Below are 55,718 nucleotides of genomic sequence, written 5' to 3' on the forward strand. Positions count from 1 at the left end.
TGCTGTCGGACAGCAGCGTCAGGTCGAGTGGGTTATGACGACGCAGGTGCCAGCCGCGTCGCGGTAAGTACATCCGCACACAGCTCTCATTAGTGAGGAAGGAGCTAACGGTCCCAGCGTAGCCGAGGCGATGCATCTTTTCGTACTGGAACTGAGTTCCGGTTCGAACCGTCACGCCCGCGTTGTGGTTGCGGGCACCATCTGATGCCATCCTCGGCGCGCTTCGCTTCTGGCGCATCATGGTGCTGTCGCCCAACACGCTCTCGCCCGAGCGGGTGCGGCCCGAGGTGTTCCCGATCGCGGCGGCCGCGGGGTCGCCGCTGTCACTGGCGGAGGCGGAAGGATTGATCCGGCGCGTGGAGGGGTTTGGGGTTGGTGTGGGCCGACAGCGATCTAACCTCAAAGCAGTTTCGCAACATCACCTCTGAGAGCCTGTTTGAGCGGCGTCAGGCTGGATTGATCAGGGCTTCGGTGGCGGCGAGAGCGGCGGCGCACTCGATCCTGGCGGCGGCCACGTCGAGGCGCCCGGCACGGTCGCACAGCAGGCCGCCCCAATGGGTGAGCCAGCCGAAGCTGCGCTCCACCACCCAGCGCCGCGGCAGCACCACGAAGCCTTTCTGGCCGGACGGACGGATGACGACCTCGTGGCGCATGCCATGCAGATTGGACCACACTTGGCAGCGCTCTGCAGTGAAGGCGCCATCGAGGGTTGCCGCACGCAAGCTGGGCCACGCTGCCTTGCCGTCATCAAGCGCCGCCAGCGTGTCGCGCTCCTGGACAGAGGCCGGAACCACGGCGACCGCCAGCCAATACCCCTCGGCGTCGACCAGGGCGACGCGCTTGCGCCCGACCACGCGCTTGGCGGCGTCGTAGCCGCGTGGGCCGCTTACAGAGAGGCACTTCACCGTCTGTGTGTCGATCATCGCCAACTTCGGGTGCGGCTTTCGCCCCACGTCCCGTCAGCGTAGGCGGGCCAGATCGCGCATCATCTGCTCGAACAGGCCAAGCCCCTGCCAACGCCGGAGCCAGCCATAGACCGTGCGCCAAGGCGGCATCCCGGCCGGGAGCGCACGCCACACGCCACCCACCCGAAGGTGCCAGGCAATTGCCCGCACAACGGCCATCGTTGGCGTCGCTCCATCGCTTCTTGGTGGATCCGTCCGCTCCAGCCACCGCGCCACCTCCCGCACGGCATGCCAGGAGACTATCTGTTTCAAGCCCGCCGCATGGCGGGCCCGATGCCGTTCCGTCCACATCTCTCCCACCCTTCCGCCCCGACAGGCGGTTCACGGTGTGTGCACCTCGGGAGAAGATGGTGACGGGCGGCTGAGGGGGCGCTCAAACAGGCTCTACGACGATCCTCCGCATCCCACGGAGGATGGGAACAGCGGGCATTACACCTCCTGCTTCAAATACCGATATGAAGCACTTGGGGATCGCTCACCCGGCAGTCGGCAGGAGACTCTTTGGCGTATGCCTTGACACCGCAGGCGCTCTGCGATGGCGAGGAGCCCAGCCTACTATGGCCCTCCCGCAGCACCTCTTAGGCCGAGAGCGGCAGCGACCGCGTTCCCTAGCCCGACCCAGGGCGGCATCCGGTCCAGCGCCAAAGTGGGGGTCAGACGACGCACCGCGTTCCGCAGCGTCTCGGGCGCGACGGGCTTGAGGATGTAGTGCTCGCGCGGGCCGAGCAGGTGTCCATCGAGCGCGTCGGGATGGCACGTCATGTAGACCACGCCGACCTCGGGCCAGCGCCTCAGCACCTCCGCCCCCAACGCCAAACCGTCCATACCTGGGCCGAGATGGAGACCGGTCACGACCAAGAATGGCGGCCCACTCGCGGCGGCGGCTTCTTCGATTGCAACCAGCGCGGCTTCGGTGGTGGCGACCTCGTCACTACGAAAGCCTGCTTCTTGTAGATTGCGTATGATCGACTCGCGGATCAGCGGCTCATCGTCCACGACCAGCACGTCCATCGGCCGTTCCCCCTGGCGTTCAGAACCAGTCCCATACTCGCGGGCCGCAGGTATCTGGGCGCGCAGACCAGCCCAACCGGTGGACGGTTCGAGAGTTCATTCGGGCGGCAGATGAAGAGCCCAGGTGATCGAGGGCGCACATTACCGGTGGAGCGGACACGCCAGATCGCGCTTAATGCGTCACGTCCTGCAAGGGAGTTTGCCTGTGCTGGTCGGCATCGGCCGCACGTCCCCAGCCTCGGCGGCTCGCGCTCCCATGTACGCCTCGTGCCCTTCTTCGCGCTTCCCAGATAGCGTCCACGCTGTGTTCGCCTTTGACGCCGCGGGAGCGACTGCGGCCGGGAGCCGGTTGAACCGTTAGTGCCTCCCTGCTCCGGCACCCGTAGCGAGTTCCCGTACCACCTCAGCCGCCGCCTGCATCGTGGTCACCCCGCTGACCGACTCTCCGGCCCAGAGCGCCATTGCCGCAATAGCCCCGTCACCGTCCGGTCCACTACCGCAGTCCCGAAGCGAAGGATTGGCATTCGTGTTCCGTCGAGCCGCACGGCCTCATCGACCTGATCGCCCTGGAATGCTTCTGCCGCGGTGATGCAGGACCGCAAGACCCGGAGGGGCACATCGGGCCAGCCCAGGTGAAAGGCCCCCGTATACACGGTGTCCTCGGCCCGCGCGGCAATCAGGGTCGCCATATACTCCGGGTGTGCCCCTGCCTCGTAGGTGGCCACAAAGCGCGTTCCCACCCGCACGCTATCCGCCCCGGTGGCCAGCGCGGCCGCCACAGCCTTTGCTGTGCCAATGCCGCCCGCGGACCGCACCGGCATGCTCACAGCGTCCAGCACGTCTCCGAGCAGCGGGAAGGTGCCGACGGTGCCTCGAACATGGCCACCCGCGCCGGTCCCTTGAGCCACCACGAAATCGCAGCATGCCGCTTCCGCCTCCTCTCGAGAGCCCACTGCCAAGCAGCCAAGGCCCCTCCTGCGTGGACGGGAACCGACCAGCCAGCGAAGATTGCCTGCAACACTTCGCGCGAGGCAGGATTATCGTCGACGACTAGGACGCGGAGGCGCTGCAACTCTTCCTGCGGCAGAGATTCGGGCGCAGTCGACGTGGCCGCTACGCGGAGCCGCGCCGTGAAATGGAAGCGGCTGCCCTGGCCTGGGCGGCTCTCTACCTCAATCTGGCCGCCCATCATCTCCACCAGTTGCCGACTGACGGCGAGGCCGAGACCGGTGCCGCCGAAACGCCGGGTCGTAGAGCTGTCCGCCTGGGTAAACGGACGGAAGAGCCGCGCCCGTTCTTCCTCGGTCATGCCGATGCCGGTATCTGTCACCGCCACCTCAAGCAGCAGCCTGTCCTTCAAACCCGGCCGGCTGCCGATGGCGAGTGCGATTTCGCCGCGATCGGTGAATTTCACTGCGTTGGTCAGGAGATTGAGGATCACTTGGCCGAGCCGGAGGGAATCACCCAGCAATTGCTGCGGCACCGCGGGATCGATCCGGACGCGGAGCGCAATGTCCTTCTCTTCCGCCCGGTCGGCGGCGATGCCAATGACGCTGTCCAGCGACTGGCGCAGGTCGAAGGGTACCGTCTCAAGGCTCAGCTTGCCTGCCTCAATCTTGGAAAAATCCAGGATGTCGTTGATCAGGCCAAGCAACGTGCCGCTCGCCGTCTTGATCTTCAGCAGGAAGTCGCGTTGCTTCGGCGTCAGCTCGGCTTGCAACGCCAAGTGGCTGAAGCCGAGGATGGCGTTCATCGGCGTACGGATCTCGTGGCTCATATTGGCGAGAAACATGCTCTTCGCCATGTTCGCCGCCTCCTTCGCGCGTGCGCGCCGCGACGCGCAGCTCCAACGTCTCGTTGGTGCGCATGATCTCGGCGCTCATCGCCCCAACGCGCGCGAAGGTCTGCACGAGGCGGTTCGCCAGCCAGACCAGCACCGCGGTTTGGAAAGCAACGATCGCGCCATGCAGCCAGACGCGGCTGAGATCGGCCCCGCTTGGGAAGATCGCGGCAGGAACGACGAAATTCAGCATCAAATGGTGCAGTGCGACGGCCACCGCGGTGACCATCACCACCCGCCAGTCGCATCAGCCGATCAACGGGGCGAGCGCGGCAAAGAGGTACATATGCATGTCCATCTGCCACGGGTGCCCCGCGAGCAGATAGACGAGGAGCGCCGGCTGCCCGATTAGCGCAATGGCCGAGAGATAACGTGTCGCCGGCGCGCTGCGTTGAGAGGCCCAACTGAGGTGCACCAGCGCCGTCATTGCAGCACTGGCAAGCGCAGCCGGCGGGGCAGGTCGTCCCACCGCCAGGGCGGTGAGCGCCATGACCGGCGCATGCAGCCAGAGCAGCGGCAGGAGCACGGCCCCGAAGCGGCGCCGCAGCCGGTTAAGTTCATCTATCGATGGAGTCCTTTGCGCCACCGAGGCAGCCACGCAGCCGCACGGCATCCAGCACGAGCCAGGCCCCGGCGCGGTAGAGCGCCGCCGCGAAGCCGGGGTCGTCGGAACGGGCGATGACGACATTATGCCATCCCCCAGTATTGAGTAAAATGCCACCCGCTTCATCAACTAAAGCGAGCATGTGGCCCGGCCCAAGCCAGAGTGGGCCGAGCACCGCACACTGGGTTGCTCCCGTCCGCGGCATTAGGCCAACAGCCATGATGCCGAACAGGCTCGCCATCAGCAGCAGGGCGGCAGGCACCAGCGGCACCCAAGCGGATCGGCGAGCAATCGTCGTAGCTTGCTTGCATGGCGTGGGTTCGAGACCCTGCTGGGGACAGTTTGAGCCGTAACGAACCCACGGCCGTATTGTAGCGGAAATACATTCGACAGCGATGGGTTTTAACATCTGCGTGAGCAGTGCGCCTGTCCGGCAGACGCTCGAGCGTTCTGTTGCGAGACGGCCTTGCCGCGCTTCCCTGTCCTGCACCCTCCAGCGCTCGACGTCATAGCCATGCATGCCGCGAGGATTGGCGCCGGCGAGATTCTGGCCGTTCGCGACCCGTCTCAGCCACTTGGCCGCGGGACAGCAGGTGTTTCAATGCCGCCGGAACGTAGTGGCCATTCAGCACCAGCTTGCCTGGGCAGGCGCCGCACGGCCAGAAGCTGCTGATTTAATGTTCATTGTGGGAAATCGAGAGGTCGATCGCCTGCTGGACTCCGAAGCTATGGTCCAACATCCGCGCCAGCATGATCGGCTGCCATTAGTCCTGCTGCTCGCCGCCTGGGGTGCCGAGGCTTATCCGGGACTTGCGGTCGCACAGCACGACGCACCGCGGTTGCCGACCGCATCGAGCGCTGCCTTTAGAAAGGCCTCGGCGCTGTCCGCCTCAGTGGGCATCGTAGTGCGGCCGCACCGCCATTTGCAGCGCCGGCCCACGCCCGCTGCGCAATCGCGCAAGCTCTGAATCACATGCGATAAGACCCCCGTCGGCTGATGACGATATATCGCCGACAAGGGGGTAGCACCGCCGGCGACTGTTGTCGGCTACGCGCGGAGCAGCACCTGTGGAGCTACATGCCTATGATGCCACAGCAGAAAGGGTAGCCGATGAAGCAGCGAAAAGCTGAGGTTACTTCGCCGCTGCGGTGATACCTCGCGCTGCCGCCATGTAGCGGTTCCAAACCGTAACGCATTCCTCGCCGCAACGCTGGATCCATTTCGGCAGCACGACGCCACGCAACAGCCGAGCGCGAGTTTGCTGGTCTTGGAGCGCAGTGTCGAGGACCACCATGCGGCCCGGCTTGCCGCGGATGCATTGGGGCAAACCGGCATTACATGCGAAACCGTCTTCGGTCTCCAGCTCAGCCGCCTGCCAGATCCTGGTTTCCAGAGCCGACAGCCCCTCCTGGAGCTGCGTCCTCACCTCTACCGGCAGCGCATGCCAAGCGCTGATGTTGGCGCCAAATAGGGAGACGCCCCAACTGATCGCCTGTCGTGACATCGTCGACGCCACAGCCTGCAGCCCGAGCGCATTGCCCGACAGGCTACCCGTGATCGCGCATTCCACGATGCGATCCTTGATGGCGCTGGCGATCTGAGCAAATGGAACGACGACTGGCGTAGCGCCGAGCGCTTCGATCAACTCACCCTGCCCGACAGAGGAGACTCGGATCCTTCGGCCGGCCAAGTCAGCAAGGCCAGTGAAGCGCTCCCGACAGAACATAACCTGCGCCGGATAGGTGTAAACTGCGAGCAACTGCACATTGTAGCGCTCCCGTAGGAGCGTCTCCAACCGCGGCCGTAGCAGGTCCCGCGATTGCTGCAAGCTCGCAATGTCAGGATTGAGCGCCGGCAGATCCATTGCGCTCAGTTCTGGTTCATCGCTGGCGGCGACGGCCAGTGTGATAGTGCCGAAGGAGATGACGCCAAGCCGTAGAAGCCCGAGCATTTCCGCCCCACGGATGCCACTGCGATCAGACGGCGCAATGTCCGCCTGAACCCGACCACTCGTCAGGCGGGGCACCTCCTTCGTCCAGAAAGGCTCCTCGTATTCCCTATACTGGGAAACCCCGCCGAGACCGCCTATGACCCTGATTTCAATGGGTATAACCTCTTCGGCCACAACAGATACTGTTCCGAACGATATTGCAGTAAACACAACACCGACGGCAAGCCGCAGGATCCCTGTAGCCGCTTGGCTTCTGACCGAGGTAATACATTCAAACATATCTACGCCGTAGGCTCCGAAAGGCAGGCTGGCCTCTTCTCCGATTTCTACTACGCGTCAGTTGAAGTTATCCAAAATTCCGCTGTCGATCGGAGCGCTGTAAGGGCTGGTGGCGTCCCAAGGGCGATGGCGATGTTGGTGGGTGTTGCGATAACCCCCGGTCATCCAGCTCGCGGCCAATCGCCATCCGCAACCGGATGGTCCTCAACCATTTAATGGTGCGACGCCGACGCTCTTCGGGCGCGACCTTCAGGGCGGGTTCATGCCGTGGATGTCGGGTGCCGTGAGCGATGAGAAAGAGCTGAGGTCGGCGCCTCCTCCCTTGCGATAAAAGCCCGCTTACCTGGGGTAAGGACTGCCTTTTTCACGAGGAGCGCGCGGATGAGACTTATCCCAGCCAGCGGAAGGTCCGCGCCGCGCGTAAGAAGGCCGCCACCGCTGGCGCCTGTGGACGACCGGGCATGGTGACCAAGGCGACCTGACGCTCCACCACTGGATCGGTCAGCGGGCGTTGGATCGCGCCCGGATGGGTGATGGAGTGCTCGGGCATGAAGGCGAAGCCGAGCTTCGCCGCGACCATGGCTTGCACCCAGTCCTCGCGCTCCGAGCGGTAGCGGGCGTAGAGCTCGACGCCTCGTTGCCCGCACACCGCCAGGACGCGCTCGCGCATCTCGCAGGCCAGCCGGTCTACATAAGGATGACCAGCGAGGTCGCCCAACGCCAGCGCATCCTTCGCCCGCAGTGGGTGGTCCGCCGGCAGCAGCACCACGTACCGTTCGGTGTAGAGCGGCTCGGTCCGCCACCCCTCTGCCGGTGCGTCCAGCGGATTGAGGATGGCCGCGTCCAGCGTGTCTGCCTCCAGCCAGGTCGCCAACTCCGAAGGTCGCCCCTCGCGGATCGCCACCTCTACGCCCGGATGGGCTCGCTCAAAGTCCGCAAGGAAGACGGAGAGGCGCATCGGGCCAAGGGTCGGCATGACCCCCACTCGCACGGGCGGCTGGTTCAGCAGCCTGAGGCTCTCCGCTACGCCGCGCGCTGCTTCGGCCCGCTCCAGAACCCCGGCCAGCAGCGGTTCCATCTGCCGGCCGAACTCTGTGAGGCGCAAACGGTTGCGCTCGCGGTGGAAGAGCGCCCCCCCGAGTTCGACCTCGAGCTTCTTCACTGCCGCGGTCAGCGCGGGCTGGGTCACGTGGCACTGCTCCGCGGCGCGGGTGAAGCTGAGGGTGCGGGAGGCGGCGATGGCGTAACGGAGCTGATGCATCTCCATGGCGCTCATCTTTCCGCGGTCGCCGTGGCCGTCGTCAATGGGCATAGGCCCAGCCGCTGCTTATGGGCGCATAGACAAAGGCTGCTGTCCCGGCCGCCCGCTGCCGCGCCAGTCTATCGATAAAGGGAAACAGCACAGGAGGTCCCGATGACAGTCTACGCAGTGGAGCGCACCTTGCCCGGTATCACGGTAGAGGCCCTGGCCGACGCTCAGGCCGCAGCGATCAGCGCGGCGGAGCGGTCGAGCGCCGAGGGCAGGCCGGTGCGCTATCTGCGCTCCGTCTTCCAACCTGGCGATGGCCGCTGCCTCTGCTTGTTCGAGGCGCTGAGTGCCGAGGAAGTACGGCGGGTGAACGACGCGGCCGGCCTGCCCTACACCGCCGTGGCGGAGGCGATGGACCTGCCGCGGCCTTGAGGTCGGTGGCCCGGGCTTCACACCAAAGGAGGAGGACAATGCTTGCACGTTCCACCCTGGTCCGGGTGGTGCTGCCTGTGCTGACCAGCTTGGGTCTTGCCCGCGCGCAACCGGCCTCGACGCAGCCCGAGGCGCCGGCCCCATCCCTGTAGCAGTCCAGGGATTTGAGCCCCGCTTGGGCATGGCGTCTCCGGCGTCGTTCAGGCCTGCTGGTCGCCGACGCTGGTCGTAGTGGTCCGCACCCACTCCGTGAAGACGTCGATCACTGACCGCCTAGGGTGGTCCGGCAGGTGGGCGAGGTAGAAGCCGAACCCTGGGAGGGCGAGGCCGAACGCTCGCACGATGTCGCCGTTCTGCAACTCACGCGCCGCTAGCACGTCGCTGCAGACCGCTATCCCTTGTCCGGCGACCACTGCCTCGATCGCGTGCAACTCCTCCCGAAAGTGAAGTTCGCCCGCGTTGCCGACCTCCGAAATCCCAGGGTCGATGCGCCGCGCCTCTGCAAGCCAGCGCCGCCATGTCGGGGCGTCCGGCATCCCTTCACCCCATCCCATGTGAATCAACGGGTGCTGCAGGAGGTCGGCCGGGCGGCGGATCGGCGTCCCGCGAGCCAGCAGCGCCGGACTCGCCATGGGCCAGAAGACGTCGCGGAGGATCTCCCGTGCAACCAAGCCCGGCGGTGCGGCGCGGGCATAGCGGATCGTCAGGTCGGCCTCGCCGGCGTGCAGGTCGAGCGCGGCGTCGGTCCCGATAACCTCCAGCGGTATGTCAGGGCGAGCCTCCCGCCAAGCGTAAAGACGCGGCACCAGCCAGCGGTGGGCGAAGGCGTTCGTCGTGGTCACCCGCAGCGGGCGGCGGTCGTCCGCCTCTCGCAGCGCCGATACCGCCGCAGCGAAGCCGTCGAAACCTGCCTGCAGGACAGGGAAGAGACGCTCGCCCGCCTCGGTCAGGGTCAGGGGGCGCGGGCGCCGGCGGAACAGCGGCCGCCCGCAGGCGATCTCCAGCGCCCGTACTTGGTGGCTGACGGCGGTCGGCGTCACCCCGAGTTCAGTCGCCGCCGCCTGGAAGCTCATGTGCCGAGCGGCCGCCTCAAAGGCGCGCAACGCCCCCAGCGGCGGCAAGGTCCTGCGCATTGCCCGATGCTAGCTGAATGCAGCTCATCCACCAGGTGAAATTTCCGCGTTTGCTTGCAGCTGCGCCTTGGCGCGACGCTGCCCGAACACGGACCTGGCTGGGGCCGACCGAGTATGATGTGGCCTCGGGCGGCACCGAGCAGGAGGGAGCGAGCGGTGACGGACTATTCGGCAGCGACACGCGGGCGCACGGCGGCGGGGCTGACGCCCTGCCGCGATATCGATCAACTCCGGGCAAGACTGCGTGGCCAGGTCGTGCTCCCGACCGACGCCCACTACGACGCGGTGCGTCAGCTTTGGAACGGGATGGTGGACCGGCGGCCAGCGTTCATCCTTCGCTGCGCTACCACCGAGGATGTCGCCGAGGCGGTGACCTTCGCCCGTGGCACGGGGCTGCCGGTCGCGGTGCGCGGCGGTGGGCACAGCATCGCTGGCAACTCCTCCTGCGACGGTGGCGTCATGATCGACCTCTCCCCGATGCGGACGATCCGGGTGGACGCCACCACGCGGACGGCTGTGGCCGGGCCGGGCGTCCTCCTCTCTGAGCTTGATGCCGCTACCCAGGCCCACGGGCTGGCCGTGCCCTCGGGCGTGGTCGGCCACACCGGGATCGCCGGGCTCACCCTGGGCGGCGGGATCGGCCGGCTGGCCCGCAAGCACGGCCTGACCTGCGACAACCTCCTCTCGGCCGAGGTGGTGCTGGCGGACGGGCGGGTGGTGCGAGCGAGCGCGGTGGAGCGCCCGGATCTGTTCTGGGGCCTGCGCGGTGGCGGCGGCAACTTGGGTATCGTCACCGCCTTTGAGTACCGGCTGCACCCTCTGGGCCCGACGGTGCTGGGCGGCCTCCTGCTGCATGACTTCGCCCGTGCCCGACAGGCGCTCCGGTTCTACCGCGATTTCAACCGGGCCGCCCCCGACGAGGTGAGCGCAGACGCGGTGCTCCTGGCCACACCGGAAGGCCCGATGCTCGGAATCTCCTGCTGCTACCTAGGGCCGGTCGAGGAAGGCGAGCGCGTCCTGCGGCCGCTGCGGGAGTTCGGGCCGCCGGCGCAGGACCTGGTCGGGCCCGTGGCCTACACTGCGCTGCAAACCGGTCTCGACGACCTCTTCGCGCGCGGGCGGCGCTTCTACTGGAAGTCGCATTACCTGCACGGAATCAGCGACGCCGCTGTCGAGGCGATGCTCGCGCGCTTCGCGGAGGTGCCTGGGCCACCGACCTTGGTGGTCCTGCAGCAGGTCGGCGGCGCGATCTCCCGTGTCGATCCGGCGACGACGGCTTACGGCAACAGGGACGCCGCATACGACTGCGTTCCGATCGCGATCTGGGACGACCCGACCGAAGATGAGCGCAACATCGCCTGGACCCGCGGCTTCGCAGAGGCGGTGCGGCCCTTTGCTACGGGCGGCGTCTACGTGAACAACCTGGGCGAGGAGGGCGAGGAGCGGGTCCGCGCTGCCTACGGCTCGAACTACGTGCGCCTGGCCCGGCTTAAGGCCGAGTACGACCCGACAAACCTTTTCCGGCTGAACCAGAATGTCAGACCGGCCGCATAGCCAGTTGGTACGGTGACCGTGGAAGACCGAGGCAGGCAGTCGGCCTCATTGTACTTACCCATCTGGGAAAGTCAGCTGCCATATTACGAGGCTTGGCTTGCGATAACCTCTCCGTGGGGCAAGTCAGAGGCGGCTGCTATCGACCCATACCGGACTCTCGCGGCAAGGGCCTGCAGCTATATGGAGAGAGAGGCCCGCTAGAACTTCGCAAGAGCCAGATCGACGGCTGCCTGGGCATGTATGGCCGTCGTGTCGAACAGCGGCACCGGACTGTCCTCCGGCGTCACCAGCAGCATAATTTCGGTGCAGCCCAGGATCACCGCCTCCGCCCCACGGTCCACCAAGCGGGCGATCACCTCGCGGTAGGCCAGGCGCGAGGACGGCTCCGCCCGGCCCTGGACTAGTTCCTCGTAAATCACCCGGTGCACCAGGGCGCGGTCGTCCTCTCCCGGCACCAGCACCTTCAGCCCGTGCCGTTCCGTGAGCCGTCCCTTGTAGAAGGTCTGCTCCATGGTGAAGGCCGTGCCGAGCAGGCCAACCCTCCTCAGGCCGGCTTCCTTGATCCTCTCCGCGGTCGGGTCAGCGATGTGTAGCAGCGGCAACCCGACGGCCGCCTGAACCTGATCGGCCATGCGATGCATCGTGTTGGTGCATATCACCACGAAGTCCGCGCCGCCGCGTTCCAGGCGATGCGCAGCCGCTATCATCTCGGCAGCAGCGTCGTCCCAGCGCCCGGCGTGCTGGAGGGCCTCGATCTCACCGAAGTCGAAGGACCACATGAGGCAGCGGGCCGAGCGCAGGCCACCCAGCCGAGCCCTGACCGCCTGATTGATGATCCGGTAGTACTCCGCCGAGCTCTCCCAGCTCATCCCGCCGATCAGGCCGATTACCTTCTGCGACACGTTTCCCTCCAAGTTCCGGCCGGCATGGAGGACGAACCGTCGCCGGGAGGCAAGGTCTGCTCACCACCCATCTCGGAAGTTGAGCTGCCATTCCAAGGCGCTTTCTCACATGCGATAACCACCGCGCAGTGCAAGTCAGCGGTGCGGGTCAATATCGGCCAGGAGCTGCCGAACCGCTCCGCTAAAACGCGCGGCACTCTCTAGCCGTAGCGCTTCGCTCCCGCCACAATCCAGCAGGCTCGGCGGTAAGTAAGGCCGGGCAGGTGGAAGGACGGAAGCGGGATTGAGATTGCCTTTGTGGGCTAGTGCCCTTGTTGCGACCCTGACTGTCCAGACTGTCAGCTCCTTCGCCTCCCTCGCCGTACCTCTGCTGGGCCCGCCGCTGATGGCACGCGCGGGCTTGGCGCCCGAAAGCATCGGCCTTGTCGCCGCAATGACCTCGGCTGGGATCTGCTGGTGTTTGGCTTCTGGCGGTCCAATGCTTACCCGCTACGGGCCTGTTCGCACGCTGCAGATTGGATTGGCCTGCATTGCGCTCGGCCTTGCCGCTTTGTCGCAGCCGCTGGGTCTGCTCGGGCTCCTCGGCGCCGTGGCTATTGGCTTCGGCACCGGCCACAATACGCCGGCAGGCAGCCAGGTCCTGGTTCGCGCGGCGCCGCCCCGGCATCGTACGCTGATTTTCTCCATCAAGCAGGCAGGCGTTCCTTTCGGCGGCGCCTTGGCAGGGCTCGCGGTAGCACCGCTGGTGCTGGCACAGGGACTGTCCGCCGCGCTCTGGACGGTCATCAGTGTCGTGCTGCTCACGATAATGCTCGTGCAGCCTTTCCGGCAGCGGCTGGACGAGGACCGGGATGTGGGCAGGCGGGGCTGGGCGCCCGCACTGCTTTCCCCAACGACAGTGGTGAGGTCCGTGCGTGTTTTACGCGCGCACCCCTCCCTGCCGCTGCTGACCGCGCTCGGAGCGTCCTTTTCGGTACTGCAGTCCTGCCTGACGGCTTTCATGGCGACTTACGCCATCACCGCCCATGGTGTTTCTCTTGCTGAGGCCGGGCGGATTGTTGCGGTGATGCAGGGCGCCAGCATGCTCGGGCGCATAGCCCTGGGGTGGCTAGCCGACCGCATGGGTCGTGCGCTCCAGCACCTCGCGCTTCAAGCCGTGGCGTCGGCGCTTGCGGTCGGACTACTTGTCACCGATGTCGTCCAGGACGTCTGGGCGCTCTACGCCTCTGCGGCCCTCATAGGCACGACAGCCATCGGATGGAACGGGGTGCATATCGCGGAATTGGCGCGCGTGGCACCGCTGGCCCTGGTCGGCGAGATAACAGCTGCCGCCAGCCTCTTCGGCTTTGTTGGATCCATCTTCGGGCCGCTGGCCTTCACAGTGCTGGTGAGCTGGAGCGGCAGCTACGAACTCTCCTTTCTTCTCATGGCCGCTCAGCTGGCAGCTTTTGGGGTGGTCAGTGCGGTCATCCCGTCGGGCGGAGCCGACCAGCGGGGCCGACGTCACTCCTGAACGCCGGTCGGTGCTTTGCGCCCCAGCTTCAGCGAATGCTGATGGGCTTGCCAGTGACCAGCGAGGCAAACCGGAGCAGCGCGTGAGGGAGTTGAGGTTACGGGACTGCCGCTTGGGCGCAATTGGAATTACGCCGTCTCCTACCCTGACCAGCGATAATTTCCCCGCAGAGCAAGCCAGCGATGCCGGATAAAGCCCAGAGCGGCGCAGCCGAGGGCCGCGCCGTTACAACATGGTAAGCGTGCTATGAGTGGTGATTATCGAACTCTAGAGTTGCGGAGGGCGGTATGGTTGGCACGTTCAGCACCTCGGCCCCAAGGGAGGAGAAATGCCGGCAATGCGGATCTCTTTATAAAATTCGGATTATGCATCTACTGATCAGGCCTAGGGACAGTTTCGGCTGTCAGGTTGCCTGCGTAAGTTAGACAACTGGAACGATGCAGCGTTTCCTAGTTACGGGCTTATCAAGTGTGTGCCGTGGCCGAAGCCATCAGCATCTTGACAAACCCATGAACTCCTTTGCCCGCGCTCCCGCCGCTGAACTCACGCCGGTTGCGCCACTGTCCGATGCTGCTCTGAGCTATGCGCTCGAGGCCTCGGCAGAGAGCACTAAGCGGGCATACCAGATGGCCTGGGCCGACTTCACCGCGTGGTGCGAGGCGCCCGGCCATGCGTCCCTGCCGGCGACACCCGAAGTGGCCGGCAGCTTCCTCGCGGGGCGCGCCACCACTCACAAGCCGGCCAGCCTGACGATGCGGCTGGTGGCGGTCGGCTAGGCGCACCGCCTCGCTCGCCACCAACTCCACACCCGGCCATTCGGGAGACGATGAGGCATCCAGCGCCGTCACGGCACCGCCCCGGAAGAAGGTGGCCGCAGACATAGTCGTGCTACGTGACGACCTGAGCGAGCTCGCCAAAATCCAAAGGCCGCGAACCCTCTGCGACCGGGCCCTGTTGCAGATCGGCTTTGCGGGTGCGCTGCGGCGGTCGGAGGTGGTGGCGCTCGATGTGAACGATATACGTTTCGTTCCTGAGGGAATGGTTGTCACCCCGTGTCGAAGCAAGGCCGACTAGGAAGGCCAGGAGATCGAGATCGCCATCCCCTACGACCAATCCGAGCGGACGTGCCCGGCCCTGACCCGCGCGCTTGGCTTGAGGCAGCCGCGATCACCAGCGGGCCGGTCTTCGTCTCCGTGAACCGGCACGGCGCCATCGGCACGGCTCGGCTTTCGCCGATCGACGTGGCCTGGGTGGTGAAGGCGGCAATGGCGACGGCCGGCGCCGATCCGGCGACTTTTCCGGCCACAGCCTACAGGCGCAGCCGTGAAGAACTTGGCCCATAGCGCATCCCTCCATGCCAAGAAAAAGACTGCACCTTCAAACCCCGGGATCAAGCATCTAGAGCGCCGCGCGCTGGGCTGAAGCACTTGACAACTTCGGCGTCACTATCCCGTACATATCTCGCAGGTGAGACGGGGATAGCTGCATGCAGTCATATGATCTGGTCGTCATCGGCAGTGGGCCATCCGGACGACGGGCCGCAGTGCAGGCAGCGAAGCTGGGCCGCTCAGTTCTGGTAATCGAAAAAGGCCGGCGTGTCGGTGGCGTTTCGGTGCACACCGGCACCATCCCGTCCAAGACGCTACGCGAAACCGTGCTGAATCTGACAGGCTGGCGCGAGCGCGGCTTCTATGGCCTGGCGTATCGCGTGAAGCAGGATATCGAAGCTGGCGACCTGACGACCCGCTTGCACAAGACTTTGGAGCATGAGGTCGAAACCTTGGAGCACCAGTTCGCCCGCAACCGGGTGCACATGCTGCGAGGTTTGGCGAGCTTTGTTAACCCGCACCGAATTGAAGTGCAGGTAGAGGCCGGCGAGAGCCGGACAGTCGAGGCAGCGCGAGTTGTGATCGCTGTGGGGACCCGTCCTTTGCGCCCTCCCCACATCCCGTTCAACCGCACTACGGTAATAGACAGCGACGAACTTGTTGATCTCACGACGCTGCCGCGGTCAATAACCGTTGTCGGCGCCGGAGTGATCGGTGTGGAGTATGCTACGATCTTCTCTGCGTTGGACGTGCGTGTGACATTGGTGGAACCGCGCAGCAGCTTTCTTGACTTTGTAGACCGCGAACTGGTGGACGATTTCGTCCACCAACTGCGGGACCGTGGGGTAGGCTTCCGCCTTGGCTCGAAAGTGCAGTCCATCGAATTCGAAAATAGCCAGCCCGTGGCGATGCTGGAGGGTGGCCGGCGCGTGCGGTCTGAGATGCTGCTCTTTACTGCTGGGCGCGTGGGCGCCACTGACACACTGAACCTTTCGGCGTGTGGCCTAGCTTCCGACGACCGTGGCCGCCTGACAGTGGACCCGCAAACCTTCCAAACAACGGTGCCACATATCTACGCCACGGGTGACGTGATCGGATTTCCCAGTTTGGCGTCCACCTCGTTGGAACAGGGGCGCATAGCGGCCTGTCACGCTTGCGGTGAGCCGCTGCCCTCAGCGCCGGCCTTTTTCCCCTACGGCATCTATTCGGTACCCGAGATCTCCACGGTAGGCCTGAGTGAGGAAGAGGTGCGCAGGGCTGGAACGCCATATGAATGTGGCATCGCCCGCCTTCGAGAAACGTCTCGCGGGCACATCATGGGGCTGAATGGCGGCTTGCTGAAGATGATTGTCTCGATTGAAACGCGTCGGATTCTTGGTGTGCACATTGTAGGAGAAGGGGCAACCGAGCTGGTGCACATCGGTCAAGCGGTTCTAAATCTGGGTGGTACCTTGGACTACTTCATAGACAACACTTTTAACTACCCAACGCTTGCTGAGGCTTACAAGATTGCCGCCCTGGATGCTTGGAATCGTTTAACTCCGCGCAAGGAGGCGGTTGCGGAGGTGACCGCGGTGTCGCCCTGACTGGTGCTTTGACCTGCCCCCGATCGGGGATCTACGGCTATGAGAGGCCTGGCCCATGGTGACCGTGGACCCGAAGCTGGTCCGCCCGATGGGAGAACTTCTGGGCTTCATGAGCAGCCCTTCCGGGCTGCCTTGGCAGCGAATTCCTGGGGCGTCAGGTGCCCCAGGGAACTGTGAGGACGGGACGCATTATAGTCCCTCTTGGCATTGTCACGTCGTTGAGCGCTGGGCGGAATGAACTGGTTGGGCCTAGGTGGTCGCATGTCGACCGAGCCCACTACCTACCCCGGCTACCGCTTTCCGGCCGAGGTCATCCACCATGCAATCTGGCATTATCACCTGTTCAGCCTGAACCTGCGCGACATCGAGTTGATCCCGGCCGAGCGGGGCGTGGTGGTCAGCTACGAGAGTATCCGCCGTTGGTGCCTCCGCTTCGGCACGAACCTCGCCGGCAGGTTGCGCAAGCGGCGGCCGAGGCCGGGCGACACTTGGCACCTGGATGAGGTGTATCTGACGATCAACGGCGAGCTCTTTTATCTCTGGCGCGCAGTGGACCAGCACGGTGTCGTGCTCGACATCCTCGTGCAGGAGCGGCGCAACGCTACGGCCGCCAAACGCTTTTCAAACGCTCGCTGGTGAGCCTGAAGTACAAGTCGCGCAAGATCGTCACGGATGGGCTCCGCAGCTATGGCGTCGCACAGCGAGAGGTTCTGCCCAACGTGCGGCATCGGACCAGCCGATACCTGAACAATCGTGCTGAGAATTCCCACCGCCTAACGCGACGTCGGGAACGTCAGATGCAGCGCTTCAAGTCACCCGGGCAAGTCCAGCGGTTCCTGTCGGCGCACGCGATGATCTATGGTCACTTCCGTCCGCGGCGGCACCTGATGGCCGCCGAACAATACCGCCGTTCGCGCGGCAAGGCTTTCCAGACCTGGCGGCAGGAGACGTGTGCCCAGATGGCAGCGTGAGATCACGCAAGCTCCGTCTTGCGGTCAAACGCGCCCGGTCATCAAACAATGTGACAACGCCCCGGCAGCAACAGCCGCCGCTGACCAACCCGCGCAGAAGGTATTGGTGCACTCGGTTGTTCCGCCGTGCCATGCGCTGATTATAGGCCAGTCGGTCCCGAGCGCGGTTGAACTGTTCCAAGGCGACGATGGCTGGGACGGAGGCGACCGCGATCCATTCGGCTGGTCGGCCAGCCGCTTGCCGCCGTCGCCGCGACCCTGCGGCAGCAGGGCGGACCGCCGCCGCTCCGCAGGTCGGGTTCGAAGCCGGTTGGCGTAGACCTGCCCTAAATAGACTGGGTTGGTCAGCAAACCTCGCAGGGCCGAGGCGCTCCAACTCCGGCGTCCCCTGGGCGAGGCGATCCCAAGCCGGTCCAGGTGCTGCACGAGGCCGATGATTGTGGTGTCCTCACCAGCGCACCGGGCGAACAAATCCCGCACCACGGCCGCCTCCGCCTCGTCCAGGCGAACACCTGCCGGGTCCCGCGGGCGGTCAGGGTCGAGCCGGTAGCCATAGCGACGTTGGGTCCAGGGCAGCAGGGTTCCGGCCCGCAGCTTACGCAGCCGGGCCCGGCGCATTCGCTCGGTAATCAAGCTGCGCTCATACTCAGCGATCGCACCACGGATCTGCAGCAGCAACTGGTCATGCGGATCCCGGCTCATCGGCCGATCAAGGAACACCACCTCAGCACCGTGTTTCTGCAACTCCTCAACGAGCAGCACTGGTGGACGAAGTTGCGGGCCAGTCGGTCGGGTGCGGTCATTAGAATGCGCTCGAACCTTGCAGCCGCAACGGCATTGCGCAGGCGATCGAGGCCGGGGCGCCGTAGGCTGGCCCCGCTATAGCCGTGGTCACGAAATACGCGATCCGGTTCCAAGGCCCATCCCTGTGCCTCAGCATGGGCGACGAAGCCCTCAAGCTGCTACTCAGTCGTCTTGAACTGGGCCTGACGCTGCGTCGAAACCCGGGCGTAGACGGCTACTTGCATAATGGCTCTCCTCCGCGAGACCCTGCGGAGCACGGTCGGCGCTAGCTGGTATGCCCGGTCCCAACGCTTCTGCGCCGCTGGATGGCTGACCAGCCGTCGGCTGACTGCCCAAGGCTGCCGTTTCGTGACCTGCTCCGAGAAGGCAAGACCCTCCCGAACGGCCAACTCATGAGTCCCGGCCGACCAACGCCCCGAGGCCCACGCCGCCACGCCAGCGTAAGCTGCCCCTCCCGCGTCAGGCAAAATTTGTCGCTTGTGAACAGGCCATCTACAACCGCTTTGTTCGCTGGAGCCGCATGGGCGTGTTCAGCCGCATCTTTGTCGCCTCGCTGGCGAGGCGGGCGAGCCCGACCGGCTGATCATCGACAGCACCCACCTGAAGGCCCACCGCACCGCGGCCAGCCTGCTCAAAAGGGGGCACCTGGTCGGTGCATCGGGCGCACCAGGGGCGGGCTGAACTCCAAGCTCCACGCCGTCTGCGACGACCAAGGCCGCCCCGTCGTCATGATGCTCTTTGAAGGGCAGATGAACGACAGAAGGGCGCCAACATGCTGGCTCCCCTCCTACCATCCGCGCGCGAGTTGATCGCCGACCGCGGCTACGACAGCAACCCGTTCCGTACCACCCTGGCCGAACGCGGCATCACCGCTTGCATTCCGCCCAAGAAGAACCGGAAACAGCCCATCCCTGACGACAAGGCGCTCTGCCGCCAGCGCCACCGCATCGAGATCACCTTCGGTCGCCTCAAGGATTGGCGCCGCATCGCCACCCGCTACGACTGATGCGCCACCACCTTCTTCGGCGCCATCACCCTCGCCGCCATCGTCATCTTCTAGCTCGGTCAATGAGTCCTGAGCCTAGCATGGCGTCCGTGCCGCCCGGATCAATCTAATCCAGCCGCAGGTTCATTTGGCGGACGATCTCCTTTTCTTTGCGGACCTGCCGTTGCACGAAGCCGGTATAGGTCTCGCTGTCCATGTAGATAACCGGCTGGTCCAGCCCTTCGAGATAGGCGAGGGATTCCGGCCGGTAGAGCGCCTCCTTGAAAGCATCGTGCAGCTGCTTCACCGTGCCGGGATCCATGCCCTTCGGGCCCGCCAGGCCGTAAGGGGAGGTGGCGACGATATCGTAGCCGAGTTCCCGCAGCGTCGGCGCCTCGGGGTAGCGGCGGATGCGCTCGGGCGTCCAGACATTCAGCAGCCGCAGCTTGCCGTCGAGGACGAGTTGGGACCAGTGGCTGGCGGTCGCCACGGCGTCGATCGTGCCGCCGAGGAGCGCGCTGGTGAGCTCGCTGCCGCCGCGATAGGGCGCGTGCAGCCATTCCAGCTTCTCGGTGCTGGCGATCTGGTCCATCACCACATGGGATTCGGTGCCGATACCGGGGGAGCCGTAGGAGATGCTGCCGGGCTTCTGCCGCGCCGCGGCGACGAAGTCCGCCCATGTGCGATAGGGGCTGTCCGCCCGCACGACCACGCCGAAGGTGTAGCCTGTCAGGCAGATGATGTAGGTGAAGTCCGCGACCGGGTCATAGGGCGGGCGCGGCGTCATGAAGGGCAGCCGGAACACCGATCCCGGCATCTGCGCCAGGGTATGGCCGTCTGCTGCCTCGCTTTTTACCGCGCGGGCGGCGAGGGTGCCATTGGCCCCGGCGCGGCTCTCGATCACGATGGGCTGGCCAAGGCGCGGCGCGATCAGGTCGGCGAGCACGCGGGTATAGACATTGGGGCCCGGTGCCCAGGCGGCGAAGATGCGGATCGGGCGGCTGGGAAACGTCCCGGCCCGCGGCTGTGCCAGTGCCGGCATGGCCAGCATGGCTGCGCCGGCCGAGAGGAATCCCCGCCGCTGGAACAGCCCGAGCCCTTGTCGCATCATCTCCGTCCCTTTCCGTGAGGTGTTATTCCGACGCGGCGGCCGGTCGGACGTCCTGGGCGCGGCTACGTTCATCGACGCGCGGTTCATGCACGAAGCCCTGTCGGCTCGCCCAGGTGTTCTTCTGGACGTGCAGTGGGATGATGGCGGTCTCCCGCACCATCAGCCGCGCCGCGTCCTGCAGGATCGCCTCGCGCCGGCTATCGTCCAGCTCCCGCGCCGCCGTGCCGAGCAGCGCATCGAGCGCGGGGTTTGAGTAGCGGGAGCGGTTCACCGAACCCGTACCGCGCTGCTGGTCGTAGGTCGCCAGGACGGAGCGCAGGCCGGTCAACGGCTCTCCGGTCGAGCTGCCCCATGAGACCATATAGGCGGAGAATTCCTGGCGGCTCGCGCGCGTGACGAAGCTGGCATAAGGCGCCACCTCCACCGCGGTGCGCACGCCGATGCGCGACCACATCTGGCCGATCGCCTGCACGATGCGCGCATCGTTCAGGTAGCGGTCGTTGGATCCATGCAACACCAGCCGGAAGCCCTGGGGATAGCCGGCCTCGGCCAGCAGCCGCCGGGCGGCTTCGGGATCGACTGGCCTGACTGGCAGGTCGGGCGCATAACCGTAGGTGCCTGCCGGCATGAATTGCGTGGTCGCCGTCGCCGCCCCCTCCATGACGCGGGAGACGATGGCCGGCCGGTCCACCGCCATGGCCAGGGCGTGGCGGACCCGCGCATCCTGCAAGGGGTTGCGGTCCAGCGGCTGCCCCTCGGGCCCGGTGACGAAGGGCGTGACGCCGCGCGCCTGATCGAGCACCAGGAACATGAGCCGCAAGCTGTCCGCCTCGGTGATCCGCACCCGCGGATCGCGACGCAGCCGGGCGATGTCGCCGGTCGGGACCTGATCGATGATGTCCACATCGCCTGCCAGCAGCGCGGCGGTGCGGGTCGCATCATTGGTGATCATCCGGTAGTCCACACGGTCCCAGGCCGGACGCCGCCCCCAATGGCCTTCGCTGCGTTCCAGCTCGATCCGGTCGCCGAGGCGGATCGACGTCACCCGGAAGGGGCCCGTGCCGATCGCCGCCTTGCCGCTGTTGAAATCGCTCGTCGTCATCCCCGCATGGGTTTCGCGGTCGAGAATCGGCACCGAGCCGAGATTGGGCGCGACGAGCGGGAAGGGGCCATCCGTGTGCAGGCGGAGGGTGAGGGGATCCACCACCTCCACGCTCCGCACCCATTGGATATAGGTCATGAAGGAGCCGGGGCTGTTCTGCACGGCGGGGATGCGGCTGAAGGTGAAGGCCACGTCGTCCGCGGTGAAGGGTGAGCCGTTGGAGAAGGTCACGCCCGGCCGCAGCCTGATCTCCCAGACATCCTCGCCGATGGGCCGCCAGCTCAGCGCCAGCGCAGGCTGCGGACGCAGCTGCGCATCCAGCCCCACCAGCTCATCGAAGACCATGGAGGCGAAGGCGTTGTTGGGGGAGATGTTATGGAAATGCGGATCGATGGAGGTGACCTGTGCCCCCACCCCCATGCGCAGGACCTGATCCGCCGCCCATGCGGCCGGCGAGAGCGCAAGGAGGGAGGCCACGGCCAGCGCCGGCATCCGAAGCATTCTGTTCATGTCGCTTCCTCCCAACCCTGCACCCCGTTCAGGCGCTGCGGGTCTCCATCGGCGCCAGCAGGTAGGCGGCGCCGCAGCGCCCGCAGATGTCGCGGATATGGCGGTCCAGCGCCGGCGGGATGGGGATGCCCTCCCGCAGCCGGTGCTCGCGCTCCCGGTCCTCGGGCTCCCCGGCGACGAGCACGGGTTTCGCGGGATCGGCCGGCGGGGTCGCGTGGAGGACGTCGATCACCTCGTCCAGGTCGGACTGGAACTGCCCTTCCGGCAGGAAGGCCCCCGGATCGATCGCCTGGAAGTAGTGGCCGATATTCTCGGGATCGCCCGGCTTCTGGCTGCGCTTGCGGATTGGTGAGAAGCTGCCGCCGGTCAGCGTGCCGCCCAGGATATGCACCATCATCGCCAAGCCATAGCCCTTGTGGCTGCCCATCTCCGGCGTGCCGCCGAGGGGCGAGAGGCCGCCTTCCCGACGGTTGTGCAGATACTCCATCGCCGTGCGCGGATCGGTGGCGCTGCCACCCTGGCCGTCCATCACCCAGCCGGCAGGGACCGGATTTCCCTTGAGGTCGTAGACCTTCACCTTGTTGGCGGCGACGGTGGTGGTCGCCATGTCGAGCACGAAGGGGCGGTTCCGCCCAGCCGGCGCAGCAAAGGCGATGGGGTTGGTGCCCAGCACCGGCTCGGCACCGCCGGTCGGCACCATCATGATGCCACGCGTGGCGCTGGTCACCAGGCCGATGGCGCCGCGCTCCGCCGCCCGCCGGGCATAGACACCGGCGGCTCCGAAATGGTGCGAGTTCCGCACGCCCACCATGCCGATGCCCGCGGCCAGGGCCTTGTCCACCGCCAGATCCATCGCCATGACCGAGACCGGATGGCCGAGCCCCGCATCGCCATCGACGAGCGCCGTGCAGACGGTCTCCTGCACGATGCGTGGTCGCGCCTGCAGGTTGAGCGCGCCCGCATCGCGCATCCGCTCATACATCATCAGCATGGAGATGCCGTGGCTTTCCACGCCCATCAGGTCGGTCTCGACCATCATCCCCGCCGTGGTCTCGACCAGCTCGGGCGCCATCCCCCAGGCGGTGAGGATGCCAGCGATCTGCTGCCGCACCCGGTCTGCGCCGACCTGCATCATGGCGCTGCGTCCTCATCCACCACGGGGTTGCGCAGCACGCCGATGCCGGAGATCTCGACTTCCACCACATCGCCGGCCTTCAGCCAGAGCGGCGGCTTGCGATGCAGCGCGACGCCTTCCGGCGTGCCGGTCGCCAGGATGTCGCCGGGCGAGAGCGGCGTGATCCGGGATGCGTATTCGATCAGCGTCGGGATCGAATAGATCAGCTCCCCCGTGCCCGCATGCTGCACGCGCTGGCCGTTCAGCCGCGTCTCCAGGGTCAGCACGGTCGGGTCGGGGATCTCATCGGCCGTCACCACCCAGGGGCCGAGCGGACCGCTGCGCCAGAAATTCTTGCCGGCGGTGATCATGTGCTTCTGGTAGTCGCGCAGGCTGCCATCGTTGAAGCAGGTATAGCCCGCAATATGCTCCATCGCGCGCTCTCTGGAGATGTGGCGCCCCGGCTTGCCGATGACGACCGCCAGTTCCCCCTCATAGTCGAATTGCGTGGAGACGCGCGGCCGCACCATGGCTTGGCCCTGCGCCACGAGCGTATCGGCGAAGCGGGAGAAGAGGCGGGGAAACTCCGGCACCTCGCGCGGCCCGCCCTCGCCCACATGCGAGCGGTAGTTCAGCCCGACGCAAAGGATTTTCTGCGGATCCGGCAGCGCCGGCAGCCAGGCGAGATCGGCCAGGGCGAAGTCCGGCGCAGCCCCGGCATGGGCCCGCAGCTCCGCCAGCGCATCCGCTTCGAGCACGGCCCGCAGGCTGGCATAGCGCCCGCCGAGCCGGCGACGCAGATCGACGACGCCGTCCCTGACCACCAGCCCGAAGGATGGTCCCTCGGCCGTCATGTAGCTGGCTATGCGCATGGTCGTTCCTGCCTTTCCATGGCGCGGCCCGTGGGCCGCGCCGGATCCTTCGCCTAAGCTGCGCTCCGCTGCGGCAAGGCGCGGCGCAGGAATTCGGGATCGAAGATCCAGTCGGCCATGACTTGGCAACGCTTCATGAGGCGAGGCTCATCGGCCGTGTAGTCGGGGATAGCGTTGTGCAGCGTTCCGATATGGTCCCAGACCAGCAGGTCGTTCTCGCTCCACTCATTCGAATACTGGAAGCGCGGCTGGAGCTGGTGCTCGAACAGTGCAGTCAGCACGCGGTCGCTCTCGGCCTCGTCCAGCTCGTTGATGCGGATCGCATAACCGGGATTGCAGTAGAGCACCTTCCGGCCGGTGATCGGATGCGTCAGAAAGACTGGGTGGACGGAAGGCGGCCGCTTGGCGCGCTGCTCCGGCGTCAGCGGCCCGCGCATGCTGCCGGGGCGGCGGCGCATCTCCTCCCAGAATTTGTTGAAGTCATGCGTCGCCGTCATGTCCTCGAGCCGGGACTTCAGCGCCGGGTCCAGCTCATCATAGGCAGCATGCATATTGGCGAAGACGGTGGAGCCCAGGGCCTTGCCGTCCCGCCGCGGCACCTTCACCGCATAGAGCACGTTCACGAAGCCGATGACGCGGTTGTAGGACATGTCCGTGTGCCAGTCCTGCCCGGCATCGGCCAAGCCGATCGGCTGCCCATTCTCGCGGATATTCGATAGGATCCCGACCTCCGGCACCTCCGGATCGTGGAATTTGCCGGTGACGGAGCCCTGAATCGGCCCGAAGCGCTCGGAGAAGACCTTCAGCTCCCGCGCGCCAAGGGTCTGGCCGGGGAAGCGCAGCACCCCGTGCCGGCCGAGTGCCGTGAGGACAGTGCTGAAATCAGCCCCGCTCAATGGCTGCGACAGGTCGATGCCCGTCACCACAGCGCCGAGAATCCCGCCCGTCGGCTCGATCATCATCGGGGTTTCCTCCTCTCCCGAGCGGCTGCCAGCGTTGGGCTGCCTTTCGCTCAGCCTATACGGCAAATCGTCATTTTCCCACAATATGGGATTTCATGACTTTGGGGGTGAGCGGTGGCGGCCTCAGGCGCGCGTCCCGGGGAGCCTCGCAGCCATGCGCGCCGCAGTCTCCTTCAACTCGCCGACCAGGGCGCCGGGGCCGCCGGCGGGGAGGTCGGCCCGGGCCAGGATCCGAGTGAGGCTGCCACGCACCTCGCCCTCCCCGCCGAGGATGACGGGGACGGCGACCGCGGCCAGCAGGGGGTTGAACTGCCCTACCGTGATCATGTGGCCCTCGCGCCGCAGGGCCGCGAGGCGGCCGCGGAAGGACTTCCAGTCGGCGCCGAGCCCGGCCTCGGCGATCTCGGCCTGCCGACTCAGGTAAAGCGTCCTCACGCGGTGGGCCGGTAGCAGGGCCAGGATGATCAGTGACGCCGCGCCCTGGAACAGCGGTAGGGGCAAGCCGCGGGCTCGCCGGATCCGGATGGACCGGCCTTCGGCCTGGATCGCTTCCGGTCCCTCCTTGTGCACGCAAAGGACCCGATCGCGGTACAGGCTGGAGAGTAGGACGATGCTGTTGGGCATAGAGGCCGCAAGGGCCGGCATGAGCACCTGTCCCGCCTGCAGTAACGGGTCGGTCAGATGCATCAACCGGTCTAGTTCGACGATCCGGGGCCCAAGCGAATAAAATGCGCCGCCGGCGGGAGCAAGGAGGCCAACATCACAAAGCGTCTTCAGGTAACGGTATGCCGTCGACTTGGTATAACCGAGCCGCTCGATCACGTCCTCCACACGAATCATCGGCGAACTCGGCGAGAATAGATCGAGAAGGTCAAAGATTCGGGAAATGCTGCCTTCGCTTCGCGCCGGGGCAACCCCGGTGCCGCCATGTGCCGAAATGGAGCCCTCTCCGATGCGGAAAAAAGGGGGGGTCACGGCGCTGGCCGAAAGGAGAAAAGCAGCCCGGGCTGGTTGGCAAGCCGGGCGCCTAGCACGCTGCGTCGTGGTTCGTGGCTCATCGGCGCAGAATCCTTTGCGAAATCTCGAACCCGAGTCTAGCGGGCTCGCCGCGCGCTGGCACCGTTTTGGCAGAGCCTTGCCGTCAAGCCGGCGTCACGGACGGTCTGTCGCCGCGACCTTCAGCCGTCTGATCATCATGGTGGTCGGCGCTACGATTATGATCCGGCCTATGTCACTGCACCAGCATCCCAGCCGAGGCCACGGGCGGAAAGGGGGCCGACCTCCAGGCCACAATCATCAACCAAACCGATCTTCCGGGTGGCACGCATGTCGTGATCCAAGTCCTCGTCGAGGTGCCTCCAAACGCAGAGGTCGAGCGGCATGTCCATCCCGGCATCGAGACTGGCTATGTGCTGGAAGGAACGGGCATGCTTTATTTGGAAGGGTGAGACCCAATTGAGTTGAAGCCCGGCGTAGGCTTCCAAGTGCCACAAGGGGTCCGCCATAGTGCGAAGAATGGACCTACAGCGGGAAAGATCACGGGCACTCTCATTGCGGAGAAGGGCAAGCCAGCAGCATCTCCGGCCTAGACGCCGTTATGGACCTCCGGTCAGTTGCGCGGCCTGCTTGAGCATGAGGCAGGCGAAGGCGACGAGGTGAAGATCGGCGAGGGTGCTGGCATAGCCTTCGTAGTCCTTCACCAGTCGGCGAAAGCGGGTGGCCAGGCGAAGGTCCGTTCGACCACCCAGCGCCGCGGCAACAGCACGAAGCCACGCTTGGTGTCTGTCAACTTGACCACCTCCAACTCAATCCCATGCGCCTTGGCGGCGTCAGCGGCCTTCGGGCCGGTGTAGCCCTGGTCGACATAGGCCAGGTCGACGCTCTGGCCGGTAGTGGACTGCACGGCCCGGGCCAGCCGCCCAACCTCGGCGCGGTCGTCCGTGCTGGCGGGTGTGACGTGCAGGGCCAGCAGATGGCCCAGCGTGTCGACTGCCAGATGCAGCTTGGACCCCCGCTTGCGCTTGGCACCGCCATAGCCCGCCCTCGCGCCGCTTTCCGGCGAGGACCGCAGTGTGCGGCTGTCCAGGATGGCAGCACTGGGCTGAGCTTTGCGCCCAGCGGCGACCCAGCACAGCGCGCAGATCCTCGGCCAAGGCCTCGAAGCAGCCGGCCGCCAGCCAGCGCTGCGCCTGCTGATAGACCGCCGCCCGGGTGACAGGTCGTTCGGCATCCACCGCCAGGGCGCCCCGATCTTGATCACATACCGCAGGCCGTTGAACACCTCGCGCAACGCGTGCTCACGCTGCCCGGCAGTCTCAGGCAGCAGGGTCAGGTAGGGCGCGACCAAAGCCCATTCGTCATCGGAGACATCAGATGGGTACGGCTTGCGGGCATTCATGCCCCACAGCCTGATCGTTACCCAGACAACAGTCCATAACAGCCTCTAGGGCCCCGAAGCAGCCGGCCTTTCGGCCTCCGCATCTGCAGGTTTGCTGCAGCGCGAAGGCTGGCCAGTGAACCACAAAAGCACCTACCGGCTCTATTCCGAGGAGAGGTTGTCGATCCGCACCAAGCTGCTGCGGCGTAAGCGGGCCTGGCGCTACCGACAGGGGTGTCCGGGAGCGGCAGCGCCGAATGAGATTTAGGCCATGGACTTCATGTCGGACCAGCTCTTCGACGGCCGCCCGATCCGCATTCTGACGACTCCGTTGAAAAAGTGCGCGGCTGCCCGGTCTTTGTGGGGCGGCGCCGGTTCGGGATGGGTGAGCGGGGGCGAGGCTATCCTGGCCCTGCCGCGTCAACTGGCGGGTGCCGGCGTGGGGAGCGGGACCAGCTTCGCGAGCTTGCGGAGGTTCTGGGCGGCAGCGGCGAGGTGGAACTCATCACGGGCACCGTTCGGGCCTCGTAGTCGCGGCCTGCTCAGGTCGAGGATGCGCTTGAGGTGGGCGAACAGCATCTCGACCTTCTTCCGTTGCCGCCGCGAGACCGCGTACGCCTCCGTCTTCGCGATGTCCCAGGCCATGTCGCGGGCGCCCTCGTGGATCGAGCGCAGAAGTTTCCGGGCTGGCCGGTTCGGGCAGCAGCGGGGCTTCAGCGCGCAGGCGCCGCAGTCGTGCTTGGTGGCGCGGTAGCGCATGAGGCCTTCGGCATCGACCCCGATCCGCGGCCGCGCGAACTGGTGCCGGTAGTGTAGCAACTCCTTCCCGCCCGGGCAGATGTAGAAGTCGCGCCGGTGGTCGTAGGTGAAGTCGGAACGGCTGGGCGCGCATCTTGGAGGCGGCGAGCGATGACGTCCGTTGCCGCGCTGGCGGCACCGCCTCGAGCGCCTGCCGCAGGTCCGCGGCGAGGTCCTCCGGCAGGTCGGAGCTGAGCGCGTCCGTCTGGTCGGCGATGGCGCTCAGGCGCGCCGCCAGGGCCGGGTCGAGCGGCGGGCCAAGCTGCCAGCGGGTCAGGGTGCCGGGCTCGTCCGGCTCGCGGGCGGCGCGGTGGGCCTCAAGTTCGGTCAGGGCAGTGCGGCGGACCTCAGCAGCGAAGGCCGCGGCGGTGAGTGCGGAGGTCAGATCGGCCATGCGGGCGAGCGTCTCGAAGGCGGAATCCAGCTGGAGCGCCCGAGCCAGGGCGGTCCGGCGGTCCTCGGTCCGCAAGGATACCCAGATCTCGGCCTGCCCTATTTTCGCCTTGGTGCCTCGCCCCGCGCCCGGCAGGCGGCGGCGCCAATACCAGGTCCGCCCGCGCAGCAGCAGGTGGGCGGAGCGGTGGCGTGGGAGTGGGCTGGAGTGCCGCACCGGCAGGGCTGCCGGCGGGCCAGAGGGCTCAGATGTGTTACACCGCGGTGTCACAGGCGCGCAATCCCGTCGCTCGGTTGGCGAGCGCCCGGCCTAAGTCTCTGGCGGCAATGGGATCTGCAAACAGATTGGCTGGGGGACCTGGATTCGAACCAAGACTGCCCGAGTCAGAGTCGGGAGTTCTACCGTTAAACTATCCCCCAAGCGGGTCCTCAAGCCCCCCGGATGGCGGAGTGGCCAAGGCCGCGAAGCGTCACCACCTCGCAGGGCGCCGCTGCTACCATTTCCTCCCAGGCTCCGCAACCCGCCACCTGCGGAAAGCGCTTGCCCCAGGGCGCACATCCCCGGATCATGCGCCCTGGGGTGCCGCACGAGGCGGATATCCCGGGGAACCCCCAGGCCCAACACCATGCCGGATGACGTACAACCCCTCAGGCTGACAGAGCCCCAGCTGCCCAGCCCGGCCCATCCGGACCGGCCATCGAGTCTCGCTGCCCGGTTCGGCCTGCCCTCCGGCCCCGCCTATGCCGCGCTCGACCTCGGCACCAATAATTGCCGCCTGCTGATCGGCGCCCCGACCGGCAGCGGCTTCCGCGTGGTCGACAGCTTCAGCCGCATCGTCCGCCTGGGCGAGGGCCTGGCCAGCACCGGCCGGCTGGCCGAGCCCGCCATGGACCGCGCCGTCGCCGCGCTCGCCGCCTGCGCCGAGAAGCTCTCGCGCCGCCCGATTCGCCAATTCCAGGCCGTCGCCACCGAGGCCTGCCGCCGCGCTGTCAATGGCGCCGCCTTCCTCGCCCGGGTCGAGGCCGAGACCGGTCTCCGCCCCCGCATCATCTCGGCGCGGGAGGAGGCGGAACTGGCCATGGAATCCTGCGCCCCGCTGCTGGAGGAGACGGACCGCCGCGCCCTGCTCTTCGATATCGGCGGCGGCAGCACCGAGATCGCCTGGATTCGCGTGCCGCCCCGGGGCAGCCGCCCGGCCGGCGCCCCGACGGCGGAGCTGATCGGCTATGTCTCGCTCCCCCTTGGCGTGGTGACGCTGGCCGAACGCGCCGGCGCCTCCTGCTTCACCGAGGAGGGGTTCCATGCGGTGGTGGAGGAGGTGGCGACCCATCTCCTCGCCTTCGACCGGGTGCATTGCATCGGGCAGGAGATCAGGTCCGGCGGCGTCCGCCTGATCGGCACCAGCGGCACCGTCACCACCCTGGCCGGCGTGGCGCTGGCGCTGCCGCGTTACCGGCGGCCGCTGGTCGATGGCTGCACCCTCGATATGGGCGTTGCCGACCAAGCGCTCGGCGACCTTTTCGCCCTGGGCCGGGCAGGGCTGGCGGCGCATCCTTGCGTCGGGCCGGACCGGGTGGATTTCGTCCTGCCCGGCTGCGCCGTCTATGCTGCCATCCGCCATGTCTGGCCGCTCCCGGCCCTGACGGTGGCCGATCGTGGCCTGCGGGAGGGGATGCTGTTGCGGATGATGCGGGCGGACCGCTGGCCTGCTGCACGAGGCGCCGCATCCCGGCGGACCGGCAGTTGAAGGGACCGACACCCGGCGGCCGGGGCCTGGCCACCCGGCTGAAGACCGCCAAGAAGCGCAGCATCGGCAGCCAGCGCTGGCTGGAACGCCAGTTGAACGACCCCTATGTGCGGGCCGCGCAGCAGCAGGGCCTCCGCTCCCGTGCCGCCTTCAAGCTGATCGAGCTGGATGAGCGCTTCCATCTGCTGAAGCCCGGCATGCGGGTGGTCGATCTCGGCGCGGCGCCCGGCGGCTGGACGCAGGTGGTGGCGCAGCGGGGCGGGTCACGGATCGTGGCACTCGACCTGCTGCCGATGGACCCGCTGCCCGGCGCCATCATGCTCCAAGGCGACTTCCAGGAGGAGGCGGCGGAGCGGGCGGTGCTCGAGGCGCTGGATGGTCAGGCGGATCTCGTGCTCTCGGACATGGCGCCGAACACGACGGGCCATGGTGCCACCGACCATCTCCGCATCATCGCGCTGGCCGAGCTGGCGCTGGATTTTGCCCTGAAGGTGCTGGCGCCGGGGGGCGGCTTCGTCGCCAAGGTGTTCCAGGGCGGAACGGAGAAGGATCTGCTCGACCAGCTCAAGCGCAACTTCGCCACGGTGCGGCACGGCAAGCCGCCCGCGAGCCGGAAGGACAGTGCCGAGCTTTATGTCGTGGCGACGGGGTTTCGGGGGCGGTAGCCTCCGTTTGCTGAACCCTCCCGGGATGGGCCGGGCTGCACGGGCTCTCGCCGCAGCCGGAGGACAGTCCGATCAGCCCCGTCCGGAGGGCCATGGCACGGCTACTGCCCTGATGGCGGCGGCCTGGGCACGGACGCTGTCCGGACCGAGCCGACGCAGATCGTGCTGGTCCTCGGGACGGCGCCGACCGCGCGCCGATCGAGACGGTCTGGCAGCGTCTTGCGGCCCATATCGAAAAGCCCGCCGAGCGCCCGGTCTTCCTGGCAAAACGGCCGGCCTGACGGGGCCCCGACCGGCAACGCGGGGCCGATATCACCTGACTGCAACGCTCGGCCTGCGGCCAGCGCTGGACGCGGCACTCCGCCTGGGGGTAAAGGGGGCCGCCAAGGTAGCGGATCGCCCGCCCCCGCGACGCTTATCGCGCGAAAGGTCCCCCTATGGCCCCCGAATCCTTACCCGATGCCAGCCCCGCCCGTAGCCAGCCGCGCTCCCCGATCACCATCGCCGAGGCTTATGCCTTCGACGATGTGTTGCTGGTCCCGGCCTATTCCGCCGTCCTGCCCCATCAGACCGACACCCGCACCCGGCTGACCCGGGAGATCGCCCTCAACATCCCGCTCGTCGCCGCGGCGATGGACACGGTCACCGAGGCGCCGATGGCGATCGCCATGGCCCAGGCCGGCGGCATCGGCGTGATCCACAAGAACATGACGGCTGAGGAACAAGCCGCCCAGGTCCGCCGGGTGAAGAAGTTCGAGAGCGGCATGGTGGTGAACCCGGTCACCATCCATCCCGACCAGACCCTGGCCGATGTCCGTGCCCTGCAGGAGCAGTACCGGATCAGCGGCATCCCGGTGGTCGAGCGCGGCTCGGGCCGCCTGGTCGGCATCATCACCAACCGCGATGTCCGCTTCGCCACCGATCCGGGCACCCGGGTCTATGAGCTGATGACCCGGGACAACCTGGTCATCGCCAATGGCGACATCTCGCCCGAGCAGGCCCGCGCCCTGCTGCACCGGCACCGGATCGAGAAGCTGCTGGTGGTCGACGAGGCGGGGCGCTGCGTCGGCCTCATCACTGTCAAGGACATGGACAAGGCCCAGGCCAATCCGAATGCGGTGAAGGACGCGCTCGGCCGGCTGCGCGCCGCCGCCGCCACCGGTGTCGGCGAGGATGGCATCCGCCGGGTGGAGGCGCTGGTCGCCGCCGAGGTGGATGTGGTCGTGGTCGATACCGCGCATGGCCATTCCGGCGGCGTGCTCGCGGCCATAGAGCGGATCAAGCGCATGTCGAACACCGTCCAGGTCGTCGCCGGCAATGTGGCGACGCCCGAGGGGGTGGAGGCGCTGATCCGCGCCGGCGCCGATGCAGTGAAGATCGGCATCGGCCCCGGCTCCATCTGCACCACGCGGGTCGTCGCCGGCGTCGGCGTGCCGCAGCTGACCGCGGTGATGGAATGTGCCGCGGCAGCGAAGGAGAATGGCGTCCCTGCCATTGCCGATGGCGGCATTCGCACCTCGGGCGATATCGCCAAGGCGGTCGCCGCCGGCGCCGATTGCGTGATGATGGGCAGCCTGTTTGCCGGCACGGATGAGGCGCCGGGCGAGGTATTCCTCTACCAGGGCCGGTCCTACAAATCCTATCGCGGCATGGGCTCGATCGGCGCCATGGCGCGGGGTTCGGCCGATCGCTACTTCCAGCAGGATGTGCAGGACAGCCTGAAGCTGGTGCCGGAGGGCGTCGAGGGCCGGGTCGGCTATAAGGGGCCGGTCGGGACGGTGATCCACCAGCTCGTCGGCGGGCTGCGCGCGGCGATGGGCTATACCGGCAATGCTACGGTCGCCGAGATGCAAAGCAATGCCCGCTTCCGCCGCATCACCGGCGCCGGCCTGCGCGAGAGCCATGTGCATGACGTGGCCATCACCCGCGAGGCGCCGAACTACCGGCAGGAGGGCTGATTTTTCCCCACGACACCGCTGCGCGGTGCCGTGGGGGCCCCGGTTGTCGCTCGTGCCCAGCGGTCCGGTATCCTCCCGCGGCAAAGCCGCGGGAGGTTCCCCTTCGGTCAGGGCTGCATATGGCTGCCACCCGAGACCGTCATATTCTCGCCGCTGATATAGACGGCGCCGTTGGAGAGCAGGAAGCAGATCAGCGGCGCCACCTCCGCCGGCTGCGCCACGCGGCCGAGCGGGATGCGGGACAGCGTCTGCTCGCGGAACCGGTCGCTGCGGATTACCTCCGTCATCGGCGTCTCCACCGTGCCGAAGCCGACTGAATTGCAGCGCACGCCATAGCGTGCCCATTCCCGCGCCGCGGTCATCGTCATGCCGAACAGGCCGGACTTGGCGGCGGAGTAGTTCACCTGCCCGATGCTGCCGCGCTTTCCGGCGGTCGAGGCGATGTTGACGATCGCGCCGGTGGTGCCGCTCGGCTCCGGCATCGCCTCCCGCGCGCGGGTGCACATATGGCGGCCGACGGCCTGCAGCATCAGGTAGCAGCCGGTCAGGTTCACATCGATGACCGCCTGCCACTGCTGGTAGGTCATCTTCTCGATCATCGCCGGGCGGGTGATGCCAGCATTGTTCACCAGCCCATGCACCGCGCCGAAGCGGGAGACCGCCTGCGCGACGCAGGACTCGCCGAAGCCTTCCTCGGCGACATTGCCCTGCACCGCGAGGATGCGTTCGGCCGGCATCGTGGCCGCCGTCGCGGCCAGCGTCTCCGGGTTGCGTTCCACCAGCACGGCATTGCCGCCGAGGTCGAGAACCAATTCAGTGATGGCCCGGCCAATGCCCTGGCCGGCCCCGGTGACGATGATGGTCCGCCCGGTGAGCTCCATCGGGTTGCGCATGATTATGTCCTCCCATCCTGGCGAGGCCAGTCTGCGCGCCGTGGCGGCGGGCGGCCAGAGGGGCTAGGCTTGCCTTCTTCCCAACCGTCGAGATCTCCATGCCGCGCCTCAGGGCCGCCGTCTTCGATGCCTATGGCACCCTGCTCGATGTCCATGCCGCGGTGGCGCGCCACGCGGCGCGGCTGGGGGAGAAGGCCGCGCCCGTCTCCGCCCTCTGGCGGGCCAAGCAGATCGAGTGGAGCTGGATCCTCTCGGCGACTGGCGATTATGAGCCCTTCTGGACGCTGACCGGGCGTGCCCTCGACTATGCGCTGGCGGCGCATGGTCTGGCGGATGCGGCGCTGCGGGAGGATCTGCTCGCCGCCTATCGGGAGCTCGATGCCTATCCGGATGCGGCGCCGTGCCTGGCGGCGCTGCGCGAGCGGGGCCTCGGCACCGCCATCCTTTCCAACGGCTCGCCCGAGATGCTGGAGGCCGCGGTCGCGGCCGGTGGGCTGGGGCCGCTGCTGGATGCCGTGCTCTCGGTGCATCCGCTGCGCTGCTTCAAGCCGGACCGCCGCGTCTATGCCCTGGCGACTGCCCAGTTCGGCTGCCAGCCGGGCGAGATCGCCTTCGTCTCCTCCAATGCCTGGGATGCCTATGGTGCGATGCGTTTCGGCTTTCGCGTGTTCTGGGTGAACCGGGCCGGGGCACCGGCGGAATACGGGCTGGAGGAGGCAGCAACCATCCTCCGCAGCCTCGAAGCCTTGCCGGCGGCGCTGGCATGACGCCCGCCGCCCGGCTCGCCGCCGCCATCGACCTGCTGATCGCGCTGGAATCCCAGCCCCGCCGCCCGGCCGATGCCACCGCCAACGACTTCTTCCGGGCCCGCCGCTATATCGGCGGCGGCGACCGGCGCGCGATCAACGAACTGGCCTGGGGCGTGGTGCGCCAGCGGCTGCGGCTCGATTGGTGGCTGGAACGCATCCGCTGCCGCACGACCGCGCGCATGCTGGTCGCGGCCTATCTGCTGCTGGGGCAGGGGGTGGATGTCCCCGGCGTCCTCGCGGCCTTCCCCGGCGGACAATATGCCGCGGAGCCGCTCTCGGTGCTGGAGGAGCGGCTGCTGCGCCAGCTCGATGCCGCGCGCTCCGGGCCCGGCCTGCTTCATCCGGAGATGCCGGAGCCGGTCCGGCTCGACCTGCCGGATTGGGTGATGCCCGGCTTCCGCACCCGCTTCGGCGACCGTCTCGCCGAGGAGGCGGCGGCGATGGAAGCCGAGGCGCCGCTCGACCTGCGGGCCAACCTGCTGAAGGCGACGCGCGAGGAGGCGGCGCTGGCCCTCGCCGCCGAGGGGATCGAGGCGGTGCCGACGCCGCTCTCGCCCTGGGGGCTGCGCCTGCCCTCCCGGCGGCCCGTCACCGGAACCCGCGCCTTCCTCGAAGGCCTGGTCGAGGTGCAGGACGAGGGCAGCCAGCTGATCGCCTTGCTGACCGGGGCGGCACCTGGCATGCGGGTGGCTGATCTCTGCGCCGGTGCAGCCGGCAAGACGCTGGCCCTGGCCGCGGCCATGGGCAATCGCGGCCGGATCACCGCCTGCGACGTTTCGGCACCAAGGCTGGAGGGCGCGGTGAAGCGGCTCCGGCGGGCGGGTGCCGACAATGTGGAGCGTCACCTGTTCCAATCCGGCGACCGTTGGGCGAAGCGCAGGGCGGGTCAATTCGACCGGGTGTTGGTGGACGCACCTTGCACGGGAACTGGCACATGGAGACGCAACCCGGACGCACGTTTGCGTACCGCACCGTTCGACCTCGCAGAATTGTGCGTGAAACAGCGTGAAATCCTCACACTGGCGGGTGATCTTGTGAGGCCAGGCGGGCGTCTTGTGTATGCAACCTGCTCATTGCTGCCCGAGGAGGACGAGATTCAGGTGCGGACCTTCCTCGACAGCCATCCCGATTTTACCCTGATGCCGATCCATGACGTATGGGCAGAGGCAGGTGGCCCGGGTGTGCCGCCGGCAGAGGGGGACTGCATGCTGACCACGCCCGCCCGCCACGGGACCGATGGGTTCTTCGCCGCAATCCTGCAACGCAAGCCCGGGGCCTGACCCAGGGGTCCTCAGAGGGGGAGGGAAGCGCGCCGCATGATTTGCATTCGCCGTGCCCGGCCCACCGACGCCGCCGCCATCGGCGCCGTCCACGTCGCCACCTGGCGCACCGCCTATGCGGGCGTCCTGCCGGATGCCTACCTGTCCAACCTCTCTGTGCTGCGCCACGCCGCCGGCTATGAGGCGGCGATCAGCGACCGCCGCCAGGGCCATGCCGTCTTCGTCGCAGTGGCGAAAGGGGCGGATGCGCCCCCTGGCGCGACCGAGGAAGGCGGCACCGTCATCGGCTTCGTCTCCGGCGGCCGGTCGCGCCGCCCGGCCTTCGGCCAGGGCGAGGTGGAGACCCTCTATCTGCTGGACGACTACCGCGACCGCGGCGTCGGCCGCCGCCTGATGCGGGCCATGGCGGCGCATCTGGCCGCTATCGGCTGCCGCTCCGCCATGCTCTGGGTGCTGAAGGACAACCCGACCCGCTGGTTCTACCAACGGCTGGGCGGCCGGCCCGTGGCGCGGGAGGCGATTCGCTTCGCCGGCCAGGGTATGGAGCAGATCGCCTTCTCCTGGGACCCGATCGAGGCCCTGTTGCTGGCGACCGCACCCGCTTCGGAAGCGTAAGCTCCGCTTGCTCTCGGCAGCGCCTTGTGCTGATAGGCGCCATGGAAGACCCCCTCGCTTCGGCGGTCCGGCACGACCGCATCCTCATCCTCGATTTCGGCAGCCAGGTGACGCAGCTCATCGCGCGCCGCCTGCGGGAGGCCGGGGTCTATTGCGAGATCTGGCCCTTCACCGCCACCGAGGACCGGATCCGGGATTTCGCCCCGCGCGGCATCATCCTCTCCGGCGGCCCGGCCAGCGTGACCGAGGGCGAGAGCCCCCGCGCTCCCCAGGCAGTCTTCGAGATGGGCCTGCCTGTGATGGGCATCTGTTACGGCCAGCAGGCCATGGCGCACCAGCTCGGCGGACAGGTCGAGAGCGGCCATCACCGCGAATTCGGCCGTGCCTTCATCGAGGTCACGGCCGAATGCGCCATCACCCAAGGGCTTTGGGCCAAGGGCTCACGCGAGCAGGTCTGGATGAGCCATGGCGACCGCATCACCCGCCTGCCGGAGGGTTTCCGCGTCGTCGCCGCCAGCGAGGGCGCGCCCTTCGCCCTCATCGCCAATGACCAGCGCCATTTCTACGGCACCATGTTCCACCCGGAGGTCGTGCACACCCCGCATGGCGCCGCCTTGCTGCGCAATTTCACCAACCTCGTCTGCGGCTGCCATGGCGACTGGACCATGGGCGCCTTCCGCGCCGAGGCCATCGCCCGCATCCGGGCCCAGGTGGGCGAGGGGCGAGTGATCTGCGGCCTCTCCGGCGGCGTCGATTCCAGCGTGGCGGCGGTGCTGCTGCATGAGGCGATCGGCGACCAGCTCACCTGCATCTATGTCGACCACGGCCTGATGCGGGCCGGCGAGTCGGAGCAGGTGGTGAGCACCTTCCGCGACCGCTTCAACATCAAGCTGGTCCACCGCGACGCCAGTGACCTCTTCCTTGCCCAGCTCGCCGGCGTGACCGACCCGGAGCAGAAGCGGAAAATCATCGGCCGGCTATTCATCGAGGTCTTCGAGGAGGAGCAGCATAAGATCGGTGGCGCCGATTTCCTCGCCCAGGGCACGCTCTATCCTGATGTGATCGAGAGCGTCTCGGCGACCGGCGGCCCCTCCGTCACCATCAAGAGCCACCACAATGTCGGCGGCCTGCCCGCCCATATGCGCATGAAGCTCGTCGAGCCGCTGCGCGAGCTGTTCAAGGACGAGGTTCGGGCGCTCGGCCGCGAGCTCGGCATGCCGGAGGCGATCATCGGCCGCCACCCCTTCCCTGGGCCCGGCCTCGCCATCCGCATCCCCGGCGAGGTGACGCGGGAGCGGGCCGACATCCTCCGCCAGGCCGACACCATCTTCCTCGAGGAGATCCGACTGGCCGGGCTCTACGACGCCATCTGGCAGGCCTTCACTGTGCTGTTGCCGGTGAAGAGTGTTGGCGTCATGGGCGATGGCCGCACCTATGAGAGCGTCTGCGCGCTCCGCGCCGTCACCAGCACCGATGGCATGACCGCCGATGTCTATCCCTTCGACATGGGCTTCCTCACCCGCGTCGCCAGCCGCATCGTCAATGAGGTGCGCGGCATCAACCGGGTGACCTACGACATCACCTCGAAGCCGCCGGGGACGATCGAGTGGGAGTAGCGCCCCGCCCCTGAAACGCCTTGCGCCCTGTCCCGCTCCGCGGTGAAGCTTCCCCCACCGCAACGGGGGGACTGACCATGATTCGCAAGCTGCTTCTCGGCCTCGGCCTGGGCCTCGCCGCCCTGTCCGGGGCACAGGCCCAGCCCTCGGCCGATACGCTGGCCGCCATCAAGGCCCGGGGGCAGCTTGTCTGCGGCGTCTCGATCAATGCCATCGGCTTCGCCGTGCCGGATAACCGCGGCACCTTCCGCGGCCTCGATGTCGATGCCTGCCGTGCCATCGCTGCCGCGATCCTCGGCGATGCCAACAAGGTACGCTTCGTCCCCACCACCACCCAGGTGCGCTTTACCGCCCTGCAATCGGGCGAGGTCGATGTCCTCATCCGCAACACGACCTGGAGCCTGGGACGGGAGGCGCAGCTCGGCCTCGCCTTCGCCAGCATCAATTTCTACGATGGCCAGGGCTTCATGGTGAAGAAGTCCTCCGGCGTCACCTCCGCCAAGCAGCTCGACGGCGCGACCGTCTGCGTGCAGCCCGGCACGACGACCGAGCTGAACCTGGCCGACTGGTTCCGCGCCAACAACCTGCGCTTCACCCCGGTGATCATCGAGCAGGTGGAGGAGATTCGCACCGCCTTCGTCAACGGCCGCTGCGACGCTTATACCAACGATGCCTCCTCGCTTGCCTCCTTCCGCGCCAGCCAGGGCGCGGCCGGCGAGGACTACCTGCTGCTGCCCGAGATCATCTCGAAGGAGCCGCTGGGTGCTGTGGTGCGCAAGGGCGACTGGCGCTTCTTCGACGTCGTGCGCTGGTCGCATTTCGCCATGGTCTCGGCCGAGGAGCTCGGCATCACCAGCCAGAACATCGACAGCTTCGCCAGCAGCCCGAATCCGGATGTGCAGCGGCTGCTCGGCCGCACCGGGGAATTCGGCAAGGCCATGGGGATCGAGAACGACTGGGCGGTGAAGATCATCCGGCAGGTCGGCAATCTCGGCGAGACCTGGGAGCGGAACATCACCCCGCTCGGCATCCCGCGCGGCATCAATGCCCTCTGGAACAAGGGCGGGCTGCAATACGCGCCGCCCATTCGTTGACCGGGCGGAGTTTGCTTGACGCGGGCTTGGCCCGCGGCCGAGGCTTCCCGTCGCAGCCGGCGACAGACCGGCCTGACGGGAGGCTTCCATGTACCATGGCTTCATGGCGGCGGCGCTGGCTCTGTGCCTTGCCGCGCCTGCGGCGGCGCAGCGCAACCTGGTGATCGCGGCGCAGACGCCGCCCAGCGCGCTCGACCCGCATTTCCACAACACCACCAACAACAACATGGTGCTGCGCCAGATCTTCGAGGCGCTCTTCGAGCTCGACAACCAGGCCCGCCCGCAGCCGCGCCTGGCCGAAAGCCTCCGCCTGATCGACCCGCTGACCTGGGAGGTGAAGCTCCGCCCCGGTGTCCGCTTCCATGACGGCACACCCTTCGAGGCGGAGGACATCGCCTATACCTTCGCCCGCGTGCCCACCGTGCCGAACAGCCCGGCCCTCTTCACCCCGGCGGTGAGGACCATCAGCGCGGTCGAGATCAAGGACCCGCAGACCGTCATCTTCCGCACGCGGGAGCCGAACCCGCTGATGCCGATCGACCTGGCGGCGCCGGTCATCCTCTCCCGCAAGGTCCATGGCCCGAACCCGGCCACGGCCGATTTCAACAGCGGCCGGCTGGCCATCGGCACCGGCCCCTACCGCTACGCCGCCTGGCTGCCGAATGAGCGGCTGGAGGTGACGCGCAACCCGGAATACTGGGGCCCGGCCGAGCCCTGGGACCGCGTGACCTTCCGCTACATCCCGCAGGGTGGCTCCCGCATGGCCGCACTGCTGACCGGCGAGGTGGACCTGATCGACTATGTTCCCATGCAGGACATGCCGCGGCTGGAGCGGGACCCGCGCTTCTCGCTCTTCAGCGTGGACAGCGTGACCTTCGTCTACCTCGCCCCGGATGCGATGCGGGAGACGACGCCCCACGCCCTCGACCGCCAGGGCAAGCCGCTGCCGCGCAACCCGCTCGCCGACCGGCGGGTGCGGGAGGCGCTCTCGCTCGCCATCCCGCGCGAGGCGATTGCGGAGCGGCTCTATCACGGCCAGGCCCGCGCCGCGGACCAGTTCGCCGCCCCCATCGCCGCGCATCGCTTGCCCAACCTGCCGCCCCTGCCGCATGAGCCGGCCCGCGCCCGTGCGCTGCTGGCCGAGGCTGGCTATCCGCAGGGCTTCCGGCTGACCATCCACGGGCCGAACGGCTTTTTCCCGGGCGATGACGGGCTGCTGCAGGCCCTCGCCCAGTCCTTCACCCGCATCGGCATCGAGACTTCGGTCGAGACGCTGCCGCCGGCGACGCTCTTCACCCGCGCCACCAACCGCGAATTCTCCCTCTTCATGACCTATTTCAGCAGCTACCTGACCATCAACCCCATGCGCCAGGTGGCGATGACGCGAAACCCGGACCTCGGCCACGGCCCCTTCAACCGCCAGCGCTACTCCAACCCCGCCATGGACGCGCCCCTGGCCGAAGCGCTGACCACCATGGACCCGGAGCGGCGGGAGATCCTGACCCAGCAGGCTGCCCAGGCGCTGCTGGACGACAAGGGTGTCCTGCCGATCATCTTCCTCCGCAATGTCTGGGCCGGCCGGCGGGATAAGGTCACCTATGACCCGAGCCCGGTGAACCACACCACGGCGCTCTACGCGAAGCCCGTGCAGTAGCGCATCGGCGCGGGCCGGCGCATGCTGCGGTGCAGCCCAGACGGAGTTGCCCGCATGCCCGATGCCGCCCTGCTCGCCCGCCTCGCCGCCGCGGTGGATGCGAATTTCGAGAAGGAGACCGGCTTCCTCGCCGATCTCGTCCGCTTCCCGAGCACCCGCGGCAACGAGGCGCCGCTGCAGGACTGGATGGCCCGCCAGCTCGCCACCCGCGGCTATGCGGTGGACCGCTTCACCCTGGCCGACGTCCCGCTGGCCAGCCACCCCAAGGCCAGCCCGATGGTCGAGGCCGATCCCGCCCGCTCCGTTCAGGTCGTCGCCACCCATCGCGCCGACAAGCCCACCGGCCGCAGCCTGATCCTCCAGGGCCATATCGATGTGGTGCCCGAAGGCCCCACCGAGATGTGGACCTACCCGCCCTACAGCGCCACAATCAAGGATGGCTGGATGTACGGCCGCGGCGCGCATGACATGAAGTCCGGCGTCGCCGCTATGGTCTTCGCCATGGACGCGCTGAAGTCGGCCGGGCTCGAACCCGCCGCCGATGTCCATCTCCAGACCGTCACCGAGGAGGAGAGCACCGGCAACGGCGCGCTGGCGACCCTGCTCCGCGGCTACCGCGCCGAGGCCGCGCTGGTGCCCGAGCCGACCGGCGGCACCATCACCCGCGCCCATACCGGCACCCTCTGGTTCCGCATCAAGGTGCGCGGCATCCCAGTGCATGTCGCGGTCGCGCAGAGCGGCAGCAACGCCATCCTCTCCGCCTACCATCTGATCCAGGCCTTGCAGGCCCATACGGCCACGCTGAACGAGGCGGCGCGTCACCACGAATGGTACAACGGCATCGAGAGCCCGCTGAAATTCAACCCGGGCATCATCCGCGGCGGCGACTGGGCCAGTTCCACCCCCGCCTGGTGCGAGGTCGATTGCCGCATCGGCCTGCTCCCCGGCGCCGATGTGGCTGAGGTGCAGCGCGGCGTCGAGCGCTGCGTCGCCGAGGCGGCGCGGGGCGATAATTTCCTCGTCAACAACCCGCCCTCGGTCGAATGGCACGGCTTCCTTGCCGATGGCTATGTGCTGGTGCCGGGCACCGAGGCGGAGGCGGTGCTGGCCCGCGCCCATGCCCAGGTCTTCGGCGCCGAGATGCCGGCGCGCATCACCACAGCGGTGAACGACACCCGCTTCTACGGCCTTTATTTTGGCATCCCCGGCCTTTGCTACGGGCCGAAGGGGGAGGGGGCGCATGCTTTCGACGAGCGCACCGACCTCGACCACCTGAAGCAGACGACGCTGGCGATCGCCGCCTTCATCGCCGATTGGTGCGGCACCCGACCGGCCGGATAAGCCCCCTTGCGGTGGCCGGCGGCTTCGGCTGAATCGCCACCGGTCAGCCAGGAAGGATCGAGCATGGCAAGAGGATGGTGGGTCCTCGGCCCGGCCCTGGTGCTGGGCATGGCGGCTTTCGCCCAACCCGCCTCGGCCCCGTCGCGCACTGGAATGCCGCCCTTGCAGGTGGAGCCCGGCGATGTCTGGTCGGATGTCCGTGCCTGGGACGAGCAGGCGCGGCGACGGCTCGGCCGCAATGCAGCGCCGGCCAATCTCATGCCGTCCACGCCGGGCACGGCCGAGCCGGCATCCAGGCCGCCTCGGCAGGCCCCGGCGCCGAACCGGCGCCGGCCGGCACGGGCGCAGAACTAACCCGCCGCTCCTCCCGGCCTCTCGCGCCGCAGCATCGAATCCGGCTGGCGCCGGGGCGTCGAAGCGGCCAGCCTCTCCTCCGACGAGAGGGGAGGAAGTGGCCATGACCACACGCAGGTCCATCCTGGCCGGCGGCATCGCCTTTTGCGGCTGCGGCCTGTTGCATGGCCGGGGCGCCGAGGCGCAGGTCCAGCGGCGCCAGGCCGTCTCGGTCGGCGGCCGCCGGGTGAAGGTGATCGACGTCCACGCCCATTGCGTCTTCCGCGAGGTGGTGCCGTTGCTCGGCGACCAGGCGAATGTCCTGACACCCCCCGTCCGCGGCGCCGAGGAGGGCTTCATCGAGCTCGACAAGCGTCTGGCGGCGATGGATGCCCAGCGGGTCGATATGGAGGTGCTGTCGGTCAATCCCTTCTGGTATGGCCGAAACCGCGACCAGGCCGCCCAGATCGTCAAGATCAACAACGAGAAGATGGCCGAGTTCTGCGCTGCCCATAAGGACCGCTTCGCCGGCTTCGCCTCGCTGACCCTGCAGGACCCGCAGCTGGCGGTGCAGGAGCTGGAGACGGCGATGCGCCGCCAGGGGCTGAAGGGCGCTGCGATCGGCGGCTCGGTCGGCGGGCGGGAATTCTCCGACCCCGCCTTCCACCCCGTCTGGGCCAAGGCCGAGGAACTCGGCGCCGTCCTTTTCATCCATCCCCAGGGCGTGCCGGAGCTGAACCGGCGCCTCTCGGGCAATGGCTGGCTGGGCAATGCCATCGGCAACCCGCTGGACACCACCATCGCCCTCTCGCACCTGATCTTCGAGGGCACGCTGGACCGCTTCCCCGGCCTCAAGATCATCGCCGCGCATGGTGGCGGCTATCTCGCCTCCTATGCCGACCGTTCGGACCATGCCTGCCTGGTCGGGCCGGCGGGGTGCGATGCGAATATCCGGCTGAAGAAGAAGCCGACCGAATACCTGAAGCAGATCTTCTTCGATTCGCTGGTCTTCACGCCGGAGGCGATCCGCCACCTTCAGGCGCAGGTCGGGGCCTCACAGATCGTCCTCGGCAGCGACTACCCCTATCCCTGGGCGCTGAAGCCGGTGGACCATGTCATGGCCTGCGGCTCGCTCAACGACCGGCAGAAGGCAGGGGTGCTGGGCGAGACGGCGGCGCGGCTGCTGAAGATCGAGGCCTGACGCAACCAGGGCCCGGGCCTCGGCGTCCCCTCTGCTCCGGTGCGGGGAGAGGGGATGCGGTCATCCGATGCGGCGAAGCTGACGCGGATCCTGGCCCTGCTCGGCTCCGACCAGGCGGGCGAGCGAGCCGCCGCGGGCCTTGCGGCGCATCGGCTCATCACCCGCCTCGGCCTGAGCTGGGATCAGGTGCTGGCCCCGCCGCCGCCCCGGCGGTCGCCATCGCGGGTCACCGACCCGTCCGCCCATGAAGCCCTGGCCGCGGCGCAGTCCCGGCTGCGGCAGTCGATGCGGGAGAATACCGAGCTGCGGCGCCAGATCACCCGGCTGCAACGGCGGCTGGAGGTGCTGCACCAGCACCAGCCGCCTCCGGCTCCGGATGACGATTAGCCGAAGACCTCGCCCCAGCAGGCCATCAGCGCCGCATCCACCTCCTCCATCGTCGCCGTCATGCCCAGGCGGTGCAGGCTGGTGACCCCATGCTGGCTGATCCCGCAGGGAATGATGCCGCCGAAATGGCTGAGGTCGGGATCGACGTTCAGGGCGACGCCATGCCAGCTCACCCAGCGCGTCACCCGCACGCCGAGGGCAGCGATCTTGTCCTCCGTCCCGCGCGCCCGGTCCTCGACCCAGATGCCGACCCGGCCTTCCCGTCGCTCGCCCCGGACATTGAAGCGCCAGAGGGTGCGGATCAGCCATTCCTCGAGGTTGTGGACATAGGCCCGGATGTCCCGCCCGCGCTCGGCCAGGTCGAGCATGACATAGGCCGTCCGCTGGCCTGGCCCGTGATAGGTCCATTGCCCGCCCCGCCCGGCACGGAAGACCGGGAAGCGCGGATCGACCAGCCCCTCCGGTGTCGCGGAGGTTCCGGCGGTATAGGTCGGCGGGTGCTCGACCAGCCAGACCAACTCCTCCGCCGTGCCGGCGCGGATGGCGGCGACCCGGCTTTCCATCCGGGCCAGCGCCGCCTCATAGGGGGTCAGCCCTTCGGCGATCTCCCATTGCGGATGCCCTGTTGCGACCGGCGCATTCATCGTCTATACGCCCCGCCTCGCCCCGGTTTGCGGTCGTGGCGGAATGGTAGACGCGCCAGCTTGAGGTGCTGGTGGGGGAAACCCTGTGGAAGTTCGAATCTTCTCGACCGCACCATCTCTCGCCCGTCAGATCAGCGGCGCCGTGAAGCCCTGGGGCAGCTCCACCTTCGCCGGGCCCTCATAGCCGCCCTTCACGATCACGGCCCGGTCCGCCTCCCAGAACAATCCACGCCGGTAGAAGATGCGCCGCCCGGGATCGGCCAGCAGGTCGGCGCCGCGCACCCGGATCATCGCCGCATCCCCGCTGCCGCCGAAATTCTGCGCCCCGATCTGCCAGTCCTCCGGCTCGCCCAGGAAGAAATAGACGAAGTCGTGGAAGGCGCGGCCGCCGCTGCCCTGGAAGACCTGGAAATCCACCACACGATGGTCCCGCACTGTCGCCTTGAACAGGTCGAGCGGGCTCAGCCCGAAATCCCCGGTCATCCGCACCCGGGCATTGCTGAACCCGTCCGGGGAAGTCCGGTAGAGGCCGGTGACCAGCACGGGGAGGAAGCGTGCCCGGGTCCGATGGACCAGCACCCCGGCCCGGATTCTCTCCAACACGTCTCGTGACGCCGGAACGCCGAGCGCGAAGCCCGACTTGATCTGGTCCAGCAGGGACATGCACGGCCTCGTCTCGCAGGATCGATGCGGGGCATGATAGTGCTGCGCCAGGACGCCAGGCAAACTGGCCCCCTCGGGGGCGATGGCGGAAGGGGACCAGAATGGACGAGGATTTCCGCAAGGCCGCGCTCGACTACCATCGCCATCCGCGGCCCGGAAAGCTGGCCATCGAGCCGACCAAGCGCATGGCGACCCAGCGCGATCTCGGCCTGGCCTATTCCCCGGGTGTCGCCGCCGCCTGCGAGGAGATCGCCGCCAATCCGGATGCCGCCTGGGACTACACCACCCGCGGCAACATGGTCGCCGTCATCTCGAACGGCACCGCCGTCCTCGGCCTCGGCGCGATCGGGGCACTTGCCTCGAAGCCGGTGATGGAGGGCAAGGCCGTCCTCTTCAAGAAATTCGCCGGCATCGATTCGATCGATATCGAGGTCGATGAACGCGACCCATCGAGGCTGATCGAGGTCATCGCGGCCCTCGAGCCCTCCTTCGGCGCCATCAACCTCGAGGACATCAAGGCCCCCGAATGCTTCGAGGTGGAAAGCCGGCTGCGCGAGCGCATGCGCATCCCGGTCTTCCATGACGACCAGCACGGCACCGCCATCATCGTCGCCGCCGCCGTCCGCAACGGCCTGCTGCTGCAGGGCAAGCGGATCGAGGAGGTGAAGCTGGTGAATACCGGCGGCGGCGCGGCGGCGCTGGCCTGCCTCGACCTGCTGGTGGCGATGGGGCTGAAGCGGGAGAACATCACCGTCTGCGACATCGCCGGCGTGGTCTATGAGGGCCGGGCCGAGCAGATGGACCCGTTCAAGGCCCGCTATGCCCGGAAGACCGATGCCCGTCGGCTGGAGGAGGTGCTGGACGGCGCCGATGTCTTCCTCGGCCTCTCCGCCCCGCGGGTGTTGAAGGCCGAATGGCTCTCGAAGCTCGGGCCGAAGCCGCTGGTCCTGGCGCTGGCCAATCCCGAGCCGGAGATCCTGCCCGAGGCCGTCCGTGCCGCCCGGCCGGATGCGATCGTGGCCACCGGCCGGACCGATTATCCGAACCAGGTCAACAACGTCCTCTGCTTCCCCTTCATCTTCCGCGGCGCGCTCGATGTCGGCGCCACCACCATCAATGAGGCGATGAAGGTCGCCGCGGCGGATGCCATCGCCGCCCTGGCCCGGGTCGAGGCGAGCGAGGTCGTGGCCGCGGCCTATGGCGGCCAAGCGCCGGTTTTCGGCCCCGACTACATCATCCCGAAGCCCTTCGACCCCCGGCTGATCCTGGAAGTCGCGCCGGCCGTCGCCCGCGCCGCCATGGAGAGCGGCGTCGCCCGCCGCCCCATCGCCGATTTCCGCGCCTATCGCCGCGAGCTGGAACGCTTCGTCTTCCGCTCCGGCAACCTGATGCGGCCGATGTTCGAGGCGGCGAAGGGCAGCCCCCGCCGCGTCGCCTATGCCGAGGGCGAGGATGAGCGGGTGCTGCGCGCCGTGCAGACCGTGCTGGATGACGGCATCGCCGAGCCGGTGCTGATCGGCCGCCGCGCCGTGATCGAGGATAAGGCCCGCGCCATGGGCCTCCGGATGGATTTCTCCGAATCCGTCCGCGTCCTCGACCCCGATGGCGACGAGCCCGTCTTCGCCCCGCTGCTCGCCCGCTACCAGGCCAAGGTCGGCCGCCGGGGCATCCCGCCCGAGGCCGCTGCCCGGCGCCTCCGCACCGACCCGAATGTCGCCGCCGCCATGCTGCTGGCGGCGGGGCAGGTGGATGCGGCGCTGATCGGCGGCAGCGGCAATTGGATGGACCAGTGGCACGACGCCTATTCCATCATCGGCAAGCGGCCCGATGCGGCGCGGGTCTATGCCCTCTCGGCCGTCATCGTCTCCGGCGTGACGCTCTTCTTCGTCGATACCCATCTGCTGGTCGAGCCGACGCCCGAGCAGGTGGCCGAGATGACGCATCTCGCCGCCGAGCAGGTGGAGGCCTTCGGCATCACCCCGAAGGTGGCGCTGCTCAGCCATTCCTCCTTCGGCGCTTCCAATGCCCCCACCGCCCGGGTGATGCGCCAGGCCCTGGCGCTGATCCGCAGCCGTGCCCCGGGCCTCGAGGTGGATGGCGAGATGCATGCCGATGCGGCGCTGGTCCCCGCCATCCGCGCCCGCGCCGTGCCCGATTCCGCCCTGTCGGACACCGCCAACCTGCTGGTCTTCCCGAACCTCGATTCGGCGAATATCAGCTTCAACCTGGTGAAGGCCGCCGCTGATGGACTTCAGCTCGGCCCCATGCTGCTGGGCATGAAGCAGCCGGTGCATGTGCTGGTCGCCAGCGTCACCGCCCGCGGCATCGTCAACATGACGGCGCTGGCGGTGCATCAGGCGAACGGGTTGCGGACGGAGGCCGGCTAGGACACGTCTAAATCACCCCTCCTGGCCGGCCGCCTTGAGGATGAGCCCGCTGATCTCCTCCGGATGCGAGACCAGCGACACATGGCTGGACCGCAGTTCGATGGTGCTCGCCAGCATCCGCCTGGCCATGAACCGCTGCAGGTCGGGGTTGATCGTCCTGTCCTCGGTCGAGACCGCATAGAAGCTCGGCTTCGAGCGCCAGGCCGCCTGGGCGGTCCGCCCGGCGAGCAGGCCCCTCTGGAAGGGCTGCTGCACCGCGTAGAGGACGCGCGCCTCCGTCTCGGGCAGGTCGCCGGCGAAGTTGCGCAGGAAGGCGGCCTCGTTGAGCCGCCCCTCATCGCCGTCGAAGACAATGCCCGCCGAGGCCGGCGGGGTTGGGAAGCGCTGGGCCAGCGCGCCGTAATCCTCGCCCGCATCGGGTGCCCGGGCGGCGACATAGACGAGCGCCGAGACATTGGGGTGCATCCCGGCCTCGGTGACGATCATGCCGGAGAAGGAGTGACCGGCGAGGACCGTCGGCCCATCCTGCCGCGCCAGGACCCGTTCGCAGGACGCCACCGCATCCGGGAGGCTGTTCAGCGGGTTCTCGACCGAGGTGACGTTCAGCCCCCGCGCCTGCAGCCGAGGGATCACCTTGGCCCAGCTCGACCCGTCGGCGAACAGCCCATGCACCAGGACCACGTTTCGCGCCTTGACGGGTATCCCGGCCTGGGCGCGGCCCGGCGAGGGCAGCAGGGACAATGCCGCCGCTGCCACCAAGCCAGACGACATGCTGCGTCTATCGATTATGCGGCTCCTTCCTGTTCCAAAGCCGGAGGACGCCGCGGCGACCGGCCTACCTTGCGGTCGCCGTGATCCCGAGCGCCCGCTGCACCTCCTCCGGGCCGCCCATGGCGGCGCCGGCCAAGTCGTTCACCGGGATCGGCTTCGGCGGCTTGACGGTGATCGTCACCTCCTGCGCCTGGCCGCGCAGCAGGCGCTGCACCGCGGCCAGGACCGGCGCCACGGCGCCGACCCCGCCACCCATCGCCCCCGCCGCCTGGCTGGCCCAGCCATCCCGCACCTGCCGCTCGGGTCGCCGGCTGTCCCGCGCCTCGGCCGCGGCCAGCCGCCCGAGCAGCGACTGGTCGAGATAGCGCAGCGCGAAGCCGGCCAGCCGCGCCCCCTGGAAGCGGTCCTGCGGCGCACCCTCGGGTGCCACGCCTTCCAGGGTGACCGACAGGCCCAAGGCGCCCGCATCCCGAATGCCGAGCAGCAGCCCGACCAGCTCCAGCCGCCCGGCGGTGGTGTCGAAGCGCGTCTCGGCGGACAGGTCGCCGGTCAGCGCCTGGTAGCCCAGCCGCTGCAGCCAGGGGGCGATCGTCGGGGAGGGCTCCACCCGAAGCGCTTCCAGGGTCACCCGCCCGGTATCCGGTCCGCTCCCGCCCTGGGCCGGGGCCCCGGTCATCCGGAAGGCACCGAGCGAGCCGACTGGCACATCGCCCTGGGTCAGGGTCACGCCCTCGACCGCCGCAGCATAGGCGCCCCGAGGCGGCGGCGGGCTGCCCTTGGCGGCCAGCGCCGCCAGGGTTCCGGCCAGGTCCACGCCCTCGACCGCGATGCGGCCGATCTTCACCCGGTCCACCACCCCGCCGCCTTCCGGCACCAGCACATCCAGCGCACCGAGGCTGAACTGCCCGGCCTGGCCGGCGCGGTAGTTCTGCAGGGTGACATCGCCGACCGCTACCGGCCGGCTGCCCTGCACGGCCAGGCTCTCCAGCCGCAGGAAGCCGAGGCTCATCTGGTCCGGCCGCAATTCGGTGCCCGGTGCTGGCCGCTGCACCGCGAAGTCGCGCAGCTCCATCCGGGCGATGGCAGTGACGGTTCCGTCCTTGTCGGTCAGGGTCAGGCCCTGAGCCTCGGCGCCCGTGATGCCATCCGCCCGTGGCTGCCGCAGCAGGAGTTGCTGCGCCGTGATGCGCTGGCCGTCCGGCTGCTGCAACACCGCATCCTGGAGCCGGATCGCGCCGGCCGTATCAGTCGCGCTCGCATAGGTCAGCGTCACGCCAGGCCCGAGCAGGGCCCGCAACTGGCCCAGCGCCGGTGGCTCATTCGCCGGCACGGATGGGGCAGGGGCCACGGCCGGCGGGGTCGGCGCCGGGGCGGGCGCGGCGGCAGCCGGGGGCTGGGCGCCGAATTTATCGGCCGCGACCGGCGGCGGTGCCGGGGTGGCGACCGGGGGCGGCGTGGTGGCGAATTTGTCGACCTGCGGGGCGGCGGGTGCCGGAGCAGGGATAGGGGCAGAGGGCGGCGCGAATTTGCCGCCCGCCTGGGGCGCCGGCGCGCCCAGCGGCGGCGGCTTGGTCTGCGCCAGCGCAACCCCGCCCCCGAGCAGCGCCACCAGCGCACCCGGCACACCCAGCCTGCGGAGCCTTCGCATCCCGTGCCTCCCATAAATCGGTCGCCGGTTGTCGCATGCTGCCGCGCGGCCGGGGCGCATTTTTACGCAATCGCGACGAATCCGCCGCCCCTGGTGGCCGGGCCATCGCCCGCCCATCTCCCCCGCATGACCAAGCTGCCCGCGAAACCGGGTTCCACCGCTGTCGCCGACTTCCTCCGCAAGGTCGAAAGCCTGCCGGCCCGGCCGGCGAGTGGCCGCCGCGGCCGGCTGACCTTCGCCATCGACGCCACTGCCTCCCGCCAGCCGAGCTGGGACCGCGCCTGCCAGTTGCAGGGCGAGATGTTCGCGGCGACGCGCGAACTCGGCGGGCTGGCGGTGCAGCTGGCCTATTTCCGCGGCTTCCAGGAATTCGCCGCGACACCTTTCCTGACCGATGCCGCCGAGCTGACCCGACGGATGACCGGCGTGCAGTGTCTGGGTGGGCAGACCCAGATCGGGCGGGTGCTGGACCATGTCCTGGCCGAGACCTGGCGCGACCGGGTGCATGCGCTGGTGCTGATCGGTGATGCGGTGGAGGAGCCGCTCGACCCGCTCTGTCATCGGGCGGGGCAGCTTGGCCTGCACGGCACCCCGGTCTTCGCCTTCCATGAGGGCGGCGATCCGCGCACCGCCGAGGCCTTCCGGCAGCTCGCCAAGCTCTCGGGCGGCGCCTATGCGCCCTTCGACGCCGCCAGCGCCGGCACGCTGCGGGAATTGCTCCGGGCCGTCGCGGTCTATGCCGCAGGCGGCGGGGCGGCGCTGGCCCGCCTGCCGGGGGAGGCAGCGCGGCGCATCGCCGGGCAGCTGCCGGCCCCCCGGGGAGGCTGACCGGCATGGCCTATCTGGCGCTCGGTCTGGGCGGGCTGGCCCTCGGCCTCTGGCTGCTGCGCGCCTTCGCCACCGCCTCGCCGGCCGCGATCCGCAAGGCCGGGCTCTGGCTGCTTGGCCTGATCGGTGCTGGCTTGGCCGTGCTGCTGCTGGCGAGCGGGCGCGGGCCGCAGGCGATCTGGGCCCTGACCCTGGTGGCACCGCTGGTGTGGCGGCGGGTGCAGGGCTGGCTTGCGGCCCGGCGCTTCGGCCGGCCCACCGGGGATGCAGCGAGCACGGTCGAGACCGCGACCCTCGCGATGCGGCTTGACCATGCGACCGGGCTGATGACCGGGCGGGTGCTGCGCGGGGCGCAGACGGGGCGGGAGCTGGGAGAGCTTGGGTTGCCCGAACTGCTGGACCTGCTGGCCGATTGCCGCGGCGCCGATCCGGACAGTGTCCCCCTGCTGGAAGCTTGGCTTGACCGCAGCCATCCCGACTGGCGCGAGACGGGAGCGCAGCCGGAGAGTTCCGGCGGGCCCATGAGCCGCGCCGAGGCCCTGGCCGTGCTCGGCCTGGACGAGAGTGCCGGGCCAGAGGAGATCCGCAACGCGCACCGACGGCTGATGCGGAACGTGCATCCCGATCATGGCGGCAGCGATTGGTTGGCCGCACGGATCAACCAGGCCCGGGATGTGCTGCTCGGATGACGCCCAGGCTAAACTTGGTGTTGAGTTAATCTGTCATTTATATTTCTGGGCGCTCTGGTGAACGCCGTGCTTGCAGTCGGGGAACCGAAGGCGGATAACGCCGACCAATCTGCAAATCGCGGAAGTTTGAACCCCTCGGGGAATGGGCGCGATGGACCTTGGCACCTGCGATGATAGCGGACTCGAGACCGGGAGCGACGCATTCCTTGCGTTGCGAATCCGGATCGAGACGCATATCGCAACCATCGGCATCATCGGCCTCGGCTATGTCGGCCTGCCGCTGGCCCAGGCCATCGTCGAGCGCGGCTACCCGGTCCTGGGCCTCGATGTGGATACGACGAAGGTCGAGACGCTGAACCGCGGCGAGACCTATATCCGCCACATCACCGCCGAGACCGTCGCGGCGATGGGGGCGACGGGGCGCTTCTCGGCCACCGTCGATTTCGACCGGCTGGCCGAATGCGACCTGATCCTGATCTGCGTGCCGACGCCGCTGAACCGCTACCGCGAGCCCGATCTCTCCTATGTCGAGGAGACCACGCGGGCGATCGCCGCGCGGCTGCGTCGCGGCCAGCTGATCGTGCTGGAATCCACTACCTATCCCGGCACCACCGCGCAGCTCATGGCGCCGATCCTGGAAGCTGGCGGGCTGCGCTCCGGCAGTGATTTCTTCCTCGCCTATTCGCCGGAGCGCGAGGATCCGGGCAACCCGCAATACAGCACCGCTGCCATTCCGAAGGTGGTCGGCGGCGAGGGGCCTGAGGCGCTGGAACTGGCGCGGCTGTTCTATGCCTCGATCGTTGCGCAGGCGATTCCCGTTTCCTCCTCCGCCACCGCCGAGGCGGTAAAGCTGACCGAGAACATCTTCCGCGCGGTGAACATCGCGCTGGTGAACGAGTTGAAGGTCATCTACGACGCGATGGGCATCGATGTCTGGGAAGTCATCGATGCGGCGAAGACCAAGCCCTTCGGCTTCATGCCCTTCTATCCGGGCCCCGGCCTCGGCGGCCACTGTATCCCGATCGACCCCTTCTACCTGACCTGGAAGGCGCGGGAATTCGAGATCAACACGCGCTTCATCGAGCTGGCAGGCGAGGTGAACACGCGCATGCCGCATTGGGTGGTGGAGCGGCTGGCGCTCGCCCTCGACCAGCGGCTGGGTCGCGGGTTGAGCCGGGCGCGCGTGCTTCTGCTTGGGATGGCCTACAAAAAGAATGTCGGCGATCTACGCGAAAGCCCCTCGCTCCGGCTCATGGAAATGATGGAGGGGCGCGGCGCGCATGTTGATTACCACGACCCCTACATCCCGGAGGTGATGCGCACGCGCGAACATCCCTCGCTCGCCGGTCGCCGCTCCATTGCTTGGAATCTGGCAAGCATTGCCGAATACGATGCCGTCCTCATCGCCACCGACCATGACGGGCTGGACTATGAAGGCATGGTGGGGGCGGCGAAGCTGGTGGTGGATACGCGCAATGTCTGCGCCCGGCACGGCGTGTCGGGTGCGAATGTGGTGAAGGCCTGAGCGGGAGTCGCAGCTGGTGAAAGTCCTTGTTACCGGTTCGGCCGGCTTCATCGGGTTCCATGTCAGCCAGCGGCTGCTCGCCGCCGGGCATCAGGTGGCCGGCGTCGATGCGATGGTCCCCTATTACGACGTGACCCTGAAGGAGAGGCGGCATGGCATGCTCTCCTCCACCAATGCCTTCCGCGCGCATGTGGTCGACATTGCCGATATGGCGGCCATCGGCCGGGTGATGGAGGAGGAGCGGCCGGAGGTGGTGATCCACCTCGCCGCCCAGGCCGGCGTGCGCTACTCGCTGGAACACCCGGAGACCTATATCGCGGCGAATGTCGTAGGCACCTTCAACCTGCTGGAGCTTTGCCGGCGGAGCCCGGTGCGGCATTTCCTCATGGCCTCGACCTCCTCGGCCTATGGCGCGAATGTCGAGATGCCGTTCCGTGAGAACGACAAGGCCGACACGCCGCTGACCATCTATGCGGCGACGAAGAAGTCGACCGAGCTCATCGCGCATTCCTATGCGCATCTGTGGCAGCAGCCGATCACCGCATTCCGCTTCTTCACCGTCTACGGTCCCTGGGGCCGGCCGGACATGGCGCTGTTCAAGTTCACCCGCGCCGCGCTCGAGGGGAAGCCGATCGACGTCTACGGCCATGGCAGGATGGAGCGCGACTTCACCTATATCGACGACCTGGTGGAGGCGATCATCCGGCTCGTCGATGCGGTGCCGGTTACCGGCCAGCCGGCCGGCGAGTTCGACAGCCTCTCGCCGGTCGCGCCTTATCGGATGGTGAATATCGGCAATGGCCAGCCGGTCGGCCTCATGCCCTTCATTGAGGAGATCGAGCGCAGCCTCGGCCGCCCGATCCAGCGGAATTACATGGATATCCAGCCGGGCGACGTGCCGCGTACCTGGGCCGATGCGACCCTGCTGGAGGCGCTGACAGGGTTCAAGCCGAGCACGCCGGTCTCGGTCGGTGTGGCGCGGTTCGTCGCCTGGTTCCGCGAGTATTACGGGGTATAGCGAGGCTCGGGCTTATTTCGCCCGTGGGTGAAGTTCAACATACGGTTCTAATACAGAACGGCCTGCGTTGACGCCCTCACAATTCTGTCAGTAGGTTTGGATTTGACTGGAAGAGGAGGTGTTGGGTGATGAGTGCGAGCCGCTCCCTCGTGGTCACTACGATTGGTACGTGCCGTATCGCCGACCCGATCTTCGCTGCGACGAAGAAGCGCCCACTGAAGCGGGCCAATCGCCGGGTATATGGCTTTGTACATACCTCGAAGGAAGCGCTGCAGCAGATTGAATGCCTGCTGGACGGGCGGCAGATTCCTGACGATCTCGCCCCGTTTATCGCCGGTCCGGAGAAGACCGCGCGCGACGTCCTCGACGATCCGGACATGTTCATCGTCGAGATCTCGACCATGAAGGAGATCCACTGCGGCGAGTGGTTGCTGCAGACGAATCATATGGAGCGCGCCCTGTCCGGGCTGCGCCCGCTGGTCGAGATCTTCAACAAACGCAGGCTGGAGCATGAGAGGGAAGCGCGTCGTGCCGCGCTCGAGGCGCATCCCTTTTTCGCCCAAACAACGCCTGGCCAGCGTCGGGTGTTGTCGGAAGCCTATGTTCGTATGACGACACGCGCCGAACTCGAGCGGGATTTGGCAGAGATCAACGCGCGGCTTCCCGCACCTGCTCTCTTCTCGTGCCATATCGATGTCGACGCGCTCGACGGGGCGCGACTTGGCTCTCGCCGCCAGCTTTGCAACTGGATGCGGGAAATCTGCACGGAGGCAGGCTACGATTTTGTCGACCCGACCGCGCAGGTGGTGGCGTTTGGTCGCACCCGCGCATTGGCGGAAGCTGGGCGCGACGTCAATCATTATGCCGAAAAATATAAAGGGGTTTATGGCAGTTATTTGTTCGACGAATTCTGCAACAGACTTGCCGTAAAACCTAAGAAAATGGGAATTGGAACGTCTTTGGCGGCGATTGGTAATGGCGAAGGTGCAGCCGATGCTCAGGTGCTGAGGCTGCCCGTGAAAGACGATCTTTATATAGCGAAGGACCATAGTCCGATGGATGCCAAAGACTTTCAATCGTTGATAGGCCGTGCCAAAAAGAGCTTGGCCCGTGGACAGTTCGATGAGGTAGAGGCCCTTTTGGTGCAGAATCCCGGCGTGCTTGACACAGCCGAGGCGCATGCTTTGTTCGGCGCTATCGCCTTTCACCGGGTTGAGAATGAAAAGGCTGAGGAGCATTTGCGGGCAGCGCTGCAGCGCGACCCGGATGCAACGGATGCCAAGGTCGTCTTGGTTAAGGTCTTACAGCGTATTGGCAGGATGGCGGACGCTGTCCGACTGTCGAATGAACTGCTGGCGCAGGCCCCTGACAACATTAAAGCGCTAATCGCCGCCGCCAAAGCTATTACGAAGGCCAAGCAACATGCGGATGCAGTGCTGGCCTGGAAGAAGGTTGCAGCGCTTCGCCCGGATGAGGCGGGGCCGCTGATCGAGGCCGCGCGCTGCGAGTTGAAACTGAAGAACTACGCAGATGCGGTCAGCATGGCGGACGCTGCCTTAACGCTGGAGCCGGTTAATACCACTGCGCTGAGCGTGAAGGCCGAA

52 protein-coding genes, 2 tRNA genes and 5 pseudogenes (1 of these 59 running past the window's edge) are annotated in these 55,718 nt (G+C 67.5%); 29 read left to right on the top strand and 30 right to left on the bottom strand.

What is annotated here, in order from left to right:
* The 10 genes from JMJ55_RS31240 to JMJ55_RS25850 all read right to left on the bottom strand — a co-directional run.
* The coding region (locus tag JMJ55_RS31240) for a hypothetical protein (RefSeq protein WP_236034058.1) at positions 1–256 on the bottom strand (256 nt) is incomplete at its 3' end.
* A 190-nt stretch (positions 257–446) separates the two neighbouring features.
* Positions 447–923, bottom strand: coding sequence for a transposase (locus JMJ55_RS25805; RefSeq protein WP_236034067.1), 477 nt, complete (start codon positions 921–923; stop codon positions 447–449).
* 36 nt (positions 924–959) lie between these two features.
* Positions 960–1,256 (bottom strand): transposase, encoded by a 297-nt coding sequence (locus JMJ55_RS32135; protein ID WP_407927562.1) that lies wholly within the window; start codon positions 1,254–1,256, stop codon positions 960–962.
* Between the two features lie 264 nt (positions 1,257–1,520).
* Complete coding sequence (locus JMJ55_RS25815) at positions 1,521–1,976, bottom strand: response regulator (RefSeq protein ID WP_202828500.1); 456 nt, start codon at positions 1,974–1,976, stop codon at positions 1,521–1,523.
* Between the two features lie 425 nt (positions 1,977–2,401).
* Complete coding sequence (locus JMJ55_RS32140; protein ID WP_407927563.1) at positions 2,402–2,887, bottom strand: nitronate monooxygenase; 486 nt, start codon at positions 2,885–2,887, stop codon at positions 2,402–2,404.
* The gene (locus tag JMJ55_RS25825; RefSeq protein ID WP_236034059.1) at positions 2,800–3,729 is read right to left on the bottom strand and encodes an ATP-binding protein; all 930 of its coding nucleotides are present in this window, start codon (positions 3,727–3,729) and stop codon (positions 2,800–2,802) included. Before JMJ55_RS25825 ends, JMJ55_RS32140 begins: the two co-directional genes overlap by 88 nt.
* Positions 3,730–4,063: 334 nt before the next feature.
* Positions 4,064–4,342: a hypothetical protein gene (locus JMJ55_RS25835; protein WP_202828550.1), complete on the bottom strand. Its 279-nt coding sequence runs from the start codon at positions 4,340–4,342 to the stop codon at positions 4,064–4,066.
* 31 nt (positions 4,343–4,373) lie between these two features.
* Positions 4,374–4,682, bottom strand: a complete 309-nt coding sequence (locus JMJ55_RS25840; RefSeq protein WP_202828504.1) for a hypothetical protein — start codon at positions 4,680–4,682, stop codon at positions 4,374–4,376.
* Positions 4,683–5,553: 871 nt separating this feature from the next.
* Positions 5,554–6,447 (bottom strand): TRAP transporter substrate-binding protein DctP, encoded by an 894-nt coding sequence (dctP, locus tag JMJ55_RS25845; protein ID WP_202828505.1) that lies wholly within the window; start codon positions 6,445–6,447, stop codon positions 5,554–5,556.
* Between the two features lie 592 nt (positions 6,448–7,039).
* Positions 7,040–7,912 carry a LysR family transcriptional regulator gene (locus JMJ55_RS25850; protein WP_202828506.1) on the bottom strand — a complete coding sequence of 291 codons (873 nt, stop codon included), beginning with the start codon at positions 7,910–7,912 and terminating at the stop codon, positions 7,040–7,042.
* Positions 7,913–8,065: 153 nt separating this feature from the next.
* Between JMJ55_RS25850 and JMJ55_RS25855 the strand changes: the two genes are divergently transcribed.
* Positions 8,066–8,332, top strand: a complete 267-nt coding sequence (locus JMJ55_RS25855; RefSeq protein WP_202828507.1) for a nickel-binding protein — start codon at positions 8,066–8,068, stop codon at positions 8,330–8,332.
* Between the two features lie 200 nt (positions 8,333–8,532).
* Here the strand turns inward: JMJ55_RS25855 and JMJ55_RS25860 are convergent, their stop codons facing one another.
* Complete coding sequence (locus JMJ55_RS25860) at positions 8,533–9,465, bottom strand: LysR substrate-binding domain-containing protein (RefSeq protein ID WP_202828508.1); 933 nt, start codon at positions 9,463–9,465, stop codon at positions 8,533–8,535.
* A 156-nt stretch (positions 9,466–9,621) separates the two neighbouring features.
* Here JMJ55_RS25860 and JMJ55_RS25865 point away from each other — a divergent pair, with 156 nt between their 5' ends.
* A complete protein-coding gene (locus JMJ55_RS25865) occupies positions 9,622–11,019 on the top strand; it encodes an FAD-binding oxidoreductase (RefSeq protein WP_202828509.1) in 1,398 nt (465 codons plus the stop codon).
* A gap of 197 nt (positions 11,020–11,216) precedes the next feature.
* Here JMJ55_RS25865 and JMJ55_RS25870 read toward each other — a convergent pair whose 3' ends face one another.
* The gene (locus tag JMJ55_RS25870) at positions 11,217–11,921 is read right to left on the bottom strand and encodes an aspartate/glutamate racemase family protein (protein ID WP_407927565.1); all 705 of its coding nucleotides are present in this window, start codon (positions 11,919–11,921) and stop codon (positions 11,217–11,219) included.
* 295 nt (positions 11,922–12,216) lie between these two features.
* Between JMJ55_RS25870 and JMJ55_RS25875 the strand changes: the two genes are divergently transcribed.
* The 3 genes from JMJ55_RS25875 to sthA all read left to right on the top strand — a co-directional run bounded on the left by JMJ55_RS25875 (position 12,217) and on the right by sthA (position 16,348).
* Positions 12,217–13,434 (top strand): MFS transporter, encoded by a 1,218-nt coding sequence (locus tag JMJ55_RS25875; RefSeq protein WP_268885423.1) that lies wholly within the window; start codon positions 12,217–12,219, stop codon positions 13,432–13,434.
* 626 nt (positions 13,435–14,060) lie between these two features.
* Positions 14,061–14,210, top strand: a complete 150-nt coding sequence (locus JMJ55_RS25880) for a hypothetical protein (RefSeq protein ID WP_202828512.1) — start codon at positions 14,061–14,063, stop codon at positions 14,208–14,210.
* A gap of 710 nt (positions 14,211–14,920) precedes the next feature.
* The gene (gene sthA / locus JMJ55_RS25885) at positions 14,921–16,348 is read left to right on the top strand and encodes a Si-specific NAD(P)(+) transhydrogenase (RefSeq protein ID WP_202828513.1); all 1,428 of its coding nucleotides are present in this window, start codon (positions 14,921–14,923) and stop codon (positions 16,346–16,348) included.
* 107 nt (positions 16,349–16,455) lie between these two features.
* Here sthA and JMJ55_RS32145 read toward each other — a convergent pair whose 3' ends face one another.
* Positions 16,456–16,611: an integrase core domain-containing protein gene (locus JMJ55_RS32145; protein ID WP_407927564.1), complete on the bottom strand. Its 156-nt coding sequence runs from the start codon at positions 16,609–16,611 to the stop codon at positions 16,456–16,458.
* Between JMJ55_RS32145 and JMJ55_RS25890 the strand changes: the two are divergent.
* Positions 16,610–17,319: pseudogene (locus JMJ55_RS25890) on the top strand (IS6 family transposase). The gene JMJ55_RS32145 and the pseudogene JMJ55_RS25890 sit on opposite strands and share 2 nt — an antisense overlap.
* Before the next feature lie 24 nt (positions 17,320–17,343).
* On the opposite strand, the gene JMJ55_RS25895 reads toward JMJ55_RS25890, so the two are convergent.
* On the bottom strand, positions 17,344–17,937 hold the full coding sequence (locus tag JMJ55_RS25895; RefSeq protein ID WP_407927566.1) for a recombinase family protein: 594 nt from the start codon (positions 17,935–17,937) through the stop codon (positions 17,344–17,346).
* Positions 17,938–17,961: 24 nt separating this feature from the next.
* Positions 17,962–18,236 (bottom strand): annotated as a pseudogene (locus JMJ55_RS32150) (recombinase family protein); the annotation flags it as partial.
* A gap of 659 nt (positions 18,237–18,895) precedes the next feature.
* On the opposite strand from JMJ55_RS32150, the gene JMJ55_RS25905 reads away from it, so the two are divergent.
* A complete protein-coding gene (locus JMJ55_RS25905; protein ID WP_202828516.1) occupies positions 18,896–19,129 on the top strand; it encodes a transposase in 234 nt (77 codons plus the stop codon).
* A gap of 106 nt (positions 19,130–19,235) precedes the next feature.
* Here JMJ55_RS25905 and JMJ55_RS25910 read toward each other — a convergent pair whose 3' ends face one another.
* The 6 genes from JMJ55_RS25910 to JMJ55_RS25935 all read right to left on the bottom strand — a co-directional run bounded on the left by JMJ55_RS25910 (position 19,236) and on the right by JMJ55_RS25935 (position 25,754).
* The gene (locus JMJ55_RS25910) at positions 19,236–20,219 is read right to left on the bottom strand and encodes a Bug family tripartite tricarboxylate transporter substrate binding protein (protein WP_236034062.1); all 984 of its coding nucleotides are present in this window, start codon (positions 20,217–20,219) and stop codon (positions 19,236–19,238) included.
* 22 nt (positions 20,220–20,241) lie between these two features.
* Positions 20,242–21,831 (bottom strand): ABC transporter substrate-binding protein, encoded by a 1,590-nt coding sequence (locus JMJ55_RS25915; protein WP_202828517.1) that lies wholly within the window; start codon positions 21,829–21,831, stop codon positions 20,242–20,244.
* A 28-nt stretch (positions 21,832–21,859) separates the two neighbouring features.
* Complete coding sequence (locus tag JMJ55_RS25920; RefSeq protein ID WP_202828518.1) at positions 21,860–22,966, bottom strand: Ldh family oxidoreductase; 1,107 nt, start codon at positions 22,964–22,966, stop codon at positions 21,860–21,862.
* Positions 22,963–23,817, bottom strand: a complete 855-nt coding sequence (locus JMJ55_RS25925; protein WP_202828519.1) for a fumarylacetoacetate hydrolase family protein — start codon at positions 23,815–23,817, stop codon at positions 22,963–22,965. The genes JMJ55_RS25920 and JMJ55_RS25925 overlap by 4 nt, the downstream gene beginning before the upstream one ends.
* Before the next feature lie 53 nt (positions 23,818–23,870).
* Positions 23,871–24,779 (bottom strand): TauD/TfdA dioxygenase family protein, encoded by a 909-nt coding sequence (locus JMJ55_RS25930; RefSeq protein ID WP_202828520.1) that lies wholly within the window; start codon positions 24,777–24,779, stop codon positions 23,871–23,873.
* A gap of 123 nt (positions 24,780–24,902) precedes the next feature.
* A complete protein-coding gene (locus tag JMJ55_RS25935; RefSeq protein ID WP_202828521.1) occupies positions 24,903–25,754 on the bottom strand; it encodes an IclR family transcriptional regulator in 852 nt (283 codons plus the stop codon).
* Between the two features lie 377 nt (positions 25,755–26,131).
* On the opposite strand from JMJ55_RS25935, the gene JMJ55_RS32155 reads away from it, so the two are divergent.
* On the top strand, positions 26,132–26,227 hold the full coding sequence (locus JMJ55_RS32155) for a cupin domain-containing protein (protein ID WP_407927567.1): 96 nt from the start codon (positions 26,132–26,134) through the stop codon (positions 26,225–26,227).
* A 248-nt stretch (positions 26,228–26,475) separates the two neighbouring features.
* On the opposite strand, the gene JMJ55_RS25945 is transcribed toward JMJ55_RS32155, so the two are convergent.
* Complete coding sequence (locus tag JMJ55_RS25945; RefSeq protein ID WP_236034063.1) at positions 26,476–27,177, bottom strand: IS5 family transposase; 702 nt, start codon at positions 27,175–27,177, stop codon at positions 26,476–26,478.
* A 91-nt stretch (positions 27,178–27,268) separates the two neighbouring features.
* Here JMJ55_RS25945 and JMJ55_RS31250 point away from each other — a divergent pair.
* A pseudogene (locus tag JMJ55_RS31250) lies at positions 27,269–27,421 on the top strand (IS3 family transposase); the annotation flags it as partial.
* A gap of 155 nt (positions 27,422–27,576) precedes the next feature.
* Here JMJ55_RS31250 and JMJ55_RS25950 read toward each other — a convergent pair.
* The 3 genes and pseudogenes from JMJ55_RS25950 to JMJ55_RS25955 form a co-directional block, all read right to left on the bottom strand.
* A pseudogene (locus JMJ55_RS25950) lies at positions 27,577–28,035 on the bottom strand (transposase); the annotation flags it as partial.
* A 334-nt stretch (positions 28,036–28,369) separates the two neighbouring features.
* Positions 28,370–28,618: pseudogene (locus JMJ55_RS32160) on the bottom strand (DUF6538 domain-containing protein); the annotation flags it as partial.
* A gap of 75 nt (positions 28,619–28,693) precedes the next feature.
* Positions 28,694–28,767, bottom strand: a tRNA-Gln gene (locus JMJ55_RS25955).
* Between the two features lie 206 nt (positions 28,768–28,973).
* Here JMJ55_RS25955 and JMJ55_RS25960 point away from each other — a divergent pair.
* From JMJ55_RS25960 to guaB, 3 genes are all read left to right on the top strand, one after another.
* Complete coding sequence (locus tag JMJ55_RS25960; RefSeq protein ID WP_202828523.1) at positions 28,974–30,095, top strand: Ppx/GppA phosphatase family protein; 1,122 nt, start codon at positions 28,974–28,976, stop codon at positions 30,093–30,095.
* Positions 30,092–30,760, top strand: a complete 669-nt coding sequence (locus JMJ55_RS25965; protein ID WP_202828524.1) for an RlmE family RNA methyltransferase — start codon at positions 30,092–30,094, stop codon at positions 30,758–30,760. Before JMJ55_RS25960 ends, JMJ55_RS25965 begins: the two co-directional genes overlap by 4 nt.
* 437 nt (positions 30,761–31,197) lie before the next feature.
* Complete coding sequence (guaB, locus tag JMJ55_RS25970) at positions 31,198–32,718, top strand: IMP dehydrogenase (RefSeq protein ID WP_202828525.1); 1,521 nt, start codon at positions 31,198–31,200, stop codon at positions 32,716–32,718.
* A gap of 107 nt (positions 32,719–32,825) precedes the next feature.
* On the opposite strand, the gene JMJ55_RS25975 is transcribed toward guaB, so the two are convergent.
* Positions 32,826–33,611, bottom strand: a complete 786-nt coding sequence (locus JMJ55_RS25975; protein WP_202828526.1) for an SDR family NAD(P)-dependent oxidoreductase — start codon at positions 33,609–33,611, stop codon at positions 32,826–32,828.
* A gap of 98 nt (positions 33,612–33,709) precedes the next feature.
* Here JMJ55_RS25975 and JMJ55_RS25980 point away from each other — a divergent pair, with 98 nt between their 5' ends.
* The 10 genes from JMJ55_RS25980 to JMJ55_RS26025 all read left to right on the top strand — a co-directional run bounded on the left by JMJ55_RS25980 (position 33,710) and on the right by JMJ55_RS26025 (position 43,941).
* Positions 33,710–34,378: a haloacid dehalogenase type II gene (locus JMJ55_RS25980; RefSeq protein ID WP_202828527.1), complete on the top strand. Its 669-nt coding sequence runs from the start codon at positions 33,710–33,712 to the stop codon at positions 34,376–34,378.
* Entirely contained in the window at positions 34,375–35,700 is a 1,326-nt protein-coding gene (locus JMJ55_RS25985; protein WP_202828528.1) for an RsmB/NOP family class I SAM-dependent RNA methyltransferase, read from the top strand. Before JMJ55_RS25980 ends, JMJ55_RS25985 begins: the two co-directional genes overlap by 4 nt.
* Positions 35,701–35,736: 36 nt before the next feature.
* Positions 35,737–36,315 carry a GNAT family N-acetyltransferase gene (locus tag JMJ55_RS25990; RefSeq protein WP_202828529.1) on the top strand — a complete coding sequence of 193 codons (579 nt, stop codon included), beginning with the start codon at positions 35,737–35,739 and terminating at the stop codon, positions 36,313–36,315.
* 41 nt (positions 36,316–36,356) lie between these two features.
* Entirely contained in the window at positions 36,357–37,931 is a 1,575-nt protein-coding gene (gene guaA, locus JMJ55_RS25995; protein ID WP_202828530.1) for a glutamine-hydrolyzing GMP synthase, read from the top strand.
* A 77-nt stretch (positions 37,932–38,008) separates the two neighbouring features.
* Positions 38,009–39,025, top strand: a complete 1,017-nt coding sequence (locus JMJ55_RS26000) for an amino acid ABC transporter substrate-binding protein (protein ID WP_202828531.1) — start codon at positions 38,009–38,011, stop codon at positions 39,023–39,025.
* An 88-nt stretch (positions 39,026–39,113) separates the two neighbouring features.
* Positions 39,114–40,679, top strand: coding sequence for an ABC transporter substrate-binding protein (locus JMJ55_RS26005; protein ID WP_202828532.1), 1,566 nt, complete (start codon positions 39,114–39,116; stop codon positions 40,677–40,679).
* 54 nt (positions 40,680–40,733) lie between these two features.
* Positions 40,734–42,020: an ArgE/DapE family deacylase gene (locus JMJ55_RS26010; protein WP_202828533.1), complete on the top strand. Its 1,287-nt coding sequence runs from the start codon at positions 40,734–40,736 to the stop codon at positions 42,018–42,020.
* A gap of 63 nt (positions 42,021–42,083) precedes the next feature.
* Positions 42,084–42,374, top strand: coding sequence for a hypothetical protein (locus JMJ55_RS26015; protein WP_202828534.1), 291 nt, complete (start codon positions 42,084–42,086; stop codon positions 42,372–42,374).
* A 103-nt stretch (positions 42,375–42,477) separates the two neighbouring features.
* The gene (locus JMJ55_RS26020; protein ID WP_202828535.1) at positions 42,478–43,554 is read left to right on the top strand and encodes an amidohydrolase family protein; all 1,077 of its coding nucleotides are present in this window, start codon (positions 42,478–42,480) and stop codon (positions 43,552–43,554) included.
* Positions 43,555–43,608: 54 nt separating this feature from the next.
* Entirely contained in the window at positions 43,609–43,941 is a 333-nt protein-coding gene (locus JMJ55_RS26025) for a hypothetical protein (protein WP_202828536.1), read from the top strand.
* On the opposite strand, the gene lipB is transcribed toward JMJ55_RS26025, so the two are convergent.
* Entirely contained in the window at positions 43,938–44,585 is a 648-nt protein-coding gene (lipB, locus tag JMJ55_RS26030) for a lipoyl(octanoyl) transferase LipB (RefSeq protein ID WP_202828537.1), read from the bottom strand. The two genes, JMJ55_RS26025 and lipB, sit on opposite strands and share 4 nt — an antisense overlap.
* Positions 44,586–44,614: 29 nt before the next feature.
* Here lipB and JMJ55_RS26035 point away from each other — a divergent pair.
* Positions 44,615–44,700 (top strand) — tRNA-Leu (locus tag JMJ55_RS26035).
* A gap of 11 nt (positions 44,701–44,711) precedes the next feature.
* Here JMJ55_RS26035 and JMJ55_RS26040 read toward each other — a convergent pair.
* Positions 44,712–45,248 (bottom strand): hypothetical protein, encoded by a 537-nt coding sequence (locus tag JMJ55_RS26040; RefSeq protein WP_202828538.1) that lies wholly within the window; start codon positions 45,246–45,248, stop codon positions 44,712–44,714.
* A 101-nt stretch (positions 45,249–45,349) separates the two neighbouring features.
* On the opposite strand from JMJ55_RS26040, the gene JMJ55_RS26045 reads away from it, so the two are divergent.
* Positions 45,350–47,635, top strand: coding sequence for an NADP-dependent malic enzyme (locus tag JMJ55_RS26045; protein WP_202828539.1), 2,286 nt, complete (start codon positions 45,350–45,352; stop codon positions 47,633–47,635).
* 12 nt (positions 47,636–47,647) lie between these two features.
* On the opposite strand, the gene JMJ55_RS26050 is transcribed toward JMJ55_RS26045, so the two are convergent.
* Complete coding sequence (locus tag JMJ55_RS26050) at positions 47,648–48,406, bottom strand: alpha/beta fold hydrolase (protein ID WP_202828540.1); 759 nt, start codon at positions 48,404–48,406, stop codon at positions 47,648–47,650.
* A gap of 64 nt (positions 48,407–48,470) precedes the next feature.
* On the bottom strand, positions 48,471–50,054 hold the full coding sequence (locus JMJ55_RS31760; RefSeq protein ID WP_202828541.1) for a hypothetical protein: 1,584 nt from the start codon (positions 50,052–50,054) through the stop codon (positions 48,471–48,473).
* Between the two features lie 126 nt (positions 50,055–50,180).
* Here JMJ55_RS31760 and JMJ55_RS26060 point away from each other — a divergent pair, with 126 nt between their 5' ends.
* The 5 genes from JMJ55_RS26060 to JMJ55_RS26080 all read left to right on the top strand — a co-directional run.
* Complete coding sequence (locus tag JMJ55_RS26060) at positions 50,181–50,882, top strand: vWA domain-containing protein (RefSeq protein ID WP_202828542.1); 702 nt, start codon at positions 50,181–50,183, stop codon at positions 50,880–50,882.
* Positions 50,883–50,887: 5 nt separating this feature from the next.
* The gene (locus JMJ55_RS26065; RefSeq protein ID WP_202828543.1) at positions 50,888–51,571 is read left to right on the top strand and encodes a J domain-containing protein; all 684 of its coding nucleotides are present in this window, start codon (positions 50,888–50,890) and stop codon (positions 51,569–51,571) included.
* 151 nt (positions 51,572–51,722) lie between these two features.
* Entirely contained in the window at positions 51,723–53,096 is a 1,374-nt protein-coding gene (locus tag JMJ55_RS26070) for a nucleotide sugar dehydrogenase (RefSeq protein WP_202828544.1), read from the top strand.
* A 16-nt stretch (positions 53,097–53,112) separates the two neighbouring features.
* Positions 53,113–54,114, top strand: coding sequence for an NAD-dependent epimerase/dehydratase family protein (locus tag JMJ55_RS26075; protein WP_202828545.1), 1,002 nt, complete (start codon positions 53,113–53,115; stop codon positions 54,112–54,114).
* A gap of 128 nt (positions 54,115–54,242) precedes the next feature.
* On the top strand, positions 54,243–55,718 hold the 5' portion of the coding sequence (locus tag JMJ55_RS26080) for a tetratricopeptide repeat protein (protein WP_202828546.1). The gene runs 1,149 nt beyond the window's last position; only the first 1,476 of its 2,625 coding nucleotides appear in the window; its start codon is at positions 54,243–54,245; the stop codon falls past the right edge of the window.

This window comes from Belnapia mucosa (assembly GCF_016775475.1).
GTDB lineage: Bacteria > Pseudomonadota > Alphaproteobacteria > Acetobacterales > Acetobacteraceae > Belnapia > Belnapia mucosa.

Excerpts from the sequence above, each read along its gene's own strand:
- JMJ55_RS26025 (WP_202828536.1), top strand. The coding sequence starts at position 43,609 with ATGCGGTCATCCGATGCGGCGAAGCTGACGCGGATCCTGGCCCTGCTC.
- JMJ55_RS25855 (WP_202828507.1), top strand. The coding sequence starts at position 8,066 with ATGACAGTCTACGCAGTGGAGCGCACCTTGCCCGGTATCACGGTAGAG.
- JMJ55_RS25960 (WP_202828523.1), top strand. The coding sequence starts at position 28,974 with ATGCCGGATGACGTACAACCCCTCAGGCTGACAGAGCCCCAGCTGCCC.
- JMJ55_RS25905 (WP_202828516.1), top strand. The coding sequence starts at position 18,896 with ATGCTGGCTCCCCTCCTACCATCCGCGCGCGAGTTGATCGCCGACCGC.
- sthA (WP_202828513.1), top strand. The coding sequence starts at position 14,921 with ATGCAGTCATATGATCTGGTCGTCATCGGCAGTGGGCCATCCGGACGA.
- JMJ55_RS25915 (WP_202828517.1), bottom strand. The coding sequence starts at position 21,831 with ATGAACAGAATGCTTCGGATGCCGGCGCTGGCCGTGGCCTCCCTCCTT.
- JMJ55_RS26045 (WP_202828539.1), top strand. The coding sequence starts at position 45,350 with ATGGACGAGGATTTCCGCAAGGCCGCGCTCGACTACCATCGCCATCCG.
- JMJ55_RS25815 (WP_202828500.1), bottom strand. The coding sequence starts at position 1,976 with ATGGACGTGCTGGTCGTGGACGATGAGCCGCTGATCCGCGAGTCGATC.
- guaB (WP_202828525.1), top strand. The coding sequence starts at position 31,198 with ATGGCCCCCGAATCCTTACCCGATGCCAGCCCCGCCCGTAGCCAGCCG.
- lipB (WP_202828537.1), bottom strand. The coding sequence starts at position 44,585 with ATGAATGCGCCGGTCGCAACAGGGCATCCGCAATGGGAGATCGCCGAA.
- JMJ55_RS31760 (WP_202828541.1), bottom strand. The coding sequence starts at position 50,054 with ATGCGAAGGCTCCGCAGGCTGGGTGTGCCGGGTGCGCTGGTGGCGCTG.
- JMJ55_RS26005 (WP_202828532.1), top strand. The coding sequence starts at position 39,114 with ATGTACCATGGCTTCATGGCGGCGGCGCTGGCTCTGTGCCTTGCCGCG.
- JMJ55_RS25925 (WP_202828519.1), bottom strand. The coding sequence starts at position 23,817 with ATGCGCATAGCCAGCTACATGACGGCCGAGGGACCATCCTTCGGGCTG.
- JMJ55_RS26015 (WP_202828534.1), top strand. The coding sequence starts at position 42,084 with ATGGCAAGAGGATGGTGGGTCCTCGGCCCGGCCCTGGTGCTGGGCATG.
- JMJ55_RS26020 (WP_202828535.1), top strand. The coding sequence starts at position 42,478 with ATGACCACACGCAGGTCCATCCTGGCCGGCGGCATCGCCTTTTGCGGC.
- JMJ55_RS25910 (WP_236034062.1), bottom strand. The coding sequence starts at position 20,219 with ATGATGCGACAAGGGCTCGGGCTGTTCCAGCGGCGGGGATTCCTCTCG.
- JMJ55_RS32145 (WP_407927564.1), bottom strand. The coding sequence starts at position 16,611 with ATGCGACCACCTAGGCCCAACCAGTTCATTCCGCCCAGCGCTCAACGA.
- JMJ55_RS26040 (WP_202828538.1), bottom strand. The coding sequence starts at position 45,248 with ATGTCCCTGCTGGACCAGATCAAGTCGGGCTTCGCGCTCGGCGTTCCG.
- JMJ55_RS25825 (WP_236034059.1), bottom strand. The coding sequence starts at position 3,729 with ATGAACGCCATCCTCGGCTTCAGCCACTTGGCGTTGCAAGCCGAGCTG.
- JMJ55_RS26050 (WP_202828540.1), bottom strand. The coding sequence starts at position 48,406 with ATGTCGTCTGGCTTGGTGGCAGCGGCGGCATTGTCCCTGCTGCCCTCG.
- JMJ55_RS32135 (WP_407927562.1), bottom strand. The coding sequence starts at position 1,256 with ATGTGGACGGAACGGCATCGGGCCCGCCATGCGGCGGGCTTGAAACAG.
- JMJ55_RS25895 (WP_407927566.1), bottom strand. The coding sequence starts at position 17,937 with ATGCGCCGGGCCCGGCTGCGTAAGCTGCGGGCCGGAACCCTGCTGCCC.
- JMJ55_RS26010 (WP_202828533.1), top strand. The coding sequence starts at position 40,734 with ATGCCCGATGCCGCCCTGCTCGCCCGCCTCGCCGCCGCGGTGGATGCG.
- JMJ55_RS26070 (WP_202828544.1), top strand. The coding sequence starts at position 51,723 with ATGGACCTTGGCACCTGCGATGATAGCGGACTCGAGACCGGGAGCGAC.
- guaA (WP_202828530.1), top strand. The coding sequence starts at position 36,357 with ATGGAAGACCCCCTCGCTTCGGCGGTCCGGCACGACCGCATCCTCATC.
- JMJ55_RS26065 (WP_202828543.1), top strand. The coding sequence starts at position 50,888 with ATGGCCTATCTGGCGCTCGGTCTGGGCGGGCTGGCCCTCGGCCTCTGG.
- JMJ55_RS25880 (WP_202828512.1), top strand. The coding sequence starts at position 14,061 with ATGGCCTGGGCCGACTTCACCGCGTGGTGCGAGGCGCCCGGCCATGCG.
- JMJ55_RS25920 (WP_202828518.1), bottom strand. The coding sequence starts at position 22,966 with ATGATGCAGGTCGGCGCAGACCGGGTGCGGCAGCAGATCGCTGGCATC.
- JMJ55_RS25805 (WP_236034067.1), bottom strand. The coding sequence starts at position 923 with ATGATCGACACACAGACGGTGAAGTGCCTCTCTGTAAGCGGCCCACGC.
- JMJ55_RS25990 (WP_202828529.1), top strand. The coding sequence starts at position 35,737 with ATGATTTGCATTCGCCGTGCCCGGCCCACCGACGCCGCCGCCATCGGC.
- JMJ55_RS25985 (WP_202828528.1), top strand. The coding sequence starts at position 34,375 with ATGACGCCCGCCGCCCGGCTCGCCGCCGCCATCGACCTGCTGATCGCG.
- JMJ55_RS25975 (WP_202828526.1), bottom strand. The coding sequence starts at position 33,611 with ATGCGCAACCCGATGGAGCTCACCGGGCGGACCATCATCGTCACCGGG.
- JMJ55_RS26000 (WP_202828531.1), top strand. The coding sequence starts at position 38,009 with ATGATTCGCAAGCTGCTTCTCGGCCTCGGCCTGGGCCTCGCCGCCCTG.
- JMJ55_RS26060 (WP_202828542.1), top strand. The coding sequence starts at position 50,181 with ATGACCAAGCTGCCCGCGAAACCGGGTTCCACCGCTGTCGCCGACTTC.
- JMJ55_RS25850 (WP_202828506.1), bottom strand. The coding sequence starts at position 7,912 with ATGCATCAGCTCCGTTACGCCATCGCCGCCTCCCGCACCCTCAGCTTC.
- JMJ55_RS25980 (WP_202828527.1), top strand. The coding sequence starts at position 33,710 with ATGCCGCGCCTCAGGGCCGCCGTCTTCGATGCCTATGGCACCCTGCTC.
- JMJ55_RS25930 (WP_202828520.1), bottom strand. The coding sequence starts at position 24,779 with ATGATGATCGAGCCGACGGGCGGGATTCTCGGCGCTGTGGTGACGGGC.
- JMJ55_RS25860 (WP_202828508.1), bottom strand. The coding sequence starts at position 9,465 with ATGCGCAGGACCTTGCCGCCGCTGGGGGCGTTGCGCGCCTTTGAGGCG.
- JMJ55_RS25945 (WP_236034063.1), bottom strand. The coding sequence starts at position 27,177 with ATGAATGCCCGCAAGCCGTACCCATCTGATGTCTCCGATGACGAATGG.